The organism is Pseudomonas sp. Irchel s3b2 (genome assembly GCF_900187445.1).
Lineage (GTDB): Bacteria > Pseudomonadota > Gammaproteobacteria > Pseudomonadales > Pseudomonadaceae > Aquipseudomonas.
Genome location: NZ_FYEB01000011.1, coordinates 54,802 through 110,850 on the forward strand (window position 1 = coordinate 54,802; position 56,049 = coordinate 110,850).

Sequence of the window (56,049 nt, forward strand, 5' to 3'; positions counted from 1 at the left end):
CAGTGGTTGCTGCTCAATTCGTCGAGACGCTCGAACAGGTCGCGGTTGAAGGCACGGTCGCGGATCAACACGTTGGCCTCCAGGTTCAGGGACAGGCTCAGTGGGTCGAGGTTACTTGAGCCGACGGTGCTCCAGTCCTCGTCGACCAGGGCGACTTTGCCATGCAGGGGACGGTCGCAATATTCGTAAATCACTACCCCGGCCCGCAGCAGGTAATCGTAGGTCATGCGTGCGGCGAGCCTGGCCACCCGCAAATCCGGTTGCCCCTGAAGAATCAGGCGCACCTCGACCCCACGACGCGCCGCATTGCGGATCTCCCGCAGCAGCCGATAGCCGGGAAAGAAGTAGGCGTTGGCGATCACCACGCGACGTCGGGCACTGCGCACGACCTGCAAGTACACCTCTTCGATATCGCCCGGGTGTTCGCCATTGTCGCGATACACCAGCCGCACCTGACCCCCATGATCGCTGACCGCCAGTTCCGCGCGCCTCTGTCTGCGGCGTTGCCACCAGTATTTGGCCCGGGCCGGACGACCGCTTTGCAGCAAGGCGAAATGATGAATATCGGCCACCGCCGGGCCTTGCACTTCAACCGAGTAATCCTGTTTGGCCTCGGGACCGAAGTCGGCCAAGTGGTCGGCGGAAAAGTTGATGCCGCCGAGGAACGCAATCGTCCCGTCGACCACCACAATCTTGCGGTGCAGACGGCGGAACCAGTTGGTGCGGATGCCGAAGTGACGCGGAGCGGGGTCGAATATTTGCAGGCGCACGCCTGCGTTGCTCAGGGCCGCGAGGTACTCCGTACTCAGTTCGCCACAACCAAAACCGTCGAGGCTGACGGTGATGCGCACGCCGCGTTGAGCCGCTTCAATCAGAATCTGTTGAAGCTCATTGCCGACCTTGTCCTCGAACACAATGAAAGTCTCCAGCAGGATTTCACTCTGGGCCTGACGCAGCACTTCAAACACCCGTGGAAAGTATTCCTCACCGTTTTCCAGCAATTGGACCCGGTTGTTACCGTGCCAACCATATGCGACGTCAACCATCGCCGGCTTGCGCACGGGCGGAGGTGTGGAGACGTGTTCGATCGTGGTTTTTTCCATCAATGGGCCGGTCATAGCTCGATCTCCACCGACAGCGGTGCATGGTCGGAAAGGTGTGACCAGGGTCGTGCCGCGAGTACTTGCGGATGGCTGGCCTTAAGGTTGCGCACGTAGATGCGGTCCAGGCGCAACGCCGGCAGACGCGCCGGGAAACTGCGCGCCGGTTTGCCATGCAGTTCGGCGAACACTTCACGCAAACCGCAGGGCTTGAGCAGCGCATCGGCGCGCAGGCGCCAGTCGTTGAAGTCGCCGGCGACCACCACCGGGGCATCCTGCGACAACTCTTCCATGCGTTGGGTCAGCAGTTTGAGTTGTGCCATCCGGTGACTTTCGAGCAGTCCCAGATGGACGCAAATGGCATGCACTTCCCGTCCATCACCGGGCATGCGCAGTACGCAATGCAGGATTCCACGGTTCTCATGGCCGCTGATGGAAACGTCGAGGTTATCGTGACGAATGATTTGGAATTTCGACAACAGCGCATTGCCGTGATCGCCCGCCGGATAAACCGCGTTGCGCCCGTAGGCAAATTGCGGCCACAGGGTATCGGCCAGAAATTCATATTGGGGTATCGCCGGCCAATTGTTGTAGCGCTGGGGGTGATGTTCGTGGGTGCCATGGACCTCCTGCAGAAACACCACGTCGGCGGACACAGTGCGCACCGCCTCACGCAACTCGGGCAGGATGAAGCGCCGGTTGAGCGCGGTGAAACCCTTGTGGGTGTTGACCGTCAGCACGGTGAAGCGGCTCACCGAGCTGATAATTGGCTGTTGTTCATCCGTCGTGCCTACAGGTTCGGGAATGCTCATGGCAGTACCCCTTTGGCAACCGGCTCGCCGGGAGCGGTAACGAGGTCTTTGTCGAGATGGAAACGCTCAAGCAAGCGGCGGGCATCGAAGGGCGCACGGACTTTGATGTCGTTATCGAAATAGCAGAACACTTCCCGGGACTTGCGGGTCTTGGGTTTTTGCCGAGGCGCGATCAATTCCGGATCCTCCGGTTGCTTTCCGTGATACCAGGCATCGATCCGGTCGCCCCAGCGTTTCAGCGCTTGGGGGGTGTAACCGCTGGCGTAGAGTTCTTCGGCGCCGTGCAGGCGCAGGTAGACGAAATCGCTGGTGAGGTCTTCGCGATACGGCCATTTGCCCGCAGTGTCGGCGATAACCAGCGCAGTGTTATAGCGTTTGAGCAGGCGGACAAAGGCGGGATCGACGAAGCTCTCGTGGCGAATTTCCACGGCATGACGAAGCGGTTTTTTGCCATAGGCCTTCATGCTGGCGTGACCGTTCAAGCGCGGTTCATGCTGGCGGGCGAGGGCGGCGGCCTGTTCCGTGTCGTGGGGTAATTGTTCGAGAAAGCTTTCGAACAACTCCGGGTCGAATTTAAAGTTGGGTGGAAACTGCCAGAGTATCGGGCCGAGTTTTTCTTTGAGTTCCAGCACTCCGGAGGCGAAGAAATTCGCCAAGGGTTTATGGATGTCCCGCAGGCGCTTGATGTGGGTGATAAAGCGCGGCGCCTTGACGCTGAACACGAAGCCCGCCGGGGTTTCGGCGTACCACTGGGCGTAACGTTCGGGCCGTTGCAGGGCGTAAAACGACCCATTGATTTCGATGCTGTTCACTGCCCGTGAAGCGAATTGCAGTTCACGCTTCTGGGTCAGCCCCTTCGGGTAGAACTCCCCCCGCCAAGGCGTGTAGCGCCAGCCTGAAATGCCAATATGAATCGCCGCCATGTCGCCTCCCGTCTAATGTAGCCCTCGGACAGCCTCTGTCTTTTGATGACTGCCGGGTGTGTGGGAAAGTTTCGACGGGGCTACGGGCGGTAAAAACGAAAAGATCGTCTGAACTGTAGGAGCGAGGCTTGCCCGCGAAGAACGATGGCGCGGTCCTGCTGATACACCGCAGCGCTCCCTTCGCGGGCAAGCCTCGCTCCTACAGGGAATTATGGCGAATCAGTTTATTGCGCACCTCGGCACTCGCCTGCTGATCCAGCTCCAGCCAGAACTGTTGTTTGCCGGCGATCTCGGCGGCGGTCGGCAGACCGTCGCGATACACCAGTCGATTGCTCGCCAGCGCCGGCACTTTCGCGCCCGGCAACAGAGTGCCGGCAAGGTTTAGCGGATCCACTCCGCACACTGCGATCAAACTCCCGTCGTGCGGTCGTCGCCTGACTTCGCGCAGCAATGGAATCGCTTCAGGCAGCGCAAATTGCTCCCCCGCCAGGCCACTGACAAACCGCCCGCCACGAATCTCTCCCCGGGCCTCGAGCCGATGGAACGTGCGCAGCAATTCCCGCCAACTCGGCAACCAGTCCGCCTCACGCTCCAGCAAGCGCCAGAACACCACGCCATAACGGCGCAGCAAGGTCATGGCGATGTGTTCCAGGGTTTCTGTGGGTGTGGGCGCCGGACGTTGCTTATCCACAACCGACGCGGCCGAACCGCGTCGCAGCAACGCCCAGCGTCCGGCATCGTCCATCCCGCCGACAAACGCCCCGCGCCCGCGTCGGCTGCTGCGATTCTGGCGTTTGCTGGCCGGGGTGATCAGCGCGCGCAGGCCGGCGAAGCTGTCGGCGTTTACCAGCCCGGCACCGACCAGTTCCTGCAAGGCGATTTCCAGTTCCGAACGCAGCAGATGAGCTTCATGAATCAGCTCATCGAAAAACAGTGCGCCGTGCTGACTGAGCGCTTCATGGACTTTTTGTGTTTTGGGTGACAGTTCGCTGGCCGGTGTCTGCTCAGTCAAGCCACTCCACAATCCGACCTGACTGCGTGGCAGCAGCAGAATCGGCGTGCTGCGTAATGCGGTGCTGGTGTTCTTGTTGCGCGAGGTCAGGCGGGTCCAGACCAGTTTGCCGCTGCGACACAAATCATCCAGCCAGGTCGCCGAATAGTCTTTGAGCCGCGCCGGCAAAATGTCGCTGTCCCACGCCGAAGCGGCGGCGGGGTAACCTTCGAACTGGCTGATGATCGCCGGCAACACCGTGCGGCCCTGACCTTGGCTCACGGCGGAAAGATGCTGCCAGTCGAACAGAAAACGCATGAAATCCTGCAGGGCCACTGGCTCGATTTCCCGTCGCAGCCGTTTGACCGTGTAGCGATGAATCCGCGCCAGCAAATGCCGTTCACACCATTCTTCTTCAGGGGCGCCTGGGGTGAATTGCCCGCGCAGTACATAGCCTTCGCGCTCCAGTTGCGCCAATGCCTGAGTGACTTGAATCGCCGGTAATCCAAGCGGGTCGGCAATCGCCTTCAGCGGCAACGGACCAAACGCGCTGAGCCGTGCACGAATCAGTTCCAGCACTGCTTCTTCCGGCTCCCAGGTTTCATCGAAACCGGGCAACGCCTCCAACGGTGGAACGCATTTGGCCTGTGGATAAATCGCCAGTAGACAGGTCAGCCGTTCCAGCGCCAACCATAGCGATTGCTCGGCGTTGATCTGCAAACGGCTGGCGCGGCCGCTGTCGGCCAAAGTGTTTAGCCAATCGAGCCAATTCGGGTTGGCCAGAGCCTCGGCGTCGGCGATGCACGCCAGGCTCATCAAGGCTTCATGCATTTCATCGATGCCGGTGGGCGTTGGCCAGGCTTCATCACGCACCGCGGTAATCGCCTCGGCGTCCAGCGCACCGAGGTCGTCGGTGGATTGCGGTTCGCTCCAGCGGCGGTTGAGCACGGCCTGAGTGCGGCGCTCTTCCAGCGGCGCGTCGTCGAGAAAGGTGTAGGGGCGGGCGCTGAGAATCTCCGCCGCCAGCGGCGAGGGCGCTGGCAAGTCGCGGCTGATCAGGCGGATGTCGCCCTGTTCCATGCGCCGCAACAACGCCAGCCAGCCTTCGCAGTCCATGGCCTCATGGAGGCAATCGTCGAGGGTTTGTTCAACCAAGGGATGGTCGGGAATCTCACGCTCGCCGGCGAGGTTTTCCACACAGGCGATCTGATCGGGAAACACGCTGGCGATCAGGTCTTCGCTTTTCATTCGCTGAATCTGCGGCGGCACTTTGCGTCCGCCGCTGTAGCGCGGTAGCGCCAGGGCGACCCCCGCGTTCCAGCGCCAGCGCACGCCGAACAACGGCGCCTCGAGTACCGCTTGAATCAGCATGTGCTCGGCACTGTTGCTGTGCAGGTAGCGCCAGACGTCCTCCAGCTCGAAACTGTGACCGGTGGACAGCGACAGCACGATGGCGTCCTCGCTGGCGGCGGCCTGCAACTCGAAGTTGAAGGTGCGGCAGAAACGCTTGCGCAGGGCCAGGCCCCAGGCGCGGTTGATGCGGCTGCCGAACGGCGAATGGATGATCAACTGCGTACCGCCGGACTCGTCAAAAAACCGCTCCATCAGCAGCGTGTCTTGCGATGGCAAGGCGCCGAGGGTCAGCCGTGCCCGGGCCAGGTAATCGACCAATTGCTCGGCACTGGCGAGGTTCAAGCCGAGTACGTCGGTCAGCCAGTCGACGGCTGGCTGCAAGTCGCCGGGCGTGGCGCCGAGGCGCTCATCGAGTTGCGCTTGCAGGCGGGCCACGGCGAACGACAGTTCATCGCTGCGACCCGGTGCTTCACCGAGCCAGAATGGAATGGTTGGCGGTTGGCCCTGAGCGTCTTCGACCCTGACTTTACCGGTTTCAACCCGCAGAATTCGATACGACGTATTGCCCAGCTGAAAGATATCCCCGGCGATGCTTTCCACCGCGAAGTCTTCGTTGACGCTGCCGATGTTTAGCCCTTGAGGCTCCAGCAAAACGCTGTAGTCGGCGTTGTCCGGAATCGTCCCGCCGCTGGTCACGGCGGTCAGCTTGGCGCCTCGACGGCCGCGCAGAGTGCGGCTTACGGCGTCTCGATGCAGGTAAGCGCTACGAACACCCAAGCGGCCGCTGTAACCCTCGGCGAGCATTTGCAGCAGTGCCTGATAGTGCTTTTCGTCGAGTGTGGCGTAAGGCGACGCATTGCGCAGCTTCTCCAGCAACGCCTGCTCTTGCCATTCCTGACAGCTGACCTCGGCGATGATCTGCTGGGCCAGCACGTCCAGCGGCGCTTCGGGGATCTGCAACGTGTCGAGTTCGCCACGGCGGACGCAATCGAGCAGGGCGGCGCATTCGATCAGGTCGTCGCGAGTGGTGGCGAATAACCGGCCCTTGGGCGTGCCGCCGACCTGGTGCCCGGAGCGGCCGACCCGTTGCAGAAACCCGGCAATCGAACGGGGCGAAGCGATCTGGCACACCAGGTCGACGTCGCCGATATCGATCCCCAATTCCAGCGAAGCAGTGGCGATCAGCACTTGCAGCTCGCCGCGCTTGAGGCGTTGCTCGGCATCCAGGCGAAACTCTTTGGCGAGGCTGCCATGGTGGGCCGCCACCGCGTCCTTGCCGAGGCGTTCGCTCAAGTGTCGGCTCAGGCGTTCGGCCAGGCGACGGGTGTTGACGAAAATCAGCGTGGTCCGGTGTTCACGGGCGAGGACGGCGAGTCGGTCATAGACCAGTTCCCAGACGTCGTTGGCCATTACCGCCGACAACGGCACGGGTGGCACCTCGATATCGAGATCCCGTGGGCGGGCGTGGCCGATGTCGATGATGTCGCAGTCGCGATCACGGCCGACCAAAAAGCGCGACACCGCTTCGATGGGTTTTTGCGTGGCGGACAGGCCGATCCTCACCAGTGGTTGCGAGCACGATTTATTTAAAGTCAGTGCCTGCAAACGCTCCAGGCTCAGGGCCAGATGACTGCCGCGTTTGCTGGCGGCAATGGCGTGGATTTCGTCGACGATCACCGTTTGCGTGGTGCCGAGCATTTGCCGGCCGGAGTCGGAGCCGAGCAGCACGTAAAGGGATTCCGGGGTGGTCACCAGAATGTGCGGCGCGGTTTTGCGCATGGCCGAGCGGTCTTTTTGCGGCGTATCGCCGGTGCGCACGGCAGTGCTGATCGGCACGTCGGGCAGGCCCATCACCCGCAATTGTTCGGTGATGCCGGCCAGCGGGTTTTGCAGGTTGATCTGGATGTCGTTGGACAACGCCTTGAGCGGCGAAACGTAGACCACCAGGGTTTCATCCGGCAGGCCGTCCGGGCTCTCCAGGCCGCGATGGACCAGATCGTCGAGCACCGCCAGAAACGCGGTGAGGGTCTTGCCGGAACCGGTGGGCGCGGCGATCAGGGTCGAACGGCGCTGGCGGATCAACGGCCACGCCCGGGCCTGGGCGGCGGTGGCCGCTGGGAAGGTATTGCTGAACCAGGCGCTGACGGCGGGGTGAAAGCCTGCCAGGGCAGCATCCGTGGGGATAGGCAGATTCATGGAGTCATTTATGCGGGTGGGGGCGGGAAGTTGCAAGTACCGCTCAGGACCTGTGTCGGCGCTGAGGGCCTCTTCGCGAGCAAGTCGGATCGCCGCACCGCTCGCTCCTACACGGAATGTGTTGATCGCGATAAACCCTGTAGGAGCGAGGCTTGCCCGCGAAGAGGCCAGTAGCAGCACCACAAATCCCTGGGATCTACACTTTACGGATGACGGTTGCGCACTAAACCCGCAAAATGCAACGATTCCGGCAATTATTGAAGACATCGCCTGCGGGTGCTGTCGATAAAGCCATCGTTCCAATCAGACTGGGCCTGCTGACTCTATGCGAATGCGCCTTATGTTACTGGGCGGCGGAAATGCCCTTGGGCAGGCGCTGATTCGCCTCGGTGCGGAGGAAGACATCGGTTTCCTCGCCCCCCGCCCCCCGCAAGACGGCTGGGACGCCGCGAGCCTGACGCAACTGCTCGACGATACCCGTCCGGATGCGTTGATCAATCTCGCCTATTACTTCGACTGGTTCCAGGCGGAGACCGTCAGCGAACAGCGTCTGGCCGGGCAGGAACGCGCCATCGAGCGGCTGGCCGAGCTGTGCCAGCATCACAACATCGTGCTGCTGCAACCGTCGAGTTATCGCGTGTTCGATGGCTCCCGGGCGACCGCCTACAGCGAAAAAGACGAACCGGTACCGCTGGGCCTGCGCGGTCAGGCCTTGTGGCGAATCGAGCAAAGCGTGCGCGCCACCTGTCCGCAGCACGTGCTGCTGCGTTTCGGCTGGCTGCTCGATGACAGCCCCGACGGCACCCTCGGGCGATTCCTTTCCCGGGCCGAGAAAGCTGAAGAACTGCTGATGGCCGATGATCGTCGCGGTAATCCGACGCCGGTGGACGATGCCGCCCGGGTGATCATTTCGGTGCTCAAGCAACTCGATTGCGCGGCGCCGCTGTGGGGCACTTATCACTACGCCGGGCATGAGGCGACCACGCCGTTGGCACTGGGGCAGGCTATTCTTACCGAAGCACGCGCCCTGCACTCATTGGCCATTGAAGCGCCGACCGCCCAGGCTCACGCCGCGCGGCCCGACGCCGCCGAAGAACCGCAACACGCGGTGCTGGCCTGCAAGAAAATTCTGCACACTTTCGGGATCAAGCCCCGCGCCTGGCGCGCGGCACTCCCGGGCTTACTGGATAGGTTTTATCGCCATGGCTAACGGCCCTGTTTTAATCACCGGCGGCGCCGGTTTCATCGGTTCGCACCTGACCGACGCCTTGCTTGCCAAAGGGCATTCGGTGCGCATTGTCGATGACCTCTCTACCGGCAAACGCAGCAACCTGCCGCTGGACAATCCCCTCGTCGAACTGATCGTGGGCGACGTCGCCGATGCCGCATTGGTGGCGCAGGCAATGGTCGGTTGCAGCGCTGTGGCGCACCTGGCCGCGGTGGCCTCGGTGCAGGCTTCGGTGGATGATCCGGTGAAAACACATCAGAGCAATTTCATCGGCTCGTTGAATGTCTGCGAAGCCATGCGTCAGGCTGGCGTAAAGCGGGTGCTGTTTGCATCCAGCGCCGCGGTCTACGGCAACAACGGCGAAGGCGAGTCGATCGACGAAGACACGCCCAAGGCACCGTTGACGCCGTATGCGGCGGACAAGTTGGCGAGCGAGCATTACTTCGATTTCTATCGTCGCCAGCATGATCTGGAACCGGTGATTTTCCGCTTCTTCAACATCTTCGGCCCGCGCCAGGATCCGTCCTCGCCCTACTCCGGGGTGATCAGCATTTTCAGCGAACGCGCGCAGAAAGGCTTGCCGATCACCGTGTTCGGCGATGGCGAGCAGACTCGCGATTTTGTCTATGTCGAGGACCTGGTCGACGTGCTGGTGCAAGCCATCGAGAAACCGCAGGTTGAGGTTGGCGCGGTGAATGTCGGTTGGAATCAGGCTACAAGCCTCAAGCAAATGCTTACAGCCCTTGAAGCGGTGGTTGGCAAGCTGCCGCCCGTGAGCTACGGCCCGGCGCGTTCCGGTGACATCCGCCATTCACGCGCGAACAACCGACGTTTGCTGGAGCGGTTTACCTGCCCGCAGCAGACACCGATGAGTGTCGGCCTGGCGCGGTTGTTGGGACGATAGATCGTTCCCATGCTCCGCGTGGGAATGCAGCCAGGGACGCTCCGCGTCCGGTGAGGCAATGAAAAAGGCGCCTGTCGAGGCGCCTTTTGTTTGCAGCGGGTTTAGAACTTGTAGCCCAGACCCACCATGTAAATGAACGGGTCCACATCAACGTCGACCTTGGCACGGGTGCCCGGCGCGACGGCGTTGTTTTCCACGGTCGCGGTGGTGTCGATGTCGATGTAACGCACCTGGGCGTTGATCATCACGTTGTCGGTCAGCATGTAATCGGCACCGACCTGCCAGGCCAGGCCCCAGGAGTTTTCTGTCTTGAAGTTGCTGAAGCCGTTGGCGCTGGCTTCGCTGCTGACGTGCTCGTCGTAGATCCAGGTGTAGTTGATACCGCCACCGATATACGGCTGGAATGCAGACTTGGCGTCCAGCGGGTAGTAGACCAGGCTCAGGGTTGGCGGCAGGTGTTTGAGGGTGCCGAGTTTGCCGTTGGCGGCGCCGAGGGCGGTGCCTTTGAGCTTCACGTCATGCTCGAACGGCGAGGCCGCGAGCAGTTCGATCCCCAGATGGTTGGTGATCATGTAAGCGAAGTTCAGGCCCAATTGCGTGTCGCTGCTCATGGTGGCCTTGCCACCCAGATCGGCGCCCTTCAATGGGCCCTGATCGACCTTGACGCTGGAGCTGTCGGCTTCCGGGTTGACGGTGATCGCACCGGCCCGAACGATGATGTCACCGGCGGTGTGAGCATGGACGAGCGGGGCTGCGAGCGCGAGGGCGAACAGCGAAGCGCAGAGCTTGGACTTGTGCATGGGGGCTCCAAAGGACGTTAAAAATGTTCGATGTCCAATGGTAGGGATCCAACTGATACGGTCTTTTGATTCAGCTCAATGAAACAGTGATGGTCCCGATTTTTGCGGAACTTTTGATGGCCTCATCGCGGGCAAGCCTCGCTCCTACGGGTATTGTGTTATCCCTGTAGGAGCGAGGCTTGCCCGCGAAGGCGTCCTCTCTATCCACACAAAACCACCGGATTCACTCCGGCAATTCATACACATAAATCTTGTCCGCCTCCATCTGATACCCGGCATCCGCCAACTCGCTGGTGGACGCCTTGACCTGCAACGCACCTTCGATCCAGTACGGTTGATACAGCTCATCAAGCTTCACGCCGACTTCACTTTTGACATGCACGATCTGGTTCGACGGAGGAGGTGGCACATGGATGCAGGCGCCGAAATACGGCACCAGCAGAAACTCCGTGGTGCGGCCTTCTTCACTGACTTCCAGCGGCACGATGTAGCCCGGCAAACGAATATTCTTGCCATCGAGGCTCTTCACCACCGGCGCGTTTGGCATGTCCTGTTTGGCCGCTGGGGCCGACTCCGCGGACAACGCATCGCTCATCTTCGACAGGTCATGCAGCGGCGTCATGTTCGGCACTTCTGGCGCCGCATCCGGCGGGATCATTTCCGACCAGGTCAGGTCTTTCGGTTCGGCCGCCCACAGCGGCAGGGCAACCAGTATCAATAGCGCAAACAGGGCGCGGGGCATTTTCAACGTCCTCATAGTCGGATCGACAGGCCATCGGCCAGAGATTGGCGATAAGCACGCCAGGCCGGCACGCTGCCCATCAGCAGTGCGGTGATCAGGATGCCACCGAGCAGTGTCCATTCATATTCGCTCGGCCAGGCCAGCGGCAGGTACAAGCCGTAATTCGACTGCACGTAACCCTGCGCCACGGCGATGCCCACATACAGCAGCGCCACACCGGCAATCACTCCGGACAATGCCAGGGCGAATGCTTCCAGTACCAGTAAGGTCGCGATGTGCCACGGCCGAGCACCGACCGAGCGCAGGATCGCCATCTCTCTGCGTCGCTCATTGAGGCTGGTGAGGATCGCCGTGAGCATGCCGATCAACCCGGTCAGCACCACGAACAGCGAGACGACGAACAAGGCTTTTTCCGCCGTGCTCATCAAACTCCACAACTCTTGCAATGCCACACCCGGCAGAATCGCCAGCATCGGTTCGCCACGGAATTCGTTGATCTCCCGTTGCAGCGAAAACGTCGAAATCTTGCTGTTGAGACCGAGCATGAACGCAGTGATCGCTTGCGGCGTCAGGTCCATGTTGCGCGCCTGGTCGGCACTGATCCGGCCGTTACCGCGCGCCGGCACGCCGTTTTTCCAGTCGACGTGGATGGCTTCCATGCCGCCGAGGCTGATGTGCAGCGTGCGGTCCACCGGGGTGCCGGTGCGTTTGAGAATGCCGATCACGGTGAACGGTTTGTCGTCGTGCTTGACCAGGCTGATTACCGCTACGCCATGGGCCAACACCAATTTATCGCCAAGCTTGTAATGCAGCGCATCGGCCACTTCGGCGCCGAGCACCACTTCGAACGGATCGCTGGCGAAGGCGCGGCCGTCGGCCAGTTCGAGGTGCTGTTGATGGCCGTACTGGTAATGCTCGAAGTACGCCTCGGTGGTGCCCATCACCCGATATCCGCGATGGGAATCGCCGAGGGACATCGGGATCGCCCACTTCACTTTCGGGTTGTTGGCGAAATGCTCGAAGCTGTCCCAGCGGATGTTGTTGGTGGCATTGCCGATGCGGAACACCGAATACAACAGCAGATTCACCGAACCGGAGCGCGCGCCGACGATCAGGTCGGTGCCGCTGATGGTGCTGGCGAAACTGGCCTTGGCCTCGGTGCGCACCCGCTCCACCGCCAGCAACAGGCAGACCGACAGGGCGATGGCGAACGCAGTGAGGATCGCGGTGAAGCGACGGTTAGCCAGGCTGGCCATGGCTAGACGAAACAAATACATCTCAGACCTCGGACGGGGTGGCGGCGCGATTGAGATCGGCCAGCGACAGGTGGCGATCGAACAGCGGCGCTAGGCTCTGGTCATGGCTGACGAACAACAGGCTCGAGCCGGCTTCGCGGCATTCGGCGAACAGCAGGCGAATGAAGTTCTCGCGGGCGTCGTAGTCCAGCGCTGAGGTCGGTTCGTCGGCGATCACCAGTTCCGGCTGACCAATCAACGCGCGCGCGGCGGCGACCCGTTGTTGCTGGCCGATGGACAGCGAGTCGGCACGGCGGCTGAGCAAGTTTTGATCGGTCAAACCCAGGTGGGCAAGCAGGGTGGCTGCCGCCTGATCGACGCTGCCGTGGCGCTGTTTCGCCCGTTCTGCGCGCAGTCTGGAGAAGTGGCAGGGCAACTCGACGTTCTCGCGCACCGAGAGGAACGGCAGCAAGTTGAACTGCTGGAAGATGTAGCCGGTGTGATCGACCCGGAAGTGGTCGCGGGCTCCGGCGGAGAGTTCGGTCAGCTCCTGGCCGAGCAATCGAATGCTGCCGCGATCAGGCTTTTGCACGCCACCGAGCAGGCCGAGCAGAGTGGTCTTGCCGCTGCCGCTGGGGCCTTTGAGGAACAGGGTTTCACCCGGCATAAGGCGAAACGCCGGGATGTCCAGCAGCGGCGGATGACCGGGCCAGCTGAAGCCCAGGTCGGACAGTTCGATGAGTGCTTGGGTCATAGCGCCGATTTCATGGGTTTTGGTTACTTGTCTCAATGTCACACTCAACACAAACCCCTGTAGGAGCGAGGCTTGCCCGCGAAAGCGATCTCACAGTCAACATCACTGTTGAATCTAATGGCCTCTTCGCGGGCAAGCCTCGCTCCTACAGGGGGTGGTATCGGATCAGAATTTCAGGGCGGCAGCCTTGGCTGTTACCTCAACCCCTTGCTGCCCGCTCGGGCTGATCAGTTGTACCTGAATCTTCTGGGTGGCCGGGAATGTGTTGAAGATAGTCGCCAGGTCCAGGGTCTTCAGCGCGCCCGGCGCCGAGCAGCTGAATTGGTAATGGGCATGGATCTCGCTGTGGTCAAGTTCATGCTCGTGACCGTCCTTGGCGTCTTCTTCGTCATGATCGTCGGCATCCGGCTTGTCACCGAACAGCGGGCTTTCCAGTTCCTGAGTCGCGATTACGCAACCGGCGGCTTTTGGCAGGTTGAACAGCACCAGCGGTTTTTCCAGCTGGGCACGGACGGCAGCGACCTTGGCCTTGTCGGCGTCGGTGGTGGCGGCGTGTTCGAAACCCACCAGGTTCATCGCCGGGCTTTCCAGTTCCAGCTCCAGAGTCTGGCCGTCCAGCGCCGCGTTCAGGCGACCGACGCCATGTTCGTGGGCGCTGAGGCTGCCATGCTCATCATGATCGTGATCATGCTCGACCGCCGCCTGGGTGACAGCCAGCGGCAACAAGGCAAACGGCAAAGCGAGCAGCAGACGGCGCATGGCGGGTCTCCGAAGTAAAGTGAAGAGTTTGTTATGTAATCTTATAACGAAAGTGCCGAGAGTTTGACCGTCTGCTTGGCGTTACGCAAGACCCATGGGAGCATGCGAGTCAGGTATGTGCAGGAGCAGACTTATGTTGCGAATACGCGGAAGCATCGGCGACTGGCCGGTGGATTTGACCCTGGAGCTGGATGAGGGCGACTGGGCACAGCTTGGTGCGCAGTTGCAGGCAGCAAAACCCGAGGCGAGTGTTGCGCCCGCCAAACCGGTGAATCAGGACGATGCGCTGTGGCAGATCGCCCAAGAGTTGCTGCGCAAGGCCGGGCAATTGAGCGGGCCGGATTTGCTGGAGCAACTGGAAGGGCTAACCGGCAGCGCAGCGGCGGGCAAGCGCTTGTTGGTGCGCTTGCGCCACTGCGCAGATGTCAAAGTGGTGAGCGGCGGGGATACGCCGCTGTATAGCTGGCGCAAGGCGTAGATACTGTCTTGAACCTCACCGAGCAGCGAAGGCGGCCTCACGTCATGCGGCTCATGCGGCGCCGATGAAAACGCCTTCGCTGGCAAGCCGGGCTCCTACGGGATCGGGTTCACATGACCCGATCCACTTAATAAAGCGCAGCGAACAACTTGCGACGGTACGTGGTCACCAGTGGGTGATCGTTGCCCAGCAGTTCGAACACTTGCAGCAAGGTCTTGTGCGGCAAGCCTTCGCTGTAGCTGCGATTGCGGATGAACAGTTTCAGCAAGGCATCCAGTGCCGCGTCGTATTGCTGACGAGCCAGTTGCTGGATCGCCAGTTGATAGACCGCTTCATCGTCCTGCGGATTTTTCGCCAGACGTGCTTTCAGGTCTGCCGCATCCGGCAAATCCCTGGCCTGACCGAGGAACTGGATCTGCGCCTTGGCGCCGGCCAACGCAGCTTTGTGCTCATCGGTCTTGACCGCGTCGAGCACAATTTGCGCTTCACCCAACTCGCCGCGTTCGGTGAGGCAGCGGGCATAGAGAATCAGTGCCTTGGCGTTGGTGTTGTCTTCAGCCAGCAGCACTTTGAGCGTGGCTTCGGCGTCGGCGAAACGGCCGTCATCGAACAGCGCCTGAGCCTGTTCGAACGGGTCGGCCGCAGCGGGCGGCGGCATTTGCACGTGGGGTTCGAGCATGGTGCGCACAGCCGATTCCGGTTGTGCTCCGGCAAAACCGTCCACCGGCTGACCGTCCTTGAACAGCACCACCGTCGGCAGGCTGCGAATGCCGAAACGCGCGACGATGTCCTGCTCGATGTCGCAATTGACCTTGGCCAGCAGCAACTCGCCCTGATAGCTCTCGGCGATGGTTTGCAGCATTGGCATCAAGGCCTTGCACGGCGCACACCACTCGGCCCAGAAATCCACCAGCACCGGTTTGTGAAAAGAGTTCTCGATCACCGACTGGTCGAAATCGGCAGTCGTGGCGTCGAAAATGTACGGCGTTTCCTGACTCATGGGGGATCTCGTAAAAGCGTGGATGTGGTCACTATAAGGCTTGGTGGGGGGTGGCTGAAAGCGTGGTGGCCATTGAGTGATGTGCTGCCTGACGGGACGTCTTCGCGGGCAAGCCTCGCTCCTACAGGTTCACCTTAATTTTGAAATCAACACTAACCCAGTAGGAGCGAGGCTTCCCCGCGAAGCTCTTAGCCACGCCGCGCATGGTAAAGGCTCACATACCGAAACTCTTCAGGTTCGGCCAGGTCTGGCAAGGTCATCGCTTCCAGCATTTCGATGCGCCGATACAACGGATGGCGAAAATCCCTCACGCGCGAATCCGCCACCAACGCTTCCCGGCCACGGCTGAGAAACTCGTCGAGCAACGGCAGATTTGCCCGGTCGTACAACACATCGGCCACCAGAATCAGATCGAACCGATCGGCCTCGGCGAAAAAATCCGTCGAGTAGCTGAGTTGCACGCCATTGAGTTCGGCATTCGCCCGACACGCGGCAATCGCCAGCGGGTCCAGGTCACAGGCCACCACTTCCAGTGCCCCGGCTTTCACCGCCGCAATCCCCGCCACCCCGGAACCGGCGCCGAAATCCAGCACCCGTTTACCTTCGACCCATTGCGGGTGCTCGGCGAGATAGCGAGCCACGGCCAGCCCACTGGCCCAGCAGAAACTCCAGTACGGCGGCTCGTGGAGAATCCGCCGGGTTTCTTCCGGGCTGAAGGCACGGTCCATGTTGTCGCCGTCGATCAGCCAGAGTTTCAGCTCGGTGTCTGGCAACTCACAGGCGACAAGCTGTGCATCGCCGAGCAATTCACCTAACGCCTGTTGCAGGTCGAGCGGTGCAATCATGGCGCTTTGACGAATTGCAGCTGACCCAATGCCTGGGTGGTTGGCTGTGTGATCATTTGCGCCGGCAGATGCAGAATCAACTGCCCGGACTGGCTGGCGCGGCCGCGAAGCTCGACGCGGGCACCGGCCGGAAAGGATTCGGGGTTGAAACGCAGACGAAACGGCAACAGCTGATTGGTGCCGATCAGGTTGGAATTGGCGAGCAATTGTTGCGGGCGATCCTTTTCGTCGATCACCAGCAACGCCAGTTCGACTTCGGCACCGGCCGGCACACCCTGCAAGGTGCCGCTCAATTCACGTTGATAAGCCGGCAGGGGGCCGAGCTCGGCCGATGCCTTGGCTTTCTTCTGCGCCTGTTGCGGTGCAGGGCCGGGCGTCGGCGGCTGGGGCTTGGGCGCATCGCTGCCGCAGGCCACCAACAGGCTGAAAAGACTGAGCAAAATGAGGGGGCGTAAAGACATTGGCGGCTCCAGCAAGCGAAATCCATATACAGCCAGTCTGTATACCGCAAACCCTATGGCTTGTCTTGCCACGGGGATGCGCTACCATGGCCCTCCCATTTTTTGTTGCCTGCCACCATGCACTGTCCCTTCTGCGGTGCCAACGACACCAAGGTCATCGACTCGCGTCTGGTCGCCGAGGGCGAACAGGTGCGCCGCCGGCGTGAATGCCTGGCCTGCGGCGAACGTTTCACGACGTTTGAAACCGCCGAACTGGTGTTGCCGCGCCTGATCAAAACCGACGGTAGTCGCCAGCCGTTCGACGAAGAAAAACTGCGCGCCGGCATGCAGCGGGCGCTGGAGAAGCGCCCGGTGAGTGTCGAGCGCCTCGAATCGTCGCTGGTGCACATCAAACACAAACTGCGCGCCACCGGCGAACGCGAGGTCAAATCCCTCGTGGTCGGCGAACTGGTGATGGCCGAGCTGAAGAAGCTTGATGAAGTCGCCTATATCCGCTTCGCTTCGGTGTATCGACGCTTCCAGGACCTCAACGAGTTCCGCGAAGAGATCGATCGCCTCGCCCGTGAGCCGGTGAAAGAATGACCACTTCTTCCGAACAAGCCATCCTCGACGCGCATTACATGGCCCGAGCCCTGGAACTGGCGCGCAAAGGTCATTACACGACGCACCCCAACCCCCGGGTTGGCTGCGTGGTGGTGCGTGACGGGCAGATTGTCGGCGAAGGCTGGCATGTGCGCACCGGCGAACCCCACGCCGAAGTCCACGCCCTGCGCGCCGCTGGCGACAAGGCGCGGGGCGCCACGGCTTACGTGACCCTCGAACCTTGCAGCCACCACGGCCGTACGCCGCCTTGCGCCGATGCGCTGGTGAATGCCGGTGTGGCGCGCGTCGTTGCGGCGATGCAGGACCCGAACCCGGAAGTCGCCGGTCGCGGTCTGCAACGTCTGGCCCAGGCTGGTATCGCCACCGAAAGCGGCGTACTGGAAGGCGAGGCGCGCAAGATCAATCAAGGCTTCCTCAAACGCATGGAGCATGGCTTGCCGTTCGTGCGGGTCAAGTTGGCGATGAGCCTCGACGGTCGCACGGCGATGGAAAGCGGCGAGAGCCAGTGGATCACCGGTCCAGCGGCCCGTTCGGCGGTACAGCGTTTGCGCGCCCAGGCCAGTGTGGTGCTGACCGGTGCCGACACGGTGCTTGCGGACAACGCCCGTTTGACTGTGCGTGCCGATGAATTGGGTCTGGATCCCGAACAAACGGCCTTGGCCATGAGCCGTCCGCCGCTTCGCGTGCTGATCGACGGTCGCCTGCGGGTGCCGCTGGATGCGCCGTTCTTCAAGGCCGGTCCGGCACTGGTCGCCACGTGTGTCGCGGTGGAAGAACAGTACGCCAACGGTCCGGAATGCCTGATCGTGCCGGGCGACGATGGCCAGGTCGATCTGCATCAGTTACTGGTCGAACTCGCCAACCGTGGCGTCAATGACGTGCTGGTCGAAGCCGGCCCGCGACTGGCTGGCGCGTTTGCCCAGCTCGGGCTGGTGGACGAGTTCCAGATTTTCATCGCCGGCAAGTTTCTGGGCTCATCGGCTCGACCACTACTGGACTGGCCACTGGCGCTGATGAAAGACGCGCCCGAGCTCAAAATCACCGAAATTCGTGCGGTTGGCGATGACTGGCGAGTCATTGCCATTCCTCTGCCAGCGGCCAGCGTATAATTCCCGGCCATTGCTCTAGCGCTGGCTCTGTTCTCGAGGAGGACTCCATGTTTACCGGCATCATCGAATCTATCGGCAGTATTCGCGCATTGACCCCAAAAGGCGGAGATGTGCGGGTTTACGTAGAAACCGGCAAGCTCGACCTGAGCGACGTCAAACTGGGCGACAGCATTGCCGTCAACGGCGTGTGCCTGACCGCGGTTGAATTGCCGGGCAATGGTTTTGCGGCGGACGTCAGTCGCGAAACCCTCGACTGCACCGCCATGAATGACCTCAAAAGCGGCAGCCCGGTGAATCTGGAAAAAGCTCTGACCCCGACCACTCGTCTCGGCGGGCATCTGGTCAGCGGCCACGTCGATGGCGTGGGCGAAGTGGTTGCCCGCACCGAAAATGCCCGCGCCGTCGAATTTCGCATCCGTGCCCCGAAAGATCTGGCCAAGTACATCGCCCATAAAGGCTCGATCACCGTCGACGGTACTAGCCTGACCGTGAACGCGGTCGATGGCGCCGAGTTCTTGCTGACCATCATTCCGCATACCCTGAGCGAAACCATCATGGCGTCGTACCAGCCAGGTCGCCGGGTGAATCTGGAGGTGGACTTGCTGGCGCGTTATCTGGAGCGCCTTCTGCTCGGCGACAAGGCAGCAGAGCCTACTGTCGGCAGCACCATTACCGAAAGCTTTCTGGCCCAAAACGGCTACCTCAAATCCTGAAGCTCAAATTTCGAAAGAAGGGGGGTGCCTTGTGGCGCTCAATAGCATCGAAGAACTGGTTGAAGACATCCGCCAAGGCAAGATGGTCATCCTCATGGATGACGAAGACCGCGAGAACGAAGGCGACCTGATCATGGCCGCCGAGTGCTGCCTGCCTGAACACATCAACTTCATGGCCAAGCACGCCCGTGGCCTGATCTGCATGCCGATGAGCCGCGAGCGCTGCGAACTGCTCAAGCTGCCGTTGATGGCGCCACGCAACGGTTCCGGTTTCGGCACCAAGTTCACCGTGTCCATCGAAGCCGCCGAAGGCGTCACCACCGGTATCTCCGCGGCCGACCGTGCGCGCACCGTGCAGGCTGCAGCTGCGAAAGACGCCAAGGCTGAAGACATCGTCAGCCCCGGTCATATCTTCCCGCTGATGGCCCAGGCTGGCGGTACGCTGGCCCGGGCCGGCCACACCGAAGCTGCCTGCGACCTGGCGCGCATGGCCGGTTTCGAGCCGAGCGGTGTGATCTGCGAAGTGATGAACGACGACGGCACCATGTCCCGTCGCGCCGAACTCGAAGCATTTGCCGCCGAACACAACATCAAGATCGGCACCATCGCCGACCTGATTCACTACCGGATGATCCACGAACGTACCGTTCAGCGGATTGCCGAGCAGCCGCTGGACAGCGAACTGGGCCAGTTCAACCTGGTGACCTATCGTGATTCGGTAGAAGGCGACGTGCACATGGCCCTGACCCTGGGCACCGTGTGCGCCGAAGAGCCGACGTTGGTTCGGGTGCACAACATGGACCCACTGCGTGACCTGTTGATGGTCAAGCAACCAGGCCGCTGGAGCCTGCGCGCCGCCATGGCTGCGGTTGCCGAGGCTGGCAGCGGCGTGGTGCTGCTGCTCGGTCACCCGCTCGATGGCGACGTGTTGCTGGCGCATATCCGCGAAACCGCGGATCACAGCGCAGTGAAAAAACCGACCACCTACAGCATCGTCGGTGCCGGTTCGCAGATCCTTCGGGACCTGGGCGTACGCAAAATGCGCCTGATGAGTGCGCCGATGAAATTTAATGCGATATCCGGTTTCGATCTGGAAGTTGTAGAATACGTGCCCTCCGAATAATGACCGGCAGTTTGCGGGCCTGTATTCGCGGTTAACACATCACTGAGGGACGCGTAGAAAACGCGTCCCGGCTCTTTAAGAGATCTAACGAATGACCCTGAAGACCATCGAAGGTACCTTCATCGCCCCTAAAGGCCGCTACGCTTTGGTAGTGGGCCGTTTCAACAGCTTCGTCGTTGAAAGCCTGGTCAGCGGTGCAGTTGATGCCCTGGTTCGCCATGGCGTGAGCGAAAGCGACATCACCATCATCCGTGCGCCTGGCGCCTTCGAAATCCCGCTGGTTGCGCAGAAAGTTGCTCAGAAGGGCGAGTTCGCGGCAATCATCGCCCTGGGCGCAGTCATTCGTGGCGGTACTCCGCACTTCGAATACGTGGCGGGCGAATGCACCAAGGGCCTGGCCCAGGTGTCCATGGAGTTCGGCGTACCGGTCGCTTTCGGCGTACTGACCGTTGATTCCATCGAACAAGCCATCGAACGTTCCGGCACCAAGGCCGGTAACAAAGGTGCCGAAGCTGCCCTGTCCGCTCTGGAAATGGTCAGCCTGCTGGCACAGTTGGAGGCCAAGTGATTAGCGACGATAGCGATCGTTTCAACCCGCGCGATCCAAAGCCTGCGGATGCCGGCAAGCCATCGAAAAGCGTCAAGCGTCGCGAAGCCCGTCAGCTCGCGACTCAGGCGCTGTACCAATGGCACATGGCCAAGCAGTCGCTGAACGAAATCGAGGCGCAGTTCCGGGTCGATAACGATTTCAGTGATGTTGATGGCGCCTACTTCCGTGAAATCCTGCACGGTGTTCCTGCGCAGAAGGACAAGATCGACGCCGCGCTCAAGCCTTGCCTGGACCTGACCATCGAAGAGCTGGACCCGGTTGAACTGGCGGTTCTGCGCCTGTCCACCTGGGAGCTGCTCGAGCGCGCTGATGTGCCGTACCGCGTTGTGATCAACGAAGGTATCGAACTGGCCAAGGTCTTCGGTTCAACCGACGGCCACAAGTTCGTGAACGGTGTGCTCGACAAGCTGGCCCCGCGTCTGCGTGAAGCTGAAGTGAAGGCGTTCAAGCGCTGATTGGCGCTTGAATACTTTGTCTCAGCCATGGGCGAGTTTGAGCTGATCCGCAATTTCTTCGCCGCCGCGCCTTGTGCGCAAGGCGGCGAAGGCGTTGCTCTGGGGATCGGCGACGATTGCGCCTTGCTGGCTGTTCCCCCCGGGGAGCAGTTGGCGATTTCCACCGACACCCTCGTGGCCGGTGTGCATTTCGCAGACCCTTGCGACCCGTTTCTGCTCGGTCAGCGCTCGCTGGCTGTGGCTGTCAGTGATCTGGCCGCCATGGGCGCCACCCCCATTGCCTTTACCCTTGCCCTGACTTTGCCGACGGTGACCACCGATTGGCTGGAAGCCTTCGCCCGGGGTTTGAACCTCATGGCGCAAAATTGCGCTGTGGCGCTGGTGGGTGGCGATACCACCCGCGGGCCGTTGAGTTTGACCATGACCGTGTTCGGTCGGGTGCCGGCCGGTCTGGCGTTGACCCGCAGCGGCGCACAGCCGGGCGATTTGCTCTGCGTGGGCGGTGAGCTGGGTAACGGCGCGGGCGCCTTGCCGTTGGTGCTCGGCCAGCGAATGGCTGACGCGGCCATCGCCGATCCGTTGCGGGCTCATTACTGGTCGCCGCAACCGCAGCTGGGGCTGGGCATGGCGTTGCGCGGCAGAGCCACTGCGGCGCTGGACATCTCCGATGGCCTGCTCGCTGACTGCGGGCACATTGCCTTGGCGTCGAAAGTCGGGGTTCAGGTGGAGCGCAGCAAGCTGCCGTTGTCGAAGGCGCTGCTGGCTTTCCTCGGTCAGTCCGGCGCTGAGCAAGCCGCCTTGAGCGGCGGTGACGATTACGTGCTGGCCTTCACCTTACCGCCCGCCGAATTGCCATCATTGCTGGCGGACGGCTGGCCGATCCATGTGCTTGGGCGGGTCGTAGCGGGGCAGGGCGTGACACTGCTGGACGCCGACGGACACGACATCACCCCGCCAATCCGGGGTTATCAACATTTTCGGGAGACACCGTGACAGATCATCCCAAACAGGTTCCGGCGGAGTTCGTACCGCCGTCGGTCTGGCGCAACCCTTGGCATTTCCTGGCGTTCGGCTTCGGCTCGGGCACCCTGCCAAAAGCACCGGGCACCTGGGGTTCGTTAGTGGCGTTACCCTTCATTCCGTTGTGGCAGATGCTGCCCGATTGGGGCTACTGGCTGATGCTCGGTATCACCATGCTGTTCGGCTTCTGGCTGTGCGGCAAGGTCGCCGATGATTTGCGCGTGCACGACCATGAAGGCATCGTCTGGGATGAGATGGTCGGGATGTGGATCACCCTGTGGCTGGTACCGGAAGGCTGGTATTGGTTGCTGGCGGGGTTCTTGATGTTCCGCTTCTTCGACATCCTCAAACCCTGGCCGATTCACTGGATCGACCGGCATGTGCACGGTGGCGTCGGGATCATGCTCGACGATGTGCTGGCGGGCGTATTTGCGTGGTTGGCGATGCAAGGGCTGGTGTGGCTTTTCGTCTGATGCGTCAAATGAGAGAAACGGGGATGGCGCAACGCGGGTTGCTGCTGATGGTATTCGCGCTATTTTGCTCGTTCGCCCAGGCGGGGGAGGCACCGACGACGCCGTCCGTGATTCACCTCGCCAGCGAAGCCTGGGAAGACTTTACCGCCGCCGATGGTCATGGTTTGGGCTGGGATGTGTTGCGCGAAGTGTTCGAGCCGGCTGGCGTCAAACTGGCTATTCGAATCGAACCGTATACGCGCGCCACGGGCTTGGCACAGCGTGGCGAAGTGGACGCTTGTGTCGGTGCCTATCGGGATGAAGTCAGCGACGTGCTCTATCCACGCTGGAGTTTCGATACCGATCCGATCTATGCGCTGGGTCTGGCCAGCAATCCGGCGCCGACCCTGCAAACCCTGGGCAATTATCGATTGGCTTGGGTTCGCGGCTACAAATTCCAGGTCTATCTGCCCAATGTGCAGCGCTATAACGAAGTCGCGCGGCGGACCGGGATCCTGTCGATGCTGACCCACAACCGCGTCGACTACTACATCGACGCGCTGGACGACGTCGACTCCATCGTCAGCCAAGCCAAGGCCCCGTCGCAGTTTCGTCGCACGCACATCGTGGATTTGCCACTGTATCTGTGTTTTGCCGATACACCTCGGGCTCGCACGTTGATGGCTCTGTTCGATCAGCGCATGGACGTGCTGGTAAAAAACGGCCAGCTGAAACCGATCTTCGAACGCTGGAAGCAGCCCTATCCGTTTAAGTCGAACTGAATACAGCCCTTGTAGCAGCTGGCGAAGCCTGCGTTCGGCGGCGAAGCCGTCGTAAATTCAGGCGCTGAAGTGTGTCAGATTGACCGAGTCGACAGGTTTCACGACGGCTGCGCCGCCGAACGCAGGCTTCGCCAGCTGCTACAGGGATGTATGCGTCGAGCCGATGATCAAACATTTTGATCGTTATAGCCGATAATTCAGCCTAAGCGTCTGCAGGAACGTGCTGTTACAATGCCGCCTCTGCGAATCTTCAGTACTTATAGATCAGGAGCACACCGGTGCCTGTCGTTTTTGTCGCCGCTTCCAAGCTGCCAACGCCTTTTGCGCAATTCACCATGCATGGCTTTCTCGATGAAGAGAACGGGCGCGAGCACGTAGTACTGAGCCTGGGTGAGTTCGCCGACGGTGCTCCGGTACTCGGCCGGTTGCACTCCGAATGCCTGACCGGCGATGCCTTGTTCAGCCAGCGCTGCGACTGCGGTTCGCAACTCGAGGCAGCCTTGCAGGCAATCGCCCGTGAAGGCCGTGGCGTGTTGCTCTACTTGCGTCAGGAAGGTCGCGGCATTGGCCTGTTGAACAAGATCCGCGCCTATGAATTGCAGGATGGCGGTGCCGATACCGTTGAAGCCAACGAACGTCTGGGTTTCGCCGCCGATCAGCGCGACTACGCCATGTGCCTGCCGATGCTGGAGCACTTGGGCGTGAAGTCCCTGCGTCTGATGACCAACAACCCACGCAAGGTCAAAGCCTTGACCGACATGGGCATTGTGGTTGCCGAGCGCGTGCCGTTGCACACCGGGCACAACCCGCACAACAAACTCTATCTGGCGACCAAGGCCAGCAAGCTGGACCACATGATGGGCAACGAGCATCAGGGCGAGGTTGACCGGGCGTGACCCGCGGTCAGGTACGGCGGCGACTGTCCGTCAACTGGTGGCAATACCTGGCGCTGGCCTTGGTACCGCTGTTCGTGATCAACGGCGTATTCGGCCAAAGCGAGGCGATTCTGCCGGTGCTGGCCATGCCGTTGTTCATCGCCGGTGTGGCCTCGATGTTTGTCAGCCTGAAGTTCTTTGGCGGCTACAAGCACGCGCTGATCGCTACCCAGAAAGCCCTCGACACCCCTGAAGAACCCGACGCCTGGATCGCCTTGGCCGCAAAACGCCGTGCCGCGTTTCTGGTCGCCGGCCTGCCTGCCTGGATCGGTGCGCTGGCGGTGTTCGTCGGTCTTGAAGCCGTTCCATTGGTGCTGCTGGCGCTGTCGACCACGGTGCTGTTCTACCTCTACCGTATCCCGCGTCAGCTCGGCTGATGCGCAGCATCTGGCTGGCGGTGTTGCTGCTGGCCGTCAGCGGTTCGGCGTCTGCGGTCGAGCGGGTTGTCAGTCTGGCACCGTCGCTTTCTGAAATTGTCGTTGAGCTGAACTCGGCTGACCTTCTGATCGGTGTGCTGGATGCTGGCGAACGTCCTGCTGAACTCAAAGACATTCCTTCTGTTGGCAGCTACGGCCAATTGGACATGGAACGACTGCTCAGTCTCAAGCCCGATCTGTTACTGCTCTGGCCGGGCAGTGTGGGGCCGGCTCAGCGTGAGCAGCTCAAACGGCTGAACATTCCCACCTATGTCGCCGAACCTCACAACCTCGAACAACTTACCGCCCAGATTGAAGCGATCGCTACACAACTCGGCAGAGCGGAGCGTGGCGTTTCATTGGCCGAAAATCTGCGTCAACGACTCGATTCCCTGCGCCAGCGCTATCGAAGGGATGAACCGTTACGGGTGTTTTATCAAGTCTGGGATCGGCCGCTGTACACCGTGGGCGGCGGGCAGATCATCAGTGATGCGCTGGAGGTCTGCGGGGCGCGCAATGTGTTTGCCGACCTGACGCAGCCTGCTCCGCAGGTTAGTGTGGAGGCGGTGTTGCAGCGCAATCCCGAGGTGATTCTGGCCAGTGATCAGGCGCAGCTCGAGGCATGGAAGAGCTGGCCCCAGGTGACGGCGGTGGCGCAGGGGCAATTGCTGCTGGTGACGGACAAAGGCCTGGAGCGGCCGAGTGGGCAGATGATCGAAGCGACTGCCAAGTTGTGCCAGTTGATCGCGCCTGACCGTTGAGACCGAGGCGCGGCCTTCGCGGGCAAGCCTCGCTCCTACGGGTTTGAGTCGATCAAAAAATTTTCGGATAACACCAACCTCTGTAGGAGCGAGGCTTGCCCGCGAAGAGGCCCGCCTGAACACCGTTGATCTCAGATCAGAGCTCCGGCGTCCAGGTCACCCCGAACATCCACGCCCGGCCTTCTTCGCGATACCCATACTGACTGCCATCATGGCTATACAACGCCCGGCTGTATCCCTTGTCCAGCAGGTTATCGACCTTCAATTCCAGCTTGATCTCGCGATTCAGCGCCCAACTGCTACGCACCCCTAACAACGCATACCCGCCCAACGGCTGCTGATTGTTTTCGTCGTCATAACTGCTGCTCACCGCTTGCCAACTGGCACCGAGGCCCAGTCGATCGAACTGCCGATCCAGATCCAGGCTCAAAGTCCGTCGTGCACGACGGGCGAGGGTGTGGCCGCTGTCGCGATCCCGTGGGTCGATGATCGCCACGCCTAGGTTGCTCTGCCAGCCGAATAGCTCCTGCTTCAAGGCCGCTTCAAAACCATTGATTCGCGCCGAAGCGACGTTAGACGGGCGGTTGTTGCTGCCGAAAATAATCGCGTCTTCCAGATCGGTGCGGTACAGCGAAGCTTCCAGGCGACTGGTTTCTGTCAGCTGACTGCGCCATTGCAGCTCATAACTTTTCGAGGTCTCGGGTTTCAGGTCCGGGTTGCTGAAATCCGGGTAGTACAGGTCGTTGAAGGTCGGCGCGCGGAAGCCTTCGCTGTAGGTCAACAGCACATCGTTGTCCGGGTCCAGCGGCAGGGTGAACGTACCGCTCCAGCTGTTCTGGCTACCGAACTGCTGGTTTTGGTCGCGACGCAGGCCCAGTTCGGTAGAGAAACTGTCGGCCTGATAGCGATGCTGGATAAACGCTGCGCGGTTCCAGCGGCTGTCTTCGTCGAACGCTGTGCTGCTATTGATTCGGTCTTCGTACCAGTCGCCGCCGAGGATCAGGCTGTTGCGCTCATCCAGGGTCAGGTCGTTCTGCCAGTTCACCGAATCGCGGTAAGTGTTGAACACGCTGCGCTCGTCGCTGAGCTTGTCGAGCGTCTTCTCACGGTTTTCGCTGTGGCCGAACTCGATGCGGGTTTTCCATCGGTCATTGATCCGCGCGTCGACGTAACTGCTGACGCTGCTTACAGAGAACTCGCTGTAGGGCTGCTGCTGGACCGATTCGAAGGTGGTCATGTCGAAGCGGCCGAACGGGTTGTCGAATGCGCTTTTGCCCTGGTTATCCAGCAGATTGGCGCCGACTTCAATGTCGTCGGTGAGGGCGTGACTCAAGCTTAAGCTGACCGACTTATTGCGGTATTCATCGTGATCGCCATCACTGGGATAAGACTGGTGGGTGCGATTGATGCCTGCCGTTTCGTCGAGGCTGGCACCGAGGTTGAAGCGTGTCAGCGTGTCGCCGCCGGACAATCCGAGGCTGCGCTCCCAGGTCTGGTTGCTGCTGCTGCCAACCCCCACGTGCATACGTGGTTGCAGGCTCTGTTCGCCGCCACGGCGGGTGAAGATCTGGATCACCCCGCCAATCGCATCGCTGCCGTAAATTACCGAGCGGGAGCCGCGCAGCACTTCCACGCGCTCGACCTGTTCGATGTTGATGTGTTGCAGGTTGCTGTCGCCGGAGGTCGAGTTGCCGATGCGCTGGCCGTCGACCAACACCAGACTTTGCGCCGACTTGGTACCGCGAATGTAGACCCCCGGCAGGCTGCCGCGCCCGCCGGTTTGCCCGACCTGTACGCCCGGTACGCGGCGCAGCAGGTCAGTGACACTGCTCGGTTGCAGACGATCGATGTCTTCGCGGGTGAACACCGTGTTGGCAGCGCTGCTGTCGTTGCGCGCTTCGACCTGACGGTTGGCGCTGATCAGCACGTCCGGCAGTTTCAGAGCTTGGTCGCGTTCGAAGGTGTCGGCCAGAAGCTGGCCGGCCGGCAGGAGGGTCAGCGCCAGGGCGAGGCGTGGGAGTTTCATGGGCAGTCCGTTGACGCTTTGGGGTGAACACAAATCAAAAATGTGGGAGCGAGCCTGCTCGCGATAGCGGTATGTCAGTCAGTATCGAATTGACTGTCAGACCGCTATCGCGAGCAGGCTCGCTCCCACAGGGTTTTGCATGTGGCCAGAGGATTAGATATTCAGCAGTTGCAGGCGCTGCCGCACCGCTTCTTCGATCCCGGCCTCATCCAGCCCACATTCAGCCAGCATCTGCGCTGGCTTGGCGTGCTCCACATAGGCATCCGGCAAGCCCAGGTGCAGCACCGACTTGAGGATGTTCTCGCGGGCGAGGAACTCACTGACCGCGCCACCGGCACCGCCCATGATTGCGTTCTCTTCGACGGTCACCAGTAACTCGTGGCTGCCGGCGATTTCGCGAACCAGTGCTTCGTCGAGCGGTTTGACAAAACGCATGTCGACCACGGTCGCATCCAGCTTCTCGGCGACTTTCAGTGCCTCGGCCAGTTGCACGCCAAACACCAGCAGGGCGACTTTGCTGCCCTGACGGCGGACGACACCCTTGCCGATTTCAATTGGTTCGAGGTCTTTCGCGATCGGCGCATTCGGGCCAGTGCCGCGCGGATAACGCACAGCCGCCGGGCCGTTATACAAATGGCCGGTGCTGAGCATTTTGCGCAGTTCGTTTTCGTCACTCGGGGTCATCACCAGCATGCCGGGGATGCAACGCAGGAACGACAGGTCGAAGCTGCCCGCGTGTGTCGGGCCGTCTTCGCCCACCAGACCGGCGCGGTCGATGGCGAACAGCACGTCGAGGTTTTGCACTGCGACGTCATGAATCAGTTGGTCGTAAGCGCGTTGCAGGAAGGTCGAATAGATCGCCACCACCGGTTTTGCGCCTTCGCAGGCCATACCGGCGGCGAGGGTCACGGCGTGTTGCTCGGCAATCGCCACGTCGAAATAACGCTCCGGGAAGCGCTCGCTGAACGCCACGAGATCGGAGCCTTCCTTCATCGCCGGGGTAATCCCGACCAGACGCGGATCAACCGCGGCCATGTCGCACAGCCATTCACCGAACACACCGGAATACTTCGGCCCGCCGGCTTTCTTCGGCGCGGCGGCCGGAGCATCCACAGGTTCGAGTTTGGTGATGGCGTGGTAACCGATCGGGTCGACTTCTGCCGGAGCGAAGCCTTTGCCTTTCTTGGTGACCACATGCAGGAATTGCGGGCCTTTCAGATCGCGCATGTTACGCAGGGTGGCGATCAGGGTCGGCAGGTCGTGGCCATCGATCGGACCGATGTAGTTCCAGCCCAGCTCTTCGAACAGCGTGCCGGGGACCAGCATGCCTTTGGCGTATTCTTCGGTACGACGGGCGATTTCCCAGGCGCCGGGCAGACGCGACAGGACCTTTTTGCTGCCTTCGCGCATGCTCGCGTAAGTGCGGCTGGAAAGGATTTTCGCCAGATAGTTCGACAGCCCGCCGACGTTGCGCGAGATCGACATGTCGTTGTCGTTGAGGATCACCAGCATGTTGGCATCCACTTCCGGCGCGTGGTTCAGCGCCTCGAAGGCCATGCCGGCGGTCAATGCGCCATCACCGATCACCGCGATCGCCTTGCGATCACTGTGTTGCAGGCGGGCGGCGATCGCCATGCCCAGCGCTGCGCTGATCGACGTGCTGGAGTGACCAACGCCAAAGGTGTCGTACTCGCTCTCGGAACGACGCGGGAAGGCGGCAACGCCGTCCTTCTGGCGCAGGGTGTTCATGCGTTCGCGACGACCCGTGAGGATTTTGTGCGGGTAGGCCTGATGACCCACATCCCACACTAGCCGGTCGTCCGGGGTGTCGAAGACGTAATGCAGCGCGATGGTCAGCTCGATGACGCCCAGGCCGGCACCGAAATGCCCACCGGTCTGACCGACCGTGTAGAGCAATTCCAGGCGCAATTCATCGGCCAGGGTTTCCAGCTCGGCTTCGCCTAACCGGCGCAGGCCGTCCGGCGTGTTGGCACGGTCGAGCAGGGGCGTGGTCGGGCGCTTGCGGGGAATCTCATGAAACGTCGTGGGCATCAGGCGAATCGTTATAGGTATAAAAGATGCGGCAGTTTACCTGATGCTTCGTCCCCTGCCCACGCGTTGGTTTTTTTTGGCAGATACGCCTTCAGCTGCGTCGATCGACGATGTACCGGGCCAGATCGCGCAATGGCTCGGCCGCCGCGTCAAACGGTCGCAGCGCGTGCAGAGCCTGGTCGCGCAGTTCCAGGGCATAGGCCTTGGCCGCGTCGAGACCGAGCAGGGACGGGTAGGTCGGCTTGTCCCGAGCGATGTCGGCGCCTTGGCGTTTGCCGAGGGTTTCGGTGTCACTTTCGACGTCAAGAATGTCGTCCTGGACCTGAAATGCCAGGCCAATGGCTTGTGCATAACTCTGCAGGGACTTCAATTCGTCCTTCGCGGCATGACCACTGGCCAGGGCGCCGAGCTTGACGCTGACTTCAATCAACGCGCCGGTTTTGTGCCGGTGCATGTATTCAAGGGCTTTTTGATCGAGCTTCAGGCCCACCGAGCCGAGATCGATGGCTTGCCCGCCGACCATGCCCGCCGGGCCTGCCGCCAACGCCAGGGCGCTGACCATCTGCAGACGGGTTTCGGCGTCGCAATTGCTCAGGCGTGGGTCGAGCAGGGCGCTGAAGGCTAGGCTCTGCAAGCCGTCACCAGCGAGGATTGCACAGGCTTCATCGAATTTTTTATGCGTAGTCGGCTGGCCGCGACGCAGATCGTCGTCGTCCATGGCCGGCAAATCATCGTGCACCAGTGAATAGGCGTGGATCAGCTCCACCGCACAAGCCGCGCCGTTGGCCTGCTCAGCCTTGCCGCCCAGCGCTTCGCATGCGGCGTAGGCCAGCAATGGGCGCACGCGTTTGCCACCGTTCATCACGCTGTAGCGCATGGCTTCGTAGAGGCGGGCGAGTTCAGGACTCGGCGGGCTGAACAGGGTTTCCAGTGCCGCATTGACCCGGCCCTGACTGGTCACAGAATACGCCGCAATCATTCTGGCTGATCCGCGTCGAAGGGTTCCTCGGCCAGCTCACCATCACGCTCGAGCAGCACTTGAACCTTCTGCTCGGCCTGAGCCAGCGCCGCCTGGCAATCGCGGGTCAGCCCGATGCCCTGCTCGAAAGCAGTCAGCGAGTCTTCCAGCGACAATTCGCCGTTCTCCAGACGCTCCACCAGCGTTTGCAAGTCAGCGAGAGATTGTTCGAAATCCAGTGCAGCTTTTTTGCGGGCCATGGCGGCTATTTCCGGTTGACGTTAAACCGGCGCGACACTAGCAGACATAGGGGGTATGGGCAAATGAGCGGGGCGTTTCGGTCAACGAGTTTTGGGAGTGAATGCGATCTCAGAGATGAGGGGGATTGCCCTGGCCGGTAAGTTAAACCATTTCAGCAGCGACGCATTCCTTGTAGCAGCTGCCGAACGCAGGCTTCGCCAGCTGCTACAGATCGCATTACGGCTTAACTCACCGAGTGCAGTGTCGATCATGATTAATGTGTTGAGTCATCGGGATAATTGATTTGATATCGAGTGCTGCGCCCGCCGCCGGGCAGGCGTTTCAGGCAGCCCTTCTCCAGCAGTTCGGCCAGATGACGGGTCGCGGTAGCTTTGGAAACCTTTGCCACTGCCTGGTATTGAGCGGCGCTGATGCCATTATCGAAACCTCGTTCCCCGCCATCGAGCAAGCGATTCAGTACTTTGGTCTGCTCGGCCGACAGTTCAGATTCCCGATGCGCCTGCCAGAAGCGCGCCTTGCCCAGTACCGACTCGATCCGCGTCATGGCTTGCTGCAAACTGCGCAATAAGGTTTGCAGGAACCACTCCAGCCACTCGGTGATATCCAGCGTGGCTTTCTGGCTGGTTTCCAGTACTCGGTAATAGCCGGAACGATCATCCAGAATGCTCGCCGACATGGCGTAGAAACGGATGGCCTGAGCCTCACCCTGAGCCAGGGCCAGATCAGTGATCGTTCGCGTCAGGCGACCGTTGCCATCGTCGAAAGGATGCAACGTCACGAACCAGAAATGCGCGACGCCGGCCCGCAGCAAAGGGTCGAGGCCAACCTGATTTCGGCTGGCTTCAAACCAGGTCAGGAAGGTTTCGAGTTGTCGTTCAAGACCAAGGCGAGGCGGCGCTTCGAAGTGAACGGTCGGCCTGTCGAGTCGCCCCGAAACCACTTGCATGGGCTCGTCGCCGCGCAGGGCACCGACACGGATCGACCGGGCGGCGAGATCAGTGTCTTGCTCAGGAAACAGCCATTTATGCCAATCCAGCAATCGCACCAATGTCAGTGGTTCAGCGAAATGCCGGGTCGCGTCGAGCATCAATTGCGCAAGGCCCTCACTGCGCTGGCTCACCTTATCGCCATTGACCAGGTCCAACCCCAACCGTCGCGCCAGAGAAGAGCGTATGGAGCCAACATTCAGCTGTTCACCCTCGATAGCGGACGAGGTCACGATGTTCTGCAACAACGCATCCAGTTCGTTTTGCGCGCTCAACGTACTGCCTATCGAACTGGCCATCCCCATCAACCGACCCTGCGCCTGAACGCAGTCGCGCAAAAGTAGCGTCAAGCGCTCGGCTTGCCATTGGAAGTTCGGCCAATCAGGCTGCTGCCAGATCCAGTGAGGTGCCATGGAGTCGGTGCTCTTGGAATGAGTGAGCCGATTAAAACTGCTATTCGGCTCATATAGTGAGCCGAATATGACGCCTATTCGGATCACCGTCCAGTTGTCGGACAGCATGTCGTCCCCGTCCGGCTGCGACTGAATCGCGCAACATGTGGGTTGGCTGCAGTTCAATGCGGTCAAAGTGTATTCAGGATTTATTTTCAGGCATTAAAAAGCCGGCTTGTGGCCGGCTTCTCGGGGACTGGCTTGGTTTATTTTTGGTAAACCGCGCCAGCCTTCAAAACGTACACCCGGATCTTGCGTCCGGCTGTGGGACTTGGCGAGAAAATCATCTGCCTTGTCGGTGCGATCTGAGCCTGAAGAAGGGTCGATGCGCAAATGTGGGGCGCAGCATACTGATTTTTTTGAGAAATTCCCAGCTTGGCATGCGGAGTAGAGCGAACGAGGCAACCCCCCGTAGGAGCGAGGCTTGCCCGCGAAAAACGATGACGCGGTCTGCCTGGCGGACCGCGGCGCTCCCTTCGCGGGCAAGCCTCGCTCCTACAGGGCAAGCCCCCTCGCCATGGTTGCTTACAGGAAGGGCACAGACGGCCGGCGTTTATTGAGCGTCGACCACCAGAATACCCATCCCAATACCCTGATGTTTTGCTTGTCGATCTGCTCGGCACTGAAGATCTCGTCTGGATATTCGGCTTTGTTGTAGCTGCGCAACCGCAGCGCATTCCCCGGCATCCGATGCAGGTATTTGATCCGCAACATCCCGTCGTGCTCGATCGCATAAATCTCCCCATCAATAACCTGAGTCAGCCCGCGGTCGATCGCAAGCGTCGAACCGTCTTCTATCTTTTCGCCCATGCTGTTGCCGATCATGTGGGTACAAATAGCGTCGGTGTGATTGATTTCCAGGGAGTCGAGGTGGCTGCGGGGCAGGCGGATGGCTTGGGTGGGGTCTTTGATGACGTGAGTTTTGTTGGAGCCCGGAGCGGTGGCTGTTTCTTTATAGAAGGGCAGCTCGACGTCGATGGGCTCGATCACCGTGTAGATGCCGCGAATTGCCTGGGCGTCGAAGGTGTTGCCGGACTCGTCGAGCACGCGCAGGCGCGAGGACTCTTTCGGGCCTTCGCCGGTTTTCAGCCAGTCGCTATTTACAGACAGTAGTCTGGCGACCTCTTCCATGCGGTAGGCGGGCACACCGCGGGTGTACCAGTTATGGATGTTTTGCGCTTCCGTGTCGAAGAAAGCGGCAAATCCTGTGGTTGTGATTTTCGCTGCTTCGAGGAGTGCTTTAAACCGTGGGCCGCTAGTGTTCTTTTTCATAAACGCGAGTTTACTGGCGCAGGATGGGGGTTTGAATAAACGACCCGTTCAAATTTCGAGGGAAATTTAAGACTGGATGTAAGGCTCCTTTTGTAAAAATTAAACAAACAAAAACCCAAGCCAAGAAGCTGCAAACGCATTGTTAAAAGCGTATTTCCATGCGCCCACAAAAAACCCCGGATCAACCGGGGTTCTTCTTCAAACGTCGCAGCTGGAAGCTTACCGCGGCTTCTCAGCCTTTATAGGCAGCAACCGACTTGGTGATCGCATCGCGGGCGGCATCTGCGCCGGCCCAGCCTTCGATCTTCACCCATTTGCCTTTTTCGAGATCTTTGTAGTTCGCGAAGAAGTGCTCGATCTGCTGAATCAGCAGCGCAGGCAAATCGGTGTATTCCTTCACGTCGACGTACAGCTGGGACAGCTTGTCGTGTGGAACCGCGATCACTTTGGCATCGCCGCCGCCGTCGTCGGTCATGTTCAGGATGCCGACTGGACGCGCGCGGATTACCGAACCTGGAGCAACCGGGTAAGGGGTCACGACTAGCACGTCGAGGGGATCACCGTCGTCGGCCAGGGTGTTCGGGATGTAACCGTAGTTGGCCGGGTAGAACATCGGGGTGGCCATGAAACGGTCAACGAACAGGCAGTCGCTGTCTTTGTCGATTTCGTATTTGATCGGCGCGTGGTTGGCCGGGATCTCGATCGCGACGTAGATGTCGTTCGGCAGGTCTTTGCCAGCCGGAATCTTGCTGTAGCTCATTGGGCGGTGCCCCCGTAGTTGACCAAAAACACTTGGCCGGATTGACCAAAAAGTGGCGGCGATTATAGGCATATTCTGCCGTCGTTGCCATGCGCCAGAGGTCGTAGAGACCCAGGTGTCCGCTAGTCGTGTGCCTGATAGACCGGGTTCTCGGCCAGAAGTTGCTTCAGCCTCGCCAGCGGATCTTGCCGGTAAAACAGCTTTAACTGCTCATAAACCTGTGGATAAGCCTCATGCAACAAATCCGGGGCGCTGAAGAAATATTCGCTGGTGACCGCGAAGAACTCGGCGGGGTTTTCCGCTGCGTATGGGTCGATGGCGGTTTGCGCGTCAGGGTTGCGGTCCAGTTGCCGATCGAGGTCGTTATAGGCTTCTTGCATGACTTTGGCCCAGTCGCTGACGCGCATATCGGCATGCAGCGGTGGCAGACCATTGGCGTCGCCATTGAGCATGTCGAGTTTGTGCGCGAGTTCGTGGATGACCAGGTTGTAGCCTTCCCAGCCACCGCTGGCCATCACGCCGGGCCAGGCGAGAATGATCGGGCCTTGCTGCCAGGCTTCGCCGCTGTGTTCTCCGTCCCATTCGTGTTCGACGCCGCTGGCATCGCGATGGCGCTGGGGGCTGAGGAAATCGTCGGGGTAGAGGATGATTTCGTGAAAGCCCTGATACCAGTTCAGATCGCCCAGATGCAGCAGCGGCAATTGGGCCTGGGCGGCGAGCAGCAGGCGTTGCTCCTGGTGGAGTTCGACGCCGGGCAGGGCGGTCAGGTGTTTATCTTGCAGGAACAGCACGCAGGCTTCGCGCAGCCATTGGTCTTCGGCTGCGCTGAGGCCATCGAGAAAACTCAAGTGATGGCGCACCCGTTGCCACATGTCGTCGGCAATCGGATGCCTGGCCAGGGTGCGCTGGCGTCGCCAGGCGCTAAGGGACCACATCGTGAGTCAGCGGGGTTCGGCTTTGGACGCAGCATGACCGAGGCGGCTGCGGATCACGCTGATGATCATCGGCAGCAGCGACAGCAGGATGATGCCCACCACCAGCAGCGACAGGTTTTTCTTGATGAACGGTACGTTGCCGAAGAAGTAACCGAGGGTGACCAGGCCACCCACCCAAAGGATAGTGCCGAGGACGCTGAAGGCAAAGAACCGTGGGTAAGGCATTTTGCCAATACCCGCGACGAAGGGGGCAAAGGTGCGGATGATTGGCATGAAGCGCGCCAGGGTTACGGTTTTGCCGCCGTGCTTGTCGTAGAAGTCGTGAGTTTGTTGCAGGTAGTCGCGGCGGAAAATTTTCGAGTTCGGGTTGCGGAACAACCGTTCGCCAACGGTGCGGCCGATCACGTAGTTGGTGCTGTCACCGAGTATCGCCGCCAGCATCAGCAGGCCGCCGAGCAGCACCGGGTCCATGCCGCCACCGGCCGCCACGGCGCCCGCGATGAACAGCAGGGAATCGCCCGGCAGGAATGGCATCACCACCAGACCGGTTTCGCAGAAGATCACCAGAAACAGAATGGCGTAAATCCATGCCCCGTAGTTGGTCACCAGCAAGTCGAGGTAAACATCGAGATGCAGGATAAGGTCGATCGGGTTGAAATCCATGGAAAGCACCTGTGGTGATGGCCCGACTCTGCAGGCCTGTGCGGATGGCTTGACGTAAGACTACAGCTAAGTGTGATTTTTCTTACGAGCCGGAAGAATGGGCATTATACGGGGTGACAAGTGAAAAACGCGTCGAGTTTGTAGCGGGGGATGTCGATGGGTCGACCATAGGTCTGTTGGCTTTGCACAATCCTTGTGGCGAGGGAGCTTGCTCCCGCTGGGAGTGCGAAGCGCTCCTGGTCCGACTACGCGGTGTATCAGGATAATCGCTTTGGTGGGTTTACGACTGCTGCGCAGCCGAACGGGAGCAAGCTCCCTCGCCACAAAGGCCTCAGTGCGTTACAGCTCCTCACTGATCGGCAACACGTAGTTCTTGAACTCGGTGTCTTCCTTGAACCCGATGGATTCGTAGGTTTTCTGCGCGACGTCGTTATTGCTGCTGGTGGAAACGCGCATGCGCACGGCATTGGTTTCCTTGGCCATTTTTTTCGCGGTGCGGATCAGGTTATCGGCCACCAACTGGCGGCGGGCGTCTTCGGCGACGTAGATGTCGTTGAGAATCCACACGCGTTTAAGCGAAAGAGACGAAAAGCTCGGGTACAACTGACAGAAACCCATCAGTTTGTTGTTGTCGTCATCGGCCAGGGCCAGGTAGATCACCGATTCCTTGCGCCGCAGGCGTTTCTCGAGGAATGCCCGGGACGAGTCCGGATACGGCAGGGAGCCGTAAAACTCACGATATTTGACGAACAACGGGGTCAGCAGGTCGAGGTGTTCGAGGGTCGCTTGAATAATCCGCATGGTAGGTCTCGTCTTCAAGTGGCTGTCTTACGTGGTGACGGCGATGGGAAACCCCTGGCGGCCGTGCATCGATCCTGCCTGAAACCTGAATAGAAACGCAATGCGGAAACGGTTCAGGCATCCGACGGACTCAGTAGGAAATTACCTTTCATGTCCGCATCAATTTCCGACTCCAGCGTCTGAACCTGGGCTTCGTCCTTCAGACTGACCCCCGATAACTGCCGCCGACAGGCTTCGCGCATCAAATACAGCAAACGGTGGGCCGCCATGCCATAACTCAAGCCTTCGAGCCGGACATTCGAGATGCAGTTGCGATAGGCGTCTGTCAGTCCGACTTTTGGATTATAGGTGAAATACAACCCAAGGCTGTCTGGCGAGCTCAAGCCGGGGCGTTCGCCGATCAATATGACCACCATCTTCGCGCCCAGCAGCTCGCCAATTTCGTCGGCCACCGCGACTCGGCCCTGTTCCACCAGAATCACCGGCGACAGGGACCAGCCCTCAGCGGCTGTCTGTTCTTCCATGCGCGCCAGGAACGGTAAGGTGTGGCGATGAACGGCCAATGCCGAGAGGCCATCGGCCACCACAACGGCCAAATCGATCCCGCCAGGATGGCTCAGCGCGTAGTCGCGCAGGGTCTGCGCCGACTGATCACTCAGCTTGCGCCCCAAATCGGGGCGCTGCAGATAGCTGTTCCGGTCCGTGGCGGCGCTGTGCAGCAACAAACTCTCACGTCCACGCTCGGCCAGTTGCGAACTGAGCCCCATGTGATCGAATGGCAGGTGCACCGCATCCCGGGCCTGGGCATGAGCGTACTGAAAATCCAGCTGCGCGCTGGTCGGCATACTGGTGCCTGTACGACCGAGGGCAATACGTGCCGGGGTCAGGCGACGCAGTTCCAATAATGGGTTTTGCGGATCGACAGGTGGTTTATCCATCTCAATACTCATCCCAGTTGCGCCATGGCTTGACGGAAGGCTGGCGGAAGGTTGTCGCCGAAGTGAATTTTGCCGTCTGCCTGGGTGAAGATGCCCATGTTCGCCAGCCACTGTTCAAACTCCGGTGCCGGTCTCAGGCCCAAGGTTTTCCGAGCGTAGAGGGCGTCGTGGAACGACGTGGTCTGGTAGTTGAGCATGATGTCGTCGGAACCGGGAATGCCCATGATGAAGTTGATCCCGGCCACGCCCAGCAGGGTCAGCAGGGTGTCCATGTCGTCCTGGTCGGCTTCGGCATGGTTGGTGTAACAGATGTCGCAACCCATGGGCACGCCCAGCAGCTTGCCGCAGAAGTGGTCTTCGAGGCCGGCGCGGATGATCTGTTTGCCGTTATAGAGGTATTCCGGGCCGATGAAGCCTACAACGGTATTCACCAGAAACGGTTTGAAATGGCGTGCCACGGCGTAGGCGCGGGTTTCGCAGGTCTGTTGGTCGATGCCGTGATGGGCGTTGGCCGACAAGGCGCTGCCCTGGCCGGTCTCGAAATACATCAGATTCTGGCCCAACGTGCCGCGATTCAGGCTCAAGCCCGCGTCATAACCTTCCTGCAAGACGTTGAGGTTGATACCGAAACTGGCGTTGGCCGCTTCGGTGCCGGCAATCGACTGGAACACCAGGTCCAGCGGAACACCGCGATTCACCGCCTCGATGGAGGTGGTGACGTGGGTCAGCACGCAGGCCTGTGTAGGAATTTCGTAACGCTGGATGATCGCATCGAGCATTTCCAGCATGGCGCAGATCGAGGCGATGCTGTCGGTGGCCGGGTTAATGCCGATCATTGCGTCCCCGTTGCCGTACAGCAGGCCGTCGAGAATGCTCGCGGCGATGCCGGCCGGTTCGTCGGTGGGGTGATTGGGTTGCAGGCGTGTCGAGAGCCGGCCGTGCAGGCCCAGCGTGCCGCGGAATTTCGTGACCACGCGGATTTTCTGCGCCACCAGCACCAGGTCTTGCACGCGCATGATCTTCGACACGGCGGCGGCCATTTCCGGGATCAGGCCCGGAGCTAGGGCACGCAGGCTCTGTTCGTCGGCGGCGTCGCTGAGCAGCCAATCGCGAAAGCCACCGACAGTGAGGTGGCTGACTGCTTTAAAAGCCTGTTTATCGTGAGTGTCGATGATTAGTCGGGTGACTTCATCGGCCTCGTAAGGAATCAGTACTTCCTGCAGGAAGTGAGTCAGCGGGATGTCTGCCAGGGCCATCTGCGCAGCCACTCGCTCGCCATCATTGAGGGCTGCAACGCCGGCCAGAAAGTCCCCGGAGCGCGCCGGGCTGGCTTTGGCCATGACGTCTTTGAGACTGTCGAAGCGGTAGGTCTGGGCGCCGACGGTATGGGCAAATACGGCCATGGGACGGTGTCCTCCTGATTCAATAAACAACTCAAATGCACCGCCTAACCCTGTAGGAGCGAGCTTGCTCGCTCCTACATTTAGATCTCGGTGCACTTCAATATGGCAGGCGCCGGGAATCAGCCCGGCGCCGGTGCAACTCAGACGCCTTCGAGCATCGCATCCGCCGGCGCGTCGGAACGCTGCTTGGCAGTCAGTTGGAAATACAGGTAACCGGCCGCCATGAACCCGAGGAAAACACACCCGATCAAGGTGTTGAACCATGCCATCGCCACCAGGCACACCACGGCCAGAAACAGCGCGATCCCCGGTACGATCGGGTAGCCCGGTGCACGGAAGGTGCGTTCCAGGTTCGGCTCGGTTTTACGCAACTTGAACAGGCTCAGCATACTGATGATGTACATCACGATGGCGCCGAATACCGACATGGTGATCATCGCAGCCGTCAGCGTCATGCCCTGCAGATTGACCAGGCCGTCGCTGTAGATCGCCGCGATGCCGATCACGCCGCCCGCCAGAATCGCCCGGTGCGGTGTCTGGAAACGCGAGAGTTTGGCCAGCCCTTTGGGCAGGTAACCGGCGCGAGCCAGGGCGAAGAACTGTCGCGAGTAGCCAAGAATGATCCCGTGGAAACTCGCCACCAGGCCGAACAGGCCGATCCACACCAGCATGTGCATCCAGGTCGAATTATTGCCGACCACGGCTTTCATCGCCTGAGGCAGCGGATCGTTGATGTTCGACAGTTGACGCCAGTCGCCGACACCGCCAGCCATCACCATGACGCCGATGGCCAGGAACACCAGGGTCAGAATGCCACTGACGTAAGCCCTGGGAATCGTGCGTTTCGGGTCCTTGGCTTCCTCGGCGGCCATGGCGGCGCCTTCAATGGCGAGGAAGAACCAGATCGCGAAAGGGATTGCCGCAAAGATGCCGGGGATCGAGGCCATGGTGAATTCGTTGGAACCCGACCAGCCGTTGAGTACGAAATTGCTGAAGCTGAAGCCCGGTGCGACCACGCCCATGAACACCAGCAATTCGGCGACCGCCAGCACGGTGACCACTAATTCGAACGTGGCAGCGATGCTTACGCCGAGGATATTCAAGCCCATAAACACGAAATAGGCGCCAACAGCGGCGATCTTCGGGTCCAGTTCCGGGTATTGCACGTTGAGGTAGGCACCGATGGCCATGGCAATGGCCGGAGGCGCAAAGACGAATTCGATCAGGGTGGCAATGCCGGCGATTAGTCCGCCTTTTTCACCGAAGGCCCGACGGCTGTAGGCAAACGGCCCGCCAGCGTGGGGAATAGCGGTGGTTAATTCGGTGAAACTGAAGATGAAGCAGGTGTACATCGTCGCCACCATCAGGGCGGTGACGAGAAAACCCAGGGTGCCTGCGGTGCCCCAGCCGTAACTCCAGCCGAAGTACTCGCCGGAAATCACCAGACCGACGGCAATGCCCCATAGATGCAGGGTGCCGAGTGTGGGTTTGAGCTGTGTAATCGAAGTCATAAGTCCTCTCTGTCTTTTTTATTGTTTGATCTGTTGGACTTTCGGGTATGGCGTTTTAGGTGTAGAGCGGGCACGCAAAGCCCATGCCAGACCAGCAGGGCGATGATTAGTGTGTCATTGAGGACGCCTTCGCGAGCAACCCCGCTCCCACATTGGGCCTATGGTGTGCCTGCAATTGTGGGCACGCCGGAAATCTATTGTGGGAGCGGGCTTGCTCGCGAAAGCGGTTCGAAGGGCGATACAGAACTACCTGTATCGCCCCCGGTTTTTAGAAGAAGCCCAACGGATTGATGTCGTAGCTCACCAGCAGGTTTTTGGTCTGCTGATAGTGATCGAGCATCATTTTGTGGGTTTCACGGCCGACGCCGGACTTTTTGTAGCCGCCGAACGCGGCGTGCGCCGGGTACAGGTGGTAGCAGTTGGTCCACACGCGACCGGCCTTGATGGCACGGCCCATGCGGTAGGCGCGGTTGATGTCGCGGGTCCAGAGGCCGGCGCCCAGGCCGAACTCGGTGTCGTTGGCGATGGCCAGGGCTTCGGCTTCGTCCTTGAAGGTAGTGATGCTCACCACCGGGCCAAAGATTTCTTCCTGGAACACGCGCATTTTGTTGGTGCCCTTGAGCAGGGTCGGCTGGATGTAATACCCGGTCGCCAGGCTGCCCTCGAGTTTTTCTACCTTGCCGCCGGTCAGCAGTTCGGCGCCTTCGCCCTTGGCGATTTCCAGGTACGAAAGGATTTTGTCGAATTGCTGCTCGGACGCTTGGGCGCCGACCATGGTGTCGGTGTCCAGCGGGTCGCCACGTTTGATTTGCAGGACTTTGTTCATGACCACTTTCATGAACTCGTCGTAGATCGACTCTTGCACCAAGGCGCGGGACGGGCAGGTGCAGACTTCGCCCTGGTTGAAGAATGCCAGCACCAGGCCTTCGGCGGCTTTCTCGATGAAGGTCGGTTCGGCTTGCATGATGTCTTCGAAGAAGATGTTCGGCGACTTGCCACCCAGCTCCACGGTGGACGGAATGATGTTTTCAGCGGCGCATTTCATGATGTGCGAGCCGACCGGTGTCGAACCAGTGAAGGCAATCTTGGCGATGCGCTTGCTGGTGGCCAGGGCTTCCCCGGCTTCTTTGCCGAACCCTTGCACCACGTTGAGCACGCCGGGTGGCAGCAGGTCGCCAATCAGTTCCATCAGCACGGTGATGCCCAGCGGGGTTTGCTCGGCAGGTTTGAGGACCACGCAGTTACCGGCGGCCAGGGCCGGGGCGAGTTTCCAGGCGGCCATCAGAATCGGGAAGTTCCACGGAATGATCTGCCCGACCACGCCCAGCGGTTCATGGATGTGATAGGCCACGGTGTTGCCGTCGATCTCGGCGGCGCTGCCTTCCTGGGCGCGGATGCAGCCGGCGAAGTAGCGGAAATGGTCGGCGGCCAGCGGGATGTCGGCGTTGAGGGTTTCGCGAACGGCCTTGCCGTTGTCCCAGGATTCGGTGATCGCCAGCACTTCCAGGTTCTGTTCGATGCGATCGGCGATTTTCAGCAGGACCAGCGAGCGTGCCTGGGCGGACGTGGCGCCCCAGGCATCGGCGGCGGCATGGGCAGCGTCCAGGGCCTTTTCGATGTCTTCGGCTGTGGAACGCGGGAATTCGGCAATAGGTTGGCCGTTGACCGGCGATGTATTGGTGAAGTACTGACCTTTGACAGGCGCGACGAACTCGCCGCCGATGTAGTTACCGTATTTGCTCTTGAACGAAACGATAGCGCCTTCAGTACCGGGGTGAGCGTAACGCATGATGGGTTTCTCCTTGGCTTTTGTGCTTATAAGGGAGGACGCGCTAAAGCGCTGCATTAAGCGTAGAGCAAAGGTCGGGCCAGCGCCTTGCAGATCAGGTAAATCAAGGCCTTGCGTGTTTTTTGTCGGATAAATGGGCGGCGTTTGTGACGCTTGCGGTACAGCTTCCGTGACACTTTGTACCGTTTGTGGCACGGCCTGTGACTGGCGGGTCTTGTCGGCATTGCAATGCTGGCTAGGCTGGAGGATGCTCGAACCTCCCTCCCTGTAGGAGCGAGGCTTGCCCGCGAAGGCCATGACGCGATTTGCCTGATGCACCGCGTTATCGTTCTTCGCGGGCAAGCCTCGCTCCTACAGGGTCGGCGTAAACCTCTCGGGGAGAATAATAAGAAATGCACGACAATCATTTGAGTCGCCATGCCCAGCAAGTGCTGACCGTGACCCAAGGTAAATCCCACCTGCACGGTCCCGGCAGCGATCCGTCCATTGCCCGTTCCTGGCTGCGTTGTCTTGAGGACTATCACCTCGACCCGGCCCTGACCATGGCGCCGACGGTGCTGGAACATGGCCGCGTGCTGGAAAGCCGCGAACGCTTGCAGCAAGTGCTGCAGATCGCTGGCAACGAAATGACCAGCCTCCACCAGCAACTTTCCGGTGCCGGTCATGCGGTGCTGCTGACTGACGCCCGTGGCGTGATCCTCAACTGCGTCACCGCGCCCGCCGAACGGAAGATTTTCGAGCGCGCCGGCCTTTGGCTCGGCGCCGACTGGAGCGAAGCCTGCGAAGGCACCAATGGCATCGGCACCTGCCTGGTGGAGCGTCAGTCCCTGACCATCCATCAGGACGAACATTTTCGTGGCCGTCACACCGGCCTGACCTGCTCGGCGAGCCCGGTGTTCGATCCTCATGGCGAGCTGTTAGCGGTGCTCGACGTGTCTTCGGCGCGTCACGAGGTTTCGCGTCAGAGCCAGTTCCACACCATGGCCCTGGTCAATCTGTCGGCGAAGATGATCGAGAGCTGCTATTTCCTGCGTTACTTCGATAATCAGTGGTTACTGCGTTTTCACCTGCAGGCTGAATCCGTTGGGCTGTTCAGCGAAGGGTTGCTGGCGTTTGATGGGGAAGGGCGGATCAGTGCGGTGAACCAGAGTGCGCTGAATTTACTGGGGCATATTCGTGGCGGGCTGTTGGGCAAACCGGTGGAGGCGTTTTTCGACTGCTCGCTGGATGAATTGCTCGGCCGCGCAAGCCCTAGTGCTAGCGCCAGTTGGCCGCTGCGCACCCGTGACGGGCGGCGGTTGTTTGCCGTATTGCGCGGGCAGCCGCGCAGTATTCCGGTGCCGGTGGTGCAAAGCCCGATGATTGTCGAGCGTCCGCGTTTGTCGGGCATCTGCCTGGGCGACGCCGCGCTGCAGGAGGATTTCCGCAAGGCCTTGCGCGTGTTTGAGCGGGACGTGCCATTGCTGATCAATGGCGAAACCGGCTCAGGCAAGGAGGCCTTCGCCAAAGCCGTGCATCAGGCCAGTCAACGAGCAGAAAAAACGTTCGTCGCCCTCAATTGCGCGGCGATCCCCGAAAGCCTGATCGAGAGCGAACTGTTCGGCTATCGCGGCGGCAGCTTCACCGGCGCGCGCAAGGAAGGGATGCGCGGCAAGTTGCAGCAGGCCGATGGCGGGACTTTATTCCTCGATGAAATCGGTGATATGCCGCTGAGCATGCAGACCCGTCTATTAAGGGTGCTGGAAGACCGTCAGGTGGTGCCGATTGGCGGTGAGCCGGAATCGGTCAATGTGCGGATCATCAGCGCCACTCACCGCAATCTGCATGAACGGGTGCAGGACGGCAGTTTTCGCGAGGATTTGTATTACCGGCTCAATGGGCTGGAGGTCGCATTGCCGGCGCTGCGTGAGCGCGCTGACAAATCACAGTTGCTCGACTTTTTGCTGGCCGAAGAGGCGGGTGGGGAAACGGTATTGATCGACGGACCGGCGCGGCAGGCCTTGCTGGATTTTGCCTGGCCGGGGAATGTGCGGCAGTTGCGCAATGTGCTGCGAACCCTGGCGGCGCTGTGTGACGGCGGTCGGATCGGGCTGGAGGATTTGCCGGCGATGATTCGCCAGGCCCGGCCGATACCGGCGTCGGCGGTTGAAGAACCGTCCGAGTATCCGCTGGACGATGCCGAGCGGCTGGCGTTGCTGACGGTGCTGGAGCAGCAACGCTGGCACATGACCCACACCGCCGAACAGCTGGGCGTCAGCCGCAATACCCTCTACAGAAAGCTGCGCAAACACGGTATCGCCCGCTAGAGCACCGGATCCTGACCCTGATCCTGTAGGAGCGAGGCTTGCCCGCGAAGAACGATAACGCAGTGCATCAGGCAAACCGCGTGATGGCCTTCGCGGGCAAGCCTCGCTCCTACGGGGGTTGTGGTGTTTGTCTTGAAACACAAGGTGCGATTTTCCCCTCCCTACGCTAACCTGCGGCCATGTTTTACGAGGTCGACTATGCACATTCATATTCTTGGTATTTGCGGCACTTTCATGGGTTCGATGGCGGTTCTGGCCAAAGAGCTGGGCCATCACGTGACGGGCTCCGATGCCAACGTCTATCCGCCGATGAGCACTCAGCTGCAAGCCCAGGGCATTGAGTTGACCCAAGGTTACGACCCGGCGCAACTCGATCCGGCCCCGGACCTGGTGGTGATCGGCAATGCCATGTCCCGTGGCAACCCGGCCGTCGAATATGTGTTGAACAAAGGCCTGCCGTACGTCTCCGGGCCGCAATGGCTGGCGGATCACGTATTGCAAGGTCGTTGGGTGCTGGCGGTTGCCGGCACTCACGGCAAAACCACCACCAGCAGCATGCTTGCCTGGGTGCTGGAGCACGCCGGCATGAGCCCGGGTTTCCTGATCGGCGGCGTGCCGCAGAATTTCTCGGTGTCGGCGCGTCTGGGTGATACGCCGTTCTTCGTGATCGAAGCCGACGAATACGACAGTGCATTCTTCGACAAGCGCTCCAAATTCGTTCACTACCGTCCGCGCACGGCGATCCTGAACAATCTTGAGTTCGATCACGCCGACATTTTCCCCGATCTGCCGGCCATCGAGCGTCAGTTCCACCACTTGGTGCGGACCATTCCGAGCGAAGGCCTGGTGATCCATCCGACCACCGAGCCAGCCTTGCTGCGCGTGATCGAAATGGGCTGCTGGACCCCGGTGCAAACCACCGGTGCCGGCGGTCAGTGGCAAGTCAAACTGCTCAGTGAAGACGGCTCGAAATTCGAAGTGATGTTCGAAGGCGCCGTTCAAGGCGTGGTCGAGTGGGACATGACCGGCCAGCACAACGTCGCCAACGCCTTGGCCACCTTGGCTGCTGCGCGTCACGTCGGCGTAGTACCGTCGATGGGCATCGCTGCACTGAGCGCGTTTAAAAGCGTGAAGCGCCGGATGGAGAAAGTCGCGGAAGTGCGTGGCATCACCATTTACGACGATTTCGCTCACCACCCGACTGCCATCGCCACCACCCTCGACGGTCTGCGCAAGCGCATTGGCGACGCGCCGTTGATCGCGATCATTGAGCCGCGCTCCAACTCCATGAAGCTCGGCGCTCACCGCGATGGTTTGCCGGAAAGTGTGGTCGATGCCGATCAGGTGATCTGGTATTCGCCGGCCAACCTCGGTTGGGATCTGGGTGCCACCGCAGCGTTGTGCACGGTGCCGTCGATCGTCAGCGATTCGCTGGAAGGCATCATCGAGCGTGTGAAGAGCCAGGCCCAGCCCGGCACTCACGTGGTGATCATGAGCAACGGCGGCTTCGGCGGGCTGCACGGCAAACTGGCCGAGGCGCTGCAATGAACAACGGCCCGGAACGCATCACGCTGGCGATGACCGGCGCTTCGGGTGCTCAGTACGGCTTGCGCCTGCTCGACTGCCTGGTGCGTGAAGACCGCGAGGTGCACTTCCTGATCTCCAAGGCCGCGCAACTGGTGATGGCCACCGAGACCGATGTCTCTCTGCCGTCGAAACCGCAGATGATGCAAGCCTTCCTCACTGAATACACTGGCGCCGCTGCCGGGCAGATTCGGGTGTATGGCAAGGAAGACTGGATGTCGCCGGTGGCTTCGGGGTCTGGCTCGCCAGCGGCGATGGTGGTGGTGCCGTGTTCCACCGGGACCTTGTCGGCTATCGCGACCGGGGCCTGCAACAATTTGATCGAGCGGGCTGCCGACGTGACCTTGAAGGAGCGCCGCCAGCTGATTCTGGTGCCGCGCGAGGCGCCGTATTCGAGCATTCATCTGGAGAACATGCTCAAGCTGTCGAACATGGGCGTGACGATTTTGCCAGCATCGCCGGGCTTCTATCACCAGCCGCAGACCATCGATGACTTGATCGACTTCGTCGTGGCGCGAATTCTCAACTGTTTGAACATCCCGCAAGACATGCTGCCGCGTTGGGGCGAACACCATTTGAGCAGCGATGAATAAGCTGCTGATCATCCTGTTGGCTTTGCAGTTGGCGGGCTGCGCCACGGTGCGCACCCTCGATGCCGCCAAGCCTGGAGCGCCGGTGGTGTATTCGGGGACGCGTCTGGATTGGTATGCGATGAATGGCGGGTGTTGCGCCATGGACCGATTCGGTGCAGAAGCGCCGAGCTATCCGGGTGTTGACCTGCCGGCCAGCGCCTTGCTCGACACGTTGCTGTTGCCGCTGTCGTTGTTGACGGTGTTGGGAGTGAATTTTCAGGCGACGGGTGGATTGTAGGAGCGCTTTGCGCTCTGTTCGCGGGCAAGCCTCGCTCCTACAGGGAATGCGTCGTTTTCACGGCATACCTCTAACTTGTAGGAGCGAGGCTTGCCCGCGAAGGCGTCCGCAAGATTACTTTCCGAGCTTGCGCAACTCATCCGACTCGACAATCCGCACGCCATCCTGCTCTTCCAGCGCCAGGCGCCACATCGCTCGGGCCAGTTGGCAGGCTTCGATGCCGTGGTATTTGCCCGGAATCAATCGCGACAACGGACCGGCAACTTTCTCGCCCAGTCGTGGCTCGACGCGATCGCCCAATAACAACGAAGGCCGGCAAATGGTCAGCTGCGGCCAATTCTGCGCGCGCAATGCGTGTTCCATCTCGCCTTTGACCCGATTGTAGAAAATCGAGGATCTGCGATCGGCGCCCAGGGCGCTGATCACGATCAAGTGCCGTGCGCCCATTTCACGCGCACGCTTGGCGAAGGCCACGACCATGTCCAGGTCCACTGCGCGAAATGCTTGCTCGGAGCCGGCTTGTTTGATTGTGGTGCCGAGGCAGCAATAGGCAATGTCGACGCGACCGTTCAATTGCGGCAAAAACGTTGCCGGGTCGCCGACCGGGTTTTCCAAGTGAGGATGCTCGGCCAGCGGCCGGCGTGAGGGGGCTAATACCCGTGTAATCGTTGGCTCGTTAAGTAGACGGTCAAGCAAATGTTCACCGGTTAACCCGGTAGCTCCGGCAAGCAATACATGCTGAGGCGTCAAGTACATAGTCATTCCCCCTTGATACTATTCAGCTTAGTTGCTCTTTTCATCCTTGCTGATAGAGACACTTTGCAGGGCCTTTCGTGCCTGCTGTTTGCGTAACGATTGCCAATGGGCGAGAACGGTTTTCGGGGCCCAGATTTGCGGCTCGGAGGCTTCGAAGTTGTCGGCCAGTTCACGTTCGGCCACGGTGGCCCTGGCCAGTTTGAAGGCTTGCTCCAGATCATCGGTCTGGTTCAGCGCCTGGGCGAACAGCGCGTCGCCGAAATAGGTGAAGTTGGCTTCCTCCGAACACCCAAAGGACACTCGGTCGGCGCGCGAGGCGGTCATGATCAGGGTGCGTTCGTCCTTGAGTGCGGGGATGAAACCGCCGGAATAGCAAGACGAAATCACAATGATCTTGTCGCGTTTCTTCAGGGGCGCGAGGACGGCGGCGAGTTCGTCGGCCGGCAGGTCGGCCAGTTCCATGCGTGGCTGGTCGAGCACCAGTTCGTGTTCGCTGGTGCCATGGCTGGTCAGGTAAATGAACAGCAAGTCTTCCGGGCCGCTGCGTTCGGCCAGGGTCTGGGCGGCGCGGCGCAGGTTCTCCCGGGTGGCCATCGGCCGGTCGCCGAGGTGATCGCGATGGTTGACCAGGCGGATCTGACCGAAGGCGCCGAAACGGCTGGCGAGCATGTTGGCGACGTAATCGGATTCGCGCAGGAACACGCTCTGCTTGCCGTCGCCGCCGACGGTCATGGTGTACAGCTCGACCGCGGGGGTCGAGGCGGGCACGTTGGCCAGTGCATCGTCGAGCAAGCGACCTTGAGCCAGCAAGCCGAGTTCGAGGGGGTCGGGCAACAGCTTGCCGTCGGCATCGCGCACGCGCTGACTATTGACCCAGGTGCCGCTCTGCACCGTGCCATCGGTCAGCACCAAAGTACCCTGGCCCTGATAGTTGTCGCCGTCGAACTGGCCGGTATAGAAACTGCCATCGGCCAGGTTCAAGCGGCCCTGACCGGTGAAACGCCAGTCGCTGAACTGACCGATGTAGTGACTGCCGTCGGCGCCGATCAACTCGCCCTTGCCGCTGAGCACGCCTTCCTTGAACTGACCGAGCCAGACATCGCCATCGGCGTTCTCGTAGCGGCCCTTGCCGTGCAGTTGATTGTTCTTGAAGCCGCCGACATAGATATCGCCATCGGCACTGTTGAAGGTGCCGTTGCCTTCCAGCTGGCCGTCAGCGAAATGCCCGGTGAACTGATTGCCGCTGGCATCGCTGCGCTGGCCTTCGCCGTTGGGTTTGCCGTGGGCGAATTGACCTTGGTACTGGCTGCCGTCTTCGAGTTCCAGACGACCGAGCCCTGAATATTGATCGGCCTTGAATTCGCCGCGGTAGGTCATGACGTTTTCTTTGAGGGTGCCTTCACCGTCCCGTCGACCCGCCTTGAAACCGCCGGTATAGCTGCTGCCAGTGGTGGTCAGCGTGCCTTGACCGTCGAATAGCCCTTGCTGGAATTGTCCGCGATAGACCTCGCCATTGCTGCCGTGCCATTCGCCCTGGCCATGCCATTGGCCTTTGTCGAACTGGCCGGCGTACCAGCTGCCGTTCGGGTAATCGATGCGACCCTCGCCTTGCAGCAAACCGTTGACCAGATCACCGCGATAGCGTCCGCCGTCCGGCAGGCGGGCGTCGGGAGGCAATAACGATTCGCCATCGCCGCAAGCGGTGAGCAACAGGGTCAGAGCAAGGAGTGCAAATGAGCGCATAGCGGGATCCGGGCAATTAGGCGACCGAGTATGCCGCAGCTATGTGTCGCATTTATAGAGACACGGCAGAGACACGGCGCGAAACAGCCTGAGCTGCTTCGCATCCGGGATGCTTTACACGAAGCAGAGGGACAGTGGCTCGGCGATATACGCCGGTTTGTCCGACCCTTCGATTTCAAGCGTGGCGGTGGCCTTGAGCAGCCATTGGCCGGGTTTTTTCTCGATGACTTCGTTCATGTCGACCTTGAGTCGAACCCTGGAATTGACCTTCACAGGCTGGATGAAACGAACGCTGTCCAGACCGTAGTTGACCACCATCTTCGCGCCTTCGGGCAGGATGAGGATGTCTTCCATCAGTTTGGGGATCAGCGACAACGACAGGAAACCATGGGCGATGGTGCTGCCAAAAGGTGTTTGCGCGGCTTTGACCGGGTCGACATGGATGAACTGAAAATCGCCCGTGGCTTCTGCGAACAGGTTGATGCGTTCCTGATCGATGGTGAGCCATTCGGAACGTCCGAGTTCCTTGCCGACAAAATCTTTGAGCTCTGCAACTGGAACATAGGGCATTGAGACTCTCCTTGGGTCATCGGTTTTATAGTTTTCGAGTGGGGGATCAGACCTCCCTGCGAACCACTTTAGATCAACATGGCAAATGGCTCCGGTCAACTATCCATGCTTTTGGCGAATGCCGATTCATAGTGTTGACGTGCTTATAATGCCTCGCGCCTTTTGCAGGAGATGATGGATGTTGTTACGTGGCCTGACCTGGCTGGTGCTGTTTCAATTGCTCGGCACCGCCCTCAACCATCTGATATTGCCTGTGCTGCCGGGGCCGATCATTGGCCTGCTGCTATTGCTGGGATATCTGATTATTCGCGGCCAAGTCGGCGAGCCGCTGAGCCTCGCGGCCAGCAGTCTGCTGCGTTACCTGCCGTTGCTATTGGTACCGCCGGCCGTGGGGGTGATGGTGTATGCCGCCGACATTGCCGCGGATTTCTGGGCGATCACCGGTGCGCTGGTGTTGTCGTTGCTGCTGTCGATGGCCTTCGCGGGGGTGCTGATGGAGCGCTTGGTCAAGCGTCATGCCCATTCCGAGGACGACCAATGATGTTCGATTGGCACGGCGCCTGGGTGTCGGTGATTCATCATCCATTGTTCGGTATTGGTATTACGCTGGGGGCGTATCAGTTGGTGCTGGCAGCGTTCGAGAAAACTCGCTGGGTTTTTCTGCAACCGGTGCTGGTCTCCATGTTACTGGTCATCGGTGTACTGGTCAGTTGTGGCCTGAGCTACGCCGAATACCGCAAGAGCACCGAGATCCTCAGTATCTTGCTCGGGCCGGCTACCGTTGCGCTGGCGGTGCCGCTGTACCTCAACCTGCGGCGGATCCGTCAGTTATTCTGGCCGATATTTACTACGCTGGTGATAGGTGGCGTGGCCGCCACGGGCATGGTTGTGTTGCTGGGCTGGTGGTTCGGTGCCGACCACATGATCCTGATGACCCTGGCGCCCAAATCGGTGACCTCGCCGATTGCCATGCTGGTGGCGCAGCAGATCGGTGGCGTCGCGGCGCTGGCGGCGGTGTTCGTGTTGATTACCGGGGTGATCGGGGCGATCTTCGGGCCGAGTCTTTTGACTCGTCTCGGTGTCCATAGCCCAGAGGCCCGTGGTATGGCCCTGGGCATGACCGCCCATGCGGTCGGTACCTCGGTGGCCTTGCAGGAAAATGAAGAGTGCGGCGCCTTCGCGGCGCTGGCGATGAGTCTGATGGGCGTGGCCACGGCGGTGTTCCTGCCGTTGGCGGTGTCGATGGTGGTGTAAGGAAATGTCTATGAGTTTGCCGCTTTTTCCGCTGAACACGGTGCTGTTTCCGGACTGCATCCTCGACTTGCAGATCTTCGAGGCGCGCTACCTGGACATGATCGGTCGCTGCATGAAACAGGGCGGCGGCTTCGGCGTGGTGTGCATCCTCGACGGTGAAGAAGTCGGCATCGCCCCTGAAGGCTACGCACGGGTGGGGTGCGAGGCGCTGATCACCGACTTCCACCAGCAGGACAATGGCTTGCTGGGTATTCGGGTGAAGGGCGGGCGGCGTTTCCACGTTGTGCGCACGGAGGTGCAGCGCAATCAGTTGATCGTCGCCGAAGTCGAGTGGCTGGAAGACGAGCCCGAGCAACCACTACAGGATGAGGACGCCGACCTGGTCGCGCTGCTCAAGGCTTTGGCGGAACACCCGATGGTCGAAGCGCTGAGCATGGGCACCGAAGCGACGGGGCAACAGTCGCTGGCCAATCAGCTGGCCTACCTGTTGCCGTTTGCCGAGGTGGACAAGATTGACCTGCTGCAACTTGATGATCCGCAGCAACGGCTGGATGCGATTCAGGCGTTGCTGGATGAATTGCAGGGTGAGTTGTTTGCCTGACGTGCGCTAAAAGATCGCAGAAAATTGGCGTACACCCTGTAGGAGCTGCCGAAGGCTGCGATCTTTTGATCTTCAGTACGCATACCTCAACATCGCATGCGGCATGTGCCTCAACACAAAGAAACCGAACAATGCCACCAATGAAGGCAACACCAGCCACCAGATTTTCGGCGGTATGGCGGTGAGCGAAGTCTGGCGTTGAGTCAGCCAAAGGCTGGCCGCACACACGCATGCCGCCAACATCGCGCCGGCCAGTACATCGGTCGGCCAGTGCGCTCCCAGGTACACCCGCGACAAGGCAATCGTCAGCGCCGGCAAGCAGCCCACCAATAACCAGGTCAGGCGCATTCGTGGCGGTTGTCCGCGACCAGCCAGCACCGCGAGCGTCAGGAACAGCGCGAAAGAGCCCGAGGCATGGCCGCTGGGCATGCTGTAGCTGGTCAGTGGGTCACTCAGCACTTCCGGACGCACACGGGCGAAAAAATGCTTGGTCGCGGTGTTGCCCAGCGCGGTGAACAGCAGGGTGCCGCCGGCGAAGATCGCGTGCCGCCATTGTCGTGTCAGCAACAGCAAGACTGTCAGCAGAGCGCTGAACATAAACATGTTGCGGAACTCACCGATCAGCGTGAACACCACGGCCGCTTCATCGAGCATCGGGCTGCGGTGTTCCTGTATCAGGGCCATCAACCCCTGGTCGAGGGCGGTCAGGTGCGGATAGCCGATAAACAGCCCCGCCAAAATCAATAGGCTCATGCTGGTAATGAATATCGTGGCCTTGCGATGTCGGCGAAGGCTGCTGGTTGCACTCAGCCCTACCATCACTGCAATGCTGCCCGCGACGATCCCGGCCTCAGGCCAGAAGCCCTCGGGCAACGGCAAGCGAATCGCCGCGCCCGTGGCCCAGCCAGGCAGCAGATAGGCAACGGTCCAGCCCGCGGCAGCCAACAGGCTGACGACAGCGAAGCGCGGGAACGGCATGTCGAACATTCCGGCGACCATCGGCAGCATCGGTCGCAGCGGGCCGATAAAGCGTCCGACCAACAGGCTGGCGATGCCATAACGCTGGAAATAAGCCTCGGCGCCGGCCATCCATTCCGGATGATGGCGCAACCCCGGCAAGCGACGGATGTTCTGGTGGAAATGTCGGCCGAGAAAATACGAAACGATGTCGCCCAGCACGCCGCCAAGAAAGCCCAACAGCAGCGTTTCACCCAGCGACAGCGCGCCACTGCCGGCCAGCACCGTCACGGCAAACAGCAATACTGTGCCGGGCACGATAAGCCCGGCAATCGCCAGGCATTCCACACAAGCCACTATGAACACTGCCGCGGCCAGCCACTGCGGATTGACCGTCAGCCAACCGGTCACGCTATCGAGCCATGGGCCCATAAAAACAACTCCATCGAATAATCAATCGGCCCCAAGAGGCGAACCCTATCTTCAAAACACTACAGATCCCATGTGGGAGCGAGCAGGCTCGCTCCCACATGGGATTTTCCATTATTCAGGACAGCAAAAAATAATCGCGGCCTTCGACTTGCCCCCGGCGCAGCGGGTTGCGCGTGCAGTAAAGTGCGTAAGCCGCATCAACAAAACGGTACATCAAATGTTCGTCGCGCCCGTCGGGAATGCCCAAGCGTGTGGTCTGGATGATGTGGCCGGGCGCAGGCCCGACATCCTCCACCAGCAGTACTTCATGGTCGAAGCGCTTGGCATCCCAGACTGGCACCTTCAGCCCCAGCGCCTTGCAGAGCAGCGTCTGCCCGGCACACAGCTTTTGCGAGGGGCGAGGGCGCCCTTGAGCGTCGGGATTGTTCAATAGCATCTGCGCCAGGCTCGCCGGCCCGCTCAATTCATCGACCCATGGATAAGCGGATTTGATCAGCACTGCATTACCAGGACCCTGAGCGCTGAAGTTCAGGGAATCGCCGCCCCGGGCGTAATACATATAGATGTGGCCGCCATCCAGAAACAAAGCCTTACGCTTTTCTGTGTAGCCAAGGGAGGCGTGGCTGCCTTTTTCTTCGCAGTAGTAGGCTTCGGTCTCGATAATTCGGACACTGAGCCACAGGTCGCCGACCCGATGACGGATGATTTTGCCCAGTAAGTCCCGGGCCAGCGTTTGGGCATCGCGGTCGAAAAATGCATCCGGCAGCCCCTTGGGCTGGCGCGTAGCGGATGCAGAAACAGGCAGATTGGTCATGATGAACAGCGTTTATCAAGGCTGATTGAGTCGTGATGATAACAATATGCAGCTTAATCACGGCTGAACGTCAGCAAATTGCGCTCCATTTCGACCATCCGCCCGTCACTGCTGTTAGTCCCGGGACGCGACAGCTATAATCTGCCGCTTTCCTCTTTACCAAGACCACAGCAGACCATGACTGAGTCCGTTCTTGACTACATGACCCGTTTGGGGCGCGCCGCCCGCGAAGCTTCCCGCGTGATCGGCCGTGCCAGCACCGCGCAGAAAAACCGCGCCTTGCAGGCGGCTGCCAATGCGCTGGATGCTGCACGCACCGAGCTGACCGCAGCCAATGAACTGGATTTGGCCGCCGGCCGCGCCAACGGTCTTGAGCCTGCTCTGCTGGAGCGTCTGGCACTGACCCCGGAGCGCATCGACGGCATGATCGTTGGTTTGCGCCAGGTCGCGGCACTGCCGGACCCGGTTGGTGCAATCCGCGACATGAGTTATCGCCCGACTGGTATCCAGGTCGGCAAGATGCGCGTGCCATTGGGCGTGATCGGGATCATCTACGAGTCACGGCCGAACGTGACCATCGATGCCGCCAGCCTGTGCCTGAAGTCCGGCAACGCGACCATCCTGCGGGGCGGCTCCGAGGCGATTCATTCCAACCGTGCCATCGCCGCCTGCATCCAGCGTGGCCTGGCCGAGGCCGATCTTCCGGCCGCTGTAGTGCAAGTGGTCGAAACCACCGACCGGGCCGCCGTCGGCGCACTGATCACCATGCCCGAATACGTTGACGTCATCGTGCCCCGTGGCGGCCGTGGCTTGATCGAACGCGTCAGCCGTGACGCCTGCGTGCCCGTCATCAAGCACCTGGACGGCATCTGTCACGTCTACGTCAGTGCTCACGCCGATCTGCCGAAAGCCCAGCGCATCGCGTTCAACGCCAAGACTTACCGTTACGGTATCTGTGGCGCCATGGAAACCCTGCTGGTCGATCAGGCTGTCGCCAAGGAGTTCCTGCCGTCGATGGCTGCCCGGTTCCGCGAGAAAGGCGTCGAACTGCGCGGTTGCGAGCGTACACGGGCGATCATCGAGGCCGTTGCGGCCACCGAAGATGACTGGCACACCGAATACCTGGCGCCGGTCCTCTCGATCCGCGTGGTCGACGGGCTGGATCAGGCCATCGAGCATATTAATAAGTACGGCTCCCATCACACCGATTCGATCGTCAGCGAAAACCTGGCCGACACCCGACGTTTCGTGGCTGAAGTCGATTCGTCTTCGGTAATGATCAACACCCCGACGTGCTTCGCCGATGGCTTCGAATACGGATTGGGTGCCGAGATTGGCATTTCTACTGATAAGCTGCACGCCCGCGGTCCGGTGGGCCTCGAAGGTCTGACCTGCGAGAAGTACATCGTTGTCGGTGACGGTCAGTTGCGCGGCCAGGAGTCGGTCTGACTTGGGCGACCTCGACCCGTCAACCCAAATGACCGCCAGCGAGCCCCAGCCTCGACGCATTGGCGTACTGGGCGGGACCTTCGACCCAGTGCACATCGGCCACTTGCGCGGTGCGCTGGAAGTCGCCGAATCGCTGGCGCTCGATGAGTTGCGTCTGACACCCAGTGCCCGGCCGCCTCATCGCGGTACGCCGCAGGTGTCGGCGAAGGACCGTCTTGCGATGGTCAAGTGCGCGGTGGCCGGTGTGCCACCGTTGGTGGTGGACGCCCGCGAATTGCAGCGGGACAAACCGTCCTACACCATCGATACCCTGGAACTGATGCGCGCCGAACTGGCCGCCCCAGAC

55 protein-coding genes (2 of these 55 cut by a window edge) are annotated in these 56,049 nt (G+C 60.5%); 24 read left to right on the forward strand and 31 right to left on the reverse strand.

Annotation, left to right across the window (positions count from 1 at the left end; translation table 11 throughout):
* The 4 genes from clsB to CKW20_RS20890 form a co-directional block, all read right to left on the reverse strand.
* Window positions 1-1,118 carry the 5' portion of a cardiolipin synthase ClsB gene (gene clsB / locus CKW20_RS20875; RefSeq protein ID WP_095054571.1) on the reverse strand. The gene continues 169 nt to the left of window position 1, outside the view, so the window shows 1,118 of its 1,287 coding nt (coding positions 1-1,118); its start codon is at window positions 1,116-1,118; the stop codon falls past the left edge of the window.
* Window positions 1,115-1,912, reverse strand: a complete 798-nt coding sequence (locus CKW20_RS20880; RefSeq protein ID WP_095054572.1) for an endonuclease/exonuclease/phosphatase family protein — start codon at window positions 1,910-1,912, stop codon at window positions 1,115-1,117. The genes clsB and CKW20_RS20880 overlap by 4 nt, the downstream gene beginning before the upstream one ends.
* Window positions 1,909-2,835 carry a DUF72 domain-containing protein gene (locus CKW20_RS20885; RefSeq protein WP_095054573.1) on the reverse strand — a complete coding sequence of 309 codons (927 nt, stop codon included), beginning with the start codon at window positions 2,833-2,835 and terminating at the stop codon, window positions 1,909-1,911. Before CKW20_RS20885 ends, CKW20_RS20880 begins: the two co-directional genes overlap by 4 nt.
* 199 nt (window positions 2,836-3,034) lie before the next feature.
* Complete coding sequence (locus tag CKW20_RS20890) at window positions 3,035-7,375, reverse strand: DEAD/DEAH box helicase (RefSeq protein WP_095054574.1); 4,341 nt, start codon at window positions 7,373-7,375, stop codon at window positions 3,035-3,037.
* A gap of 325 nt (window positions 7,376-7,700) precedes the next feature.
* Here CKW20_RS20890 and CKW20_RS20895 point away from each other — a divergent pair, with 325 nt between their 5' ends.
* Together CKW20_RS20895 and CKW20_RS20900 are read left to right on the forward strand one after the other, a co-directional pair.
* Window positions 7,701-8,585 (forward strand): sugar nucleotide-binding protein, encoded by an 885-nt coding sequence (locus CKW20_RS20895; protein ID WP_095054575.1) that lies wholly within the window; start codon window positions 7,701-7,703, stop codon window positions 8,583-8,585.
* Window positions 8,578-9,507 (forward strand): NAD-dependent epimerase/dehydratase family protein, encoded by a 930-nt coding sequence (locus CKW20_RS20900; RefSeq protein WP_095054576.1) that lies wholly within the window; start codon window positions 8,578-8,580, stop codon window positions 9,505-9,507. The genes CKW20_RS20895 and CKW20_RS20900 overlap by 8 nt, the downstream gene beginning before the upstream one ends.
* A gap of 101 nt (window positions 9,508-9,608) precedes the next feature.
* Here the strand turns inward: CKW20_RS20900 and CKW20_RS20905 are convergent, their stop codons facing one another.
* The 5 genes from CKW20_RS20905 to CKW20_RS20925 form a co-directional block, all read right to left on the reverse strand.
* Window positions 9,609-10,307, reverse strand: coding sequence for an OmpW family protein (locus tag CKW20_RS20905; RefSeq protein WP_095054577.1), 699 nt, complete (start codon window positions 10,305-10,307; stop codon window positions 9,609-9,611).
* 223 nt (window positions 10,308-10,530) lie between these two features.
* Window positions 10,531-11,049 carry a DUF3299 domain-containing protein gene (locus tag CKW20_RS20910; RefSeq protein WP_095054578.1) on the reverse strand — a complete coding sequence of 173 codons (519 nt, stop codon included), beginning with the start codon at window positions 11,047-11,049 and terminating at the stop codon, window positions 10,531-10,533.
* An 11-nt stretch (window positions 11,050-11,060) separates the two neighbouring features.
* Window positions 11,061-12,326, reverse strand: a complete 1,266-nt coding sequence (locus CKW20_RS20915; RefSeq protein ID WP_095054579.1) for an ABC transporter permease — start codon at window positions 12,324-12,326, stop codon at window positions 11,061-11,063.
* Between the two features lies 1 nt (window position 12,327).
* Window positions 12,328-13,038 carry an ABC transporter ATP-binding protein gene (locus CKW20_RS20920; protein WP_095054580.1) on the reverse strand — a complete coding sequence of 237 codons (711 nt, stop codon included), beginning with the start codon at window positions 13,036-13,038 and terminating at the stop codon, window positions 12,328-12,330.
* Between the two features lie 165 nt (window positions 13,039-13,203).
* Complete coding sequence (locus CKW20_RS20925) at window positions 13,204-13,797, reverse strand: DUF2796 domain-containing protein (RefSeq protein WP_095054581.1); 594 nt, start codon at window positions 13,795-13,797, stop codon at window positions 13,204-13,206.
* Between the two features lie 133 nt (window positions 13,798-13,930).
* Here CKW20_RS20925 and CKW20_RS20930 point away from each other — a divergent pair, with 133 nt between their 5' ends.
* A complete protein-coding gene (locus CKW20_RS20930; protein ID WP_095054582.1) occupies window positions 13,931-14,275 on the forward strand; it encodes a hypothetical protein in 345 nt (114 codons plus the stop codon).
* A gap of 127 nt (window positions 14,276-14,402) precedes the next feature.
* On the opposite strand, the gene trxA is transcribed toward CKW20_RS20930, so the two are convergent.
* The 3 genes from trxA to CKW20_RS20945 form a co-directional block, all read right to left on the reverse strand.
* On the reverse strand, window positions 14,403-15,275 hold the full coding sequence (gene trxA / locus CKW20_RS20935; protein WP_052967072.1) for a thioredoxin: 873 nt from the start codon (window positions 15,273-15,275) through the stop codon (window positions 14,403-14,405).
* Between the two features lie 188 nt (window positions 15,276-15,463).
* Window positions 15,464-16,120, reverse strand: coding sequence for a methyltransferase (locus CKW20_RS20940; protein WP_095054583.1), 657 nt, complete (start codon window positions 16,118-16,120; stop codon window positions 15,464-15,466).
* Entirely contained in the window at window positions 16,117-16,581 is a 465-nt protein-coding gene (locus CKW20_RS20945; RefSeq protein WP_095054584.1) for a YbaY family lipoprotein, read from the reverse strand. Before CKW20_RS20945 ends, CKW20_RS20940 begins: the two co-directional genes overlap by 4 nt.
* A gap of 117 nt (window positions 16,582-16,698) precedes the next feature.
* Here CKW20_RS20945 and nrdR point away from each other — a divergent pair, with 117 nt between their 5' ends.
* The 12 genes from nrdR to CKW20_RS21005 all read left to right on the forward strand — a co-directional run bounded on the left by nrdR (window position 16,699) and on the right by CKW20_RS21005 (window position 25,560).
* Entirely contained in the window at window positions 16,699-17,163 is a 465-nt protein-coding gene (nrdR, locus tag CKW20_RS20950; RefSeq protein WP_007906838.1) for a transcriptional regulator NrdR, read from the forward strand.
* Entirely contained in the window at window positions 17,160-18,293 is a 1,134-nt protein-coding gene (ribD, locus tag CKW20_RS20955; protein WP_095054585.1) for a bifunctional diaminohydroxyphosphoribosylaminopyrimidine deaminase/5-amino-6-(5-phosphoribosylamino)uracil reductase RibD, read from the forward strand. Before nrdR ends, ribD begins: the two co-directional genes overlap by 4 nt.
* A gap of 47 nt (window positions 18,294-18,340) precedes the next feature.
* Window positions 18,341-19,006 carry a riboflavin synthase gene (locus CKW20_RS20960; RefSeq protein ID WP_095054586.1) on the forward strand — a complete coding sequence of 222 codons (666 nt, stop codon included), beginning with the start codon at window positions 18,341-18,343 and terminating at the stop codon, window positions 19,004-19,006.
* A gap of 31 nt (window positions 19,007-19,037) precedes the next feature.
* Entirely contained in the window at window positions 19,038-20,129 is a 1,092-nt protein-coding gene (ribBA, locus tag CKW20_RS20965; RefSeq protein WP_095054587.1) for a bifunctional 3,4-dihydroxy-2-butanone-4-phosphate synthase/GTP cyclohydrolase II, read from the forward strand.
* Between the two features lie 91 nt (window positions 20,130-20,220).
* Window positions 20,221-20,697: a 6,7-dimethyl-8-ribityllumazine synthase gene (gene ribE / locus CKW20_RS20970; RefSeq protein ID WP_003228649.1), complete on the forward strand. Its 477-nt coding sequence runs from the start codon at window positions 20,221-20,223 to the stop codon at window positions 20,695-20,697.
* Window positions 20,694-21,194: a transcription antitermination factor NusB gene (nusB, locus tag CKW20_RS20975; protein ID WP_095054588.1), complete on the forward strand. Its 501-nt coding sequence runs from the start codon at window positions 20,694-20,696 to the stop codon at window positions 21,192-21,194. The genes ribE and nusB overlap by 4 nt, the downstream gene beginning before the upstream one ends.
* A gap of 27 nt (window positions 21,195-21,221) precedes the next feature.
* On the forward strand, window positions 21,222-22,187 hold the full coding sequence (gene thiL / locus CKW20_RS20980; RefSeq protein ID WP_095054589.1) for a thiamine-phosphate kinase: 966 nt from the start codon (window positions 21,222-21,224) through the stop codon (window positions 22,185-22,187).
* Window positions 22,184-22,687, forward strand: coding sequence for a phosphatidylglycerophosphatase A (locus CKW20_RS20985; protein WP_030131337.1), 504 nt, complete (start codon window positions 22,184-22,186; stop codon window positions 22,685-22,687). Before thiL ends, CKW20_RS20985 begins: the two co-directional genes overlap by 4 nt.
* 23 nt (window positions 22,688-22,710) lie before the next feature.
* Window positions 22,711-23,448 (forward strand): transporter substrate-binding domain-containing protein, encoded by a 738-nt coding sequence (locus CKW20_RS20990; protein WP_095054590.1) that lies wholly within the window; start codon window positions 22,711-22,713, stop codon window positions 23,446-23,448.
* 278 nt (window positions 23,449-23,726) lie between these two features.
* On the forward strand, window positions 23,727-24,344 hold the full coding sequence (ribA, locus tag CKW20_RS20995) for a GTP cyclohydrolase II (protein WP_007906827.1): 618 nt from the start codon (window positions 23,727-23,729) through the stop codon (window positions 24,342-24,344).
* Window positions 24,341-24,760 carry an MFS transporter gene (locus CKW20_RS21000; RefSeq protein WP_095054591.1) on the forward strand — a complete coding sequence of 140 codons (420 nt, stop codon included), beginning with the start codon at window positions 24,341-24,343 and terminating at the stop codon, window positions 24,758-24,760. Before ribA ends, CKW20_RS21000 begins: the two co-directional genes overlap by 4 nt.
* Window positions 24,760-25,560, forward strand: a complete 801-nt coding sequence (locus tag CKW20_RS21005; protein WP_095054592.1) for a cobalamin-binding protein — start codon at window positions 24,760-24,762, stop codon at window positions 25,558-25,560. The genes CKW20_RS21000 and CKW20_RS21005 overlap by 1 nt, the downstream gene beginning before the upstream one ends.
* A gap of 136 nt (window positions 25,561-25,696) precedes the next feature.
* Here the strand turns inward: CKW20_RS21005 and CKW20_RS21010 are convergent, their stop codons facing one another.
* The 14 genes from CKW20_RS21010 to CKW20_RS21075 all read right to left on the reverse strand — a co-directional run bounded on the left by CKW20_RS21010 (window position 25,697) and on the right by CKW20_RS21075 (window position 42,367).
* Window positions 25,697-27,586: a TonB-dependent receptor domain-containing protein gene (locus CKW20_RS21010; protein ID WP_095054593.1), complete on the reverse strand. Its 1,890-nt coding sequence runs from the start codon at window positions 27,584-27,586 to the stop codon at window positions 25,697-25,699.
* Between the two features lie 153 nt (window positions 27,587-27,739).
* Complete coding sequence (gene dxs, locus CKW20_RS21015; protein WP_095054594.1) at window positions 27,740-29,638, reverse strand: 1-deoxy-D-xylulose-5-phosphate synthase; 1,899 nt, start codon at window positions 29,636-29,638, stop codon at window positions 27,740-27,742.
* A 91-nt stretch (window positions 29,639-29,729) separates the two neighbouring features.
* Window positions 29,730-30,617 carry a (2E,6E)-farnesyl diphosphate synthase gene (gene ispA, locus CKW20_RS21020; protein ID WP_095054595.1) on the reverse strand — a complete coding sequence of 296 codons (888 nt, stop codon included), beginning with the start codon at window positions 30,615-30,617 and terminating at the stop codon, window positions 29,730-29,732.
* Entirely contained in the window at window positions 30,614-30,856 is a 243-nt protein-coding gene (locus CKW20_RS21025; RefSeq protein WP_007894317.1) for an exodeoxyribonuclease VII small subunit, read from the reverse strand. Before CKW20_RS21025 ends, ispA begins: the two co-directional genes overlap by 4 nt.
* Before the next feature lie 254 nt (window positions 30,857-31,110).
* Window positions 31,111-32,256 carry a Fic family protein gene (locus CKW20_RS21030; protein ID WP_095054596.1) on the reverse strand — a complete coding sequence of 382 codons (1,146 nt, stop codon included), beginning with the start codon at window positions 32,254-32,256 and terminating at the stop codon, window positions 31,111-31,113.
* A gap of 564 nt (window positions 32,257-32,820) precedes the next feature.
* Complete coding sequence (locus CKW20_RS21035) at window positions 32,821-33,567, reverse strand: S24 family peptidase (RefSeq protein ID WP_095054597.1); 747 nt, start codon at window positions 33,565-33,567, stop codon at window positions 32,821-32,823.
* A 232-nt stretch (window positions 33,568-33,799) separates the two neighbouring features.
* Complete coding sequence (ppa, locus tag CKW20_RS21040; protein ID WP_007894323.1) at window positions 33,800-34,327, reverse strand: inorganic diphosphatase; 528 nt, start codon at window positions 34,325-34,327, stop codon at window positions 33,800-33,802.
* A gap of 122 nt (window positions 34,328-34,449) precedes the next feature.
* Complete coding sequence (locus tag CKW20_RS21045; protein ID WP_095054598.1) at window positions 34,450-35,262, reverse strand: zinc-dependent peptidase; 813 nt, start codon at window positions 35,260-35,262, stop codon at window positions 34,450-34,452.
* Between the two features lie 6 nt (window positions 35,263-35,268).
* On the reverse strand, window positions 35,269-35,925 hold the full coding sequence (locus CKW20_RS21050) for a DedA family protein (RefSeq protein WP_030129562.1): 657 nt from the start codon (window positions 35,923-35,925) through the stop codon (window positions 35,269-35,271).
* Between the two features lie 339 nt (window positions 35,926-36,264).
* Window positions 36,265-36,726, reverse strand: a complete 462-nt coding sequence (locus CKW20_RS21055) for a GNAT family N-acetyltransferase (protein WP_095054599.1) — start codon at window positions 36,724-36,726, stop codon at window positions 36,265-36,267.
* 113 nt (window positions 36,727-36,839) lie between these two features.
* Entirely contained in the window at window positions 36,840-37,664 is an 825-nt protein-coding gene (gene eutC / locus CKW20_RS21060; protein ID WP_095054676.1) for an ethanolamine ammonia-lyase subunit EutC, read from the reverse strand.
* An 8-nt stretch (window positions 37,665-37,672) separates the two neighbouring features.
* On the reverse strand, window positions 37,673-39,067 hold the full coding sequence (locus tag CKW20_RS21065; RefSeq protein ID WP_095054600.1) for an ethanolamine ammonia-lyase subunit EutB: 1,395 nt from the start codon (window positions 39,065-39,067) through the stop codon (window positions 37,673-37,675).
* 140 nt (window positions 39,068-39,207) lie between these two features.
* Window positions 39,208-40,578: an ethanolamine permease gene (eat, locus tag CKW20_RS21070; RefSeq protein ID WP_095054601.1), complete on the reverse strand. Its 1,371-nt coding sequence runs from the start codon at window positions 40,576-40,578 to the stop codon at window positions 39,208-39,210.
* Window positions 40,579-40,846: 268 nt separating this feature from the next.
* Window positions 40,847-42,367 (reverse strand): aldehyde dehydrogenase family protein, encoded by a 1,521-nt coding sequence (locus tag CKW20_RS21075; protein WP_052967093.1) that lies wholly within the window; start codon window positions 42,365-42,367, stop codon window positions 40,847-40,849.
* 392 nt (window positions 42,368-42,759) lie between these two features.
* On the opposite strand from CKW20_RS21075, the gene CKW20_RS21080 reads away from it, so the two are divergent.
* The 4 genes from CKW20_RS21080 to CKW20_RS21095 all read left to right on the forward strand — a co-directional run bounded on the left by CKW20_RS21080 (window position 42,760) and on the right by CKW20_RS21095 (window position 47,127).
* Entirely contained in the window at window positions 42,760-44,673 is a 1,914-nt protein-coding gene (locus CKW20_RS21080) for a sigma-54-dependent Fis family transcriptional regulator (protein ID WP_095054602.1), read from the forward strand.
* Between the two features lie 198 nt (window positions 44,674-44,871).
* Complete coding sequence (mpl, locus tag CKW20_RS21085) at window positions 44,872-46,221, forward strand: UDP-N-acetylmuramate:L-alanyl-gamma-D-glutamyl-meso-diaminopimelate ligase (protein WP_008009026.1); 1,350 nt, start codon at window positions 44,872-44,874, stop codon at window positions 46,219-46,221.
* On the forward strand, window positions 46,218-46,850 hold the full coding sequence (ubiX, locus tag CKW20_RS21090; RefSeq protein WP_007894343.1) for a flavin prenyltransferase UbiX: 633 nt from the start codon (window positions 46,218-46,220) through the stop codon (window positions 46,848-46,850). Before mpl ends, ubiX begins: the two co-directional genes overlap by 4 nt.
* Window positions 46,843-47,127 (forward strand): YceK/YidQ family lipoprotein, encoded by a 285-nt coding sequence (locus tag CKW20_RS21095; RefSeq protein ID WP_095054603.1) that lies wholly within the window; start codon window positions 46,843-46,845, stop codon window positions 47,125-47,127. Before ubiX ends, CKW20_RS21095 begins: the two co-directional genes overlap by 8 nt.
* 114 nt (window positions 47,128-47,241) lie before the next feature.
* Here CKW20_RS21095 and CKW20_RS21100 read toward each other — a convergent pair whose 3' ends face one another.
* The 3 genes from CKW20_RS21100 to CKW20_RS21110 form a co-directional block, all read right to left on the reverse strand.
* Window positions 47,242-47,883: an oxidoreductase gene (locus CKW20_RS21100; protein ID WP_095054604.1), complete on the reverse strand. Its 642-nt coding sequence runs from the start codon at window positions 47,881-47,883 to the stop codon at window positions 47,242-47,244.
* A 27-nt stretch (window positions 47,884-47,910) separates the two neighbouring features.
* On the reverse strand, window positions 47,911-49,626 hold the full coding sequence (locus tag CKW20_RS21105; RefSeq protein WP_095054605.1) for a C13 family peptidase: 1,716 nt from the start codon (window positions 49,624-49,626) through the stop codon (window positions 47,911-47,913).
* A 114-nt stretch (window positions 49,627-49,740) separates the two neighbouring features.
* Window positions 49,741-50,196 carry a MaoC family dehydratase gene (locus CKW20_RS21110; RefSeq protein WP_095054606.1) on the reverse strand — a complete coding sequence of 152 codons (456 nt, stop codon included), beginning with the start codon at window positions 50,194-50,196 and terminating at the stop codon, window positions 49,741-49,743.
* A gap of 178 nt (window positions 50,197-50,374) precedes the next feature.
* Between CKW20_RS21110 and CKW20_RS21115 the strand changes: the two genes are divergently transcribed.
* From CKW20_RS21115 to CKW20_RS21125, 3 genes are read left to right on the forward strand one after another with little or no spacing between them, the layout of a single operon-like run.
* On the forward strand, window positions 50,375-50,737 hold the full coding sequence (locus CKW20_RS21115; protein WP_095054607.1) for a CidA/LrgA family protein: 363 nt from the start codon (window positions 50,375-50,377) through the stop codon (window positions 50,735-50,737).
* Window positions 50,734-51,450 carry an LrgB family protein gene (locus tag CKW20_RS21120; RefSeq protein ID WP_095054608.1) on the forward strand — a complete coding sequence of 239 codons (717 nt, stop codon included), beginning with the start codon at window positions 50,734-50,736 and terminating at the stop codon, window positions 51,448-51,450. Before CKW20_RS21115 ends, CKW20_RS21120 begins: the two co-directional genes overlap by 4 nt.
* 10 nt (window positions 51,451-51,460) lie before the next feature.
* Window positions 51,461-52,051, forward strand: coding sequence for an LON peptidase substrate-binding domain-containing protein (locus CKW20_RS21125; protein WP_052967100.1), 591 nt, complete (start codon window positions 51,461-51,463; stop codon window positions 52,049-52,051).
* Between the two features lie 72 nt (window positions 52,052-52,123).
* Here the strand turns inward: CKW20_RS21125 and CKW20_RS21130 are convergent, their stop codons facing one another.
* Both CKW20_RS21130 and CKW20_RS21135 read right to left on the reverse strand, forming a co-directional pair.
* The gene (locus tag CKW20_RS21130; RefSeq protein ID WP_095054609.1) at window positions 52,124-53,440 is read right to left on the reverse strand and encodes a bifunctional DedA family/phosphatase PAP2 family protein; all 1,317 of its coding nucleotides are present in this window, start codon (window positions 53,438-53,440) and stop codon (window positions 52,124-52,126) included.
* A 115-nt stretch (window positions 53,441-53,555) separates the two neighbouring features.
* Entirely contained in the window at window positions 53,556-54,254 is a 699-nt protein-coding gene (locus CKW20_RS21135) for a DNA-3-methyladenine glycosylase (protein WP_095054610.1), read from the reverse strand.
* Window positions 54,255-54,431: 177 nt separating this feature from the next.
* On the opposite strand from CKW20_RS21135, the gene CKW20_RS21140 reads away from it, so the two are divergent.
* Both CKW20_RS21140 and nadD read left to right on the forward strand, forming a co-directional pair.
* Complete coding sequence (locus CKW20_RS21140) at window positions 54,432-55,703, forward strand: glutamate-5-semialdehyde dehydrogenase (protein ID WP_095054611.1); 1,272 nt, start codon at window positions 54,432-54,434, stop codon at window positions 55,701-55,703.
* A gap of 28 nt (window positions 55,704-55,731) precedes the next feature.
* Window positions 55,732-56,049, forward strand: partial view of a nicotinate-nucleotide adenylyltransferase gene (gene nadD / locus CKW20_RS21145; RefSeq protein ID WP_095054677.1) — the beginning only. It continues 345 nt past the right edge of the window; 318 of the gene's 663 nt are visible here — the first part of the coding sequence; it begins with the start codon at window positions 55,732-55,734; its stop codon lies off the right edge, out of view.

Bases quoted from the DNA above. Each gene is read 5' to 3' on its own strand.
- CKW20_RS20880 (WP_095054572.1), bottom strand. From the start codon at position 1,912: ATGAGCATTCCCGAACCTGTAGGCACGACGGATGAACAACAGCCAATT.
- CKW20_RS20885 (WP_095054573.1), bottom strand. From the start codon at position 2,835: ATGGCGGCGATTCATATTGGCATTTCAGGCTGGCGCTACACGCCTTGG.
- CKW20_RS20890 (WP_095054574.1), bottom strand. From the start codon at position 7,375: ATGAATCTGCCTATCCCCACGGATGCTGCCCTGGCAGGCTTTCACCCC.
- CKW20_RS20895 (WP_095054575.1), top strand. From the start codon at position 7,701: ATGCGAATGCGCCTTATGTTACTGGGCGGCGGAAATGCCCTTGGGCAG.
- CKW20_RS20900 (WP_095054576.1), top strand. From the start codon at position 8,578: ATGGCTAACGGCCCTGTTTTAATCACCGGCGGCGCCGGTTTCATCGGT.
- CKW20_RS20905 (WP_095054577.1), bottom strand. From the start codon at position 10,307: ATGCACAAGTCCAAGCTCTGCGCTTCGCTGTTCGCCCTCGCGCTCGCA.
- CKW20_RS20910 (WP_095054578.1), bottom strand. From the start codon at position 11,049: ATGCCCCGCGCCCTGTTTGCGCTATTGATACTGGTTGCCCTGCCGCTG.
- CKW20_RS20915 (WP_095054579.1), bottom strand. From the start codon at position 12,326: ATGTATTTGTTTCGTCTAGCCATGGCCAGCCTGGCTAACCGTCGCTTC.
- CKW20_RS20920 (WP_095054580.1), bottom strand. From the start codon at position 13,038: ATGACCCAAGCACTCATCGAACTGTCCGACCTGGGCTTCAGCTGGCCC.
- CKW20_RS20925 (WP_095054581.1), bottom strand. From the start codon at position 13,797: ATGCGCCGTCTGCTGCTCGCTTTGCCGTTTGCCTTGTTGCCGCTGGCT.
- CKW20_RS20930 (WP_095054582.1), top strand. From the start codon at position 13,931: ATGTTGCGAATACGCGGAAGCATCGGCGACTGGCCGGTGGATTTGACC.
- trxA (WP_052967072.1), bottom strand. From the start codon at position 15,275: ATGAGTCAGGAAACGCCGTACATTTTCGACGCCACGACTGCCGATTTC.
- CKW20_RS20940 (WP_095054583.1), bottom strand. From the start codon at position 16,120: ATGATTGCACCGCTCGACCTGCAACAGGCGTTAGGTGAATTGCTCGGC.
- CKW20_RS20945 (WP_095054584.1), bottom strand. From the start codon at position 16,581: ATGTCTTTACGCCCCCTCATTTTGCTCAGTCTTTTCAGCCTGTTGGTG.
- nrdR (WP_007906838.1), top strand. From the start codon at position 16,699: ATGCACTGTCCCTTCTGCGGTGCCAACGACACCAAGGTCATCGACTCG.
- ribD (WP_095054585.1), top strand. From the start codon at position 17,160: ATGACCACTTCTTCCGAACAAGCCATCCTCGACGCGCATTACATGGCC.
- CKW20_RS20960 (WP_095054586.1), top strand. From the start codon at position 18,341: ATGTTTACCGGCATCATCGAATCTATCGGCAGTATTCGCGCATTGACC.
- ribE (WP_003228649.1), top strand. From the start codon at position 20,221: ATGACCCTGAAGACCATCGAAGGTACCTTCATCGCCCCTAAAGGCCGC.
- thiL (WP_095054589.1), top strand. From the start codon at position 21,222: ATGGGCGAGTTTGAGCTGATCCGCAATTTCTTCGCCGCCGCGCCTTGT.
- CKW20_RS20990 (WP_095054590.1), top strand. From the start codon at position 22,711: ATGGCGCAACGCGGGTTGCTGCTGATGGTATTCGCGCTATTTTGCTCG.
- CKW20_RS21005 (WP_095054592.1), top strand. From the start codon at position 24,760: ATGCGCAGCATCTGGCTGGCGGTGTTGCTGCTGGCCGTCAGCGGTTCG.
- CKW20_RS21010 (WP_095054593.1), bottom strand. From the start codon at position 27,586: ATGAAACTCCCACGCCTCGCCCTGGCGCTGACCCTCCTGCCGGCCGGC.
- dxs (WP_095054594.1), bottom strand. From the start codon at position 29,638: ATGCCCACGACGTTTCATGAGATTCCCCGCAAGCGCCCGACCACGCCC.
- ispA (WP_095054595.1), bottom strand. From the start codon at position 30,617: ATGATTGCGGCGTATTCTGTGACCAGTCAGGGCCGGGTCAATGCGGCA.
- CKW20_RS21025 (WP_007894317.1), bottom strand. From the start codon at position 30,856: ATGGCCCGCAAAAAAGCTGCACTGGATTTCGAACAATCTCTCGCTGAC.
- CKW20_RS21030 (WP_095054596.1), bottom strand. From the start codon at position 32,256: ATGGCACCTCACTGGATCTGGCAGCAGCCTGATTGGCCGAACTTCCAA.
- CKW20_RS21035 (WP_095054597.1), bottom strand. From the start codon at position 33,567: ATGAAAAAGAACACTAGCGGCCCACGGTTTAAAGCACTCCTCGAAGCA.
- ppa (WP_007894323.1), bottom strand. From the start codon at position 34,327: ATGAGCTACAGCAAGATTCCGGCTGGCAAAGACCTGCCGAACGACATC.
- CKW20_RS21045 (WP_095054598.1), bottom strand. From the start codon at position 35,262: ATGTGGTCCCTTAGCGCCTGGCGACGCCAGCGCACCCTGGCCAGGCAT.
- CKW20_RS21050 (WP_030129562.1), bottom strand. From the start codon at position 35,925: ATGGATTTCAACCCGATCGACCTTATCCTGCATCTCGATGTTTACCTC.
- CKW20_RS21055 (WP_095054599.1), bottom strand. From the start codon at position 36,726: ATGCGGATTATTCAAGCGACCCTCGAACACCTCGACCTGCTGACCCCG.
- eutC (WP_095054676.1), bottom strand. From the start codon at position 37,664: ATGGATAAACCACCTGTCGATCCGCAAAACCCATTATTGGAACTGCGT.
- CKW20_RS21065 (WP_095054600.1), bottom strand. From the start codon at position 39,067: ATGGCCGTATTTGCCCATACCGTCGGCGCCCAGACCTACCGCTTCGAC.
- eat (WP_095054601.1), bottom strand. From the start codon at position 40,578: ATGACTTCGATTACACAGCTCAAACCCACACTCGGCACCCTGCATCTA.
- CKW20_RS21075 (WP_052967093.1), bottom strand. From the start codon at position 42,367: ATGCGTTACGCTCACCCCGGTACTGAAGGCGCTATCGTTTCGTTCAAG.
- CKW20_RS21080 (WP_095054602.1), top strand. From the start codon at position 42,760: ATGCACGACAATCATTTGAGTCGCCATGCCCAGCAAGTGCTGACCGTG.
- mpl (WP_008009026.1), top strand. From the start codon at position 44,872: ATGCACATTCATATTCTTGGTATTTGCGGCACTTTCATGGGTTCGATG.
- ubiX (WP_007894343.1), top strand. From the start codon at position 46,218: ATGAACAACGGCCCGGAACGCATCACGCTGGCGATGACCGGCGCTTCG.
- CKW20_RS21095 (WP_095054603.1), top strand. From the start codon at position 46,843: ATGAATAAGCTGCTGATCATCCTGTTGGCTTTGCAGTTGGCGGGCTGC.
- CKW20_RS21100 (WP_095054604.1), bottom strand. From the start codon at position 47,883: ATGTACTTGACGCCTCAGCATGTATTGCTTGCCGGAGCTACCGGGTTA.
- CKW20_RS21105 (WP_095054605.1), bottom strand. From the start codon at position 49,626: ATGCGCTCATTTGCACTCCTTGCTCTGACCCTGTTGCTCACCGCTTGC.
- CKW20_RS21110 (WP_095054606.1), bottom strand. From the start codon at position 50,196: ATGCCCTATGTTCCAGTTGCAGAGCTCAAAGATTTTGTCGGCAAGGAA.
- CKW20_RS21115 (WP_095054607.1), top strand. From the start codon at position 50,375: ATGTTGTTACGTGGCCTGACCTGGCTGGTGCTGTTTCAATTGCTCGGC.
- CKW20_RS21120 (WP_095054608.1), top strand. From the start codon at position 50,734: ATGATGTTCGATTGGCACGGCGCCTGGGTGTCGGTGATTCATCATCCA.
- CKW20_RS21125 (WP_052967100.1), top strand. From the start codon at position 51,461: ATGAGTTTGCCGCTTTTTCCGCTGAACACGGTGCTGTTTCCGGACTGC.
- CKW20_RS21130 (WP_095054609.1), bottom strand. From the start codon at position 53,440: ATGGGCCCATGGCTCGATAGCGTGACCGGTTGGCTGACGGTCAATCCG.
- CKW20_RS21135 (WP_095054610.1), bottom strand. From the start codon at position 54,254: ATGACCAATCTGCCTGTTTCTGCATCCGCTACGCGCCAGCCCAAGGGG.
- CKW20_RS21140 (WP_095054611.1), top strand. From the start codon at position 54,432: ATGACTGAGTCCGTTCTTGACTACATGACCCGTTTGGGGCGCGCCGCC.